This window comes from uncultured Veillonella sp., assembly GCF_963524655.1.
Taxonomy (GTDB): domain Bacteria; phylum Bacillota; class Negativicutes; order Veillonellales; family Veillonellaceae; genus Veillonella.
On sequence record NZ_CAURHA010000011.1, the window covers coordinates 1 to 55,045 of the forward strand.

Here is a 55,045-nt window from a genome sequence, read left to right on the forward strand (position 1 = left end):
CTTTTACCATAGAGGAAAACCCTCTATATCAATGGAAAAAGTCTCTCTATCTATGGTAAAATGGAATGATGATGTAATGAAGGAGAAATTACTATGAGTTCCATTTTACCTACTCTAGGAAGAGATGTAAGTATAGATATTGGTTCCATACAAACGCGCCTCATGGGTGGGACGCGAGGAACCGTTATAAGCGAACCATCGATTATAGCAACAGATACAAAACAAGAAAAGGTAGTTGCCGTTGGGGATGAAGCAGCACGCCTTGTATTGCGCATGCCAGATATGTGGCGCCCTTTGACGCCTCTAAAAGACGGCTTTATCGTCGACTATCGCGTTATGCATACCATGCTTAACTATTTTTTGAATAAGGTTTCTAATGCCTTGCGTCGTGCTCGAGTTCTTGTAGGTGTTCCTTGTGGCATGACCGATGTTGAACAAAGAGCTATGATGGATGCTGTTATTCAAGCTGGTGCTCGAGAGGTATTCCTAATTGAAAGACCTGTAGCGGCAGGCATTGGTTGTGGGGTACCTATCTTTGAAGCCCGCGGATCTATGATTATTGATATCGGCGGCGGCACCGTTGATATGGGTATTGTTTCCTTAGGTGGCATTGTAGATAGTAAAACTATACGCTTTGGAGGTTCTGATATTAATAATGCGCTTTTGCGTTACGTACGAGAGTGCTTTGGTGTTATCGTATCAGATGAAACTATCTTAGATATTAAACATACCGTAGGTACTGCCATTGCTCCCTTAGAGGATGCTGAGTATGCCTTCCAAGGTCGTGATATGATGAATGGCTTAGGTAGACGATGTGTAATACACCAATCAGAGGTATATCAAGTAATCAACGATTGTATTGTGGGCTTACTTGATGAAGTTAAGCAAATGATTCGTTCTGCAGCTCCTGAGATTGTAGCGGACATTATGCAACATGGCATTTGGCTAACAGGTGGTACTGCTAGACTAGCTGGTTTAGCCGATCGTATCGGCACTGAGTTAGGTGTGCCTGTTCACGTTCCAGAAGCACCTGAAACAAAGGTCGTTGTGGGCCTTAATGGTGCATCTTCCGATTTAGTGAGCTTATCGCGTTTTATTGTAAATTCTAAGAATAGAAAGGGCCGAGACTAGTATGATACAGTCAGATAAAAAATTAATTATCGTCGTTGTCATTAGCTGTATCCTATTGGCATTGCTCGGTTTTGCTTGGAAACAACGAACTAGTATTCCTTTTGTTACTGTTACCCTGGAAGGGATTACGACTCCTTTTGCCTATGGCTCTGCCCGTCTATTAGAGGGCGTACAAACAAGCTTTACAGTGCTAAATAATGCTATTTCTTCTACCATTGAAAGCGAAGCAGAAGCGTCTCGTAAAGCTGCATTAGAGCAAAAGGTTGTTAACTATGACGAGGTTGTAGCAGAAAATATTCGCCTACGTCAACTTTTGAACTATAAGAGCAATCATCCAGAGTTTTCCATGACGTTGGCTGGCGTTATTACTAAGGATTATGGTACGTGGACAAATACTTTTACCATCGATAAAGGTAGTGAAGAAGGCATGGCCGTAAATATGGCCGTCGTTGTACCAAGTGGTGTAGTTGGTTTTATTACTGACGTGTATCCACACTCTGCTCGGGTGCAAACAATTCTTGACCCTCGTAGTGCAGTAGGCATTCTCGTACAGCGTCCCGAATCTCGTTTGTCTGGCGTTGTAAAAGGTAATGGTAATACACCGCGCACACCGTCCATGGTGAACATCGCTCGCGATGGTGACGTATTGGTAGGGGATAAATTGATTACCTCTGGTTACGGTGGTATCTATCCGAAAGGTTTACCAGTAGGCAATGTGCAATCTATTGAAAATGATACAGAAGGCTTTGTAAAAAATGCGGTAGTTACACCAAGTGTTGATTTCCATCGCATTGAAGAGGTGTTCGTACTTACGTCATCCTCCCTTAGTGCACCGCAAAAGCCTGAACTTGAGCCTAAACTTGTACCTCAAACGCAACGAGATCAAGTAGAAGGGGTAAAGGGGGCCGTTAAACAATGACGCGTCTAGCTTTAGTCCTTTGTGGATTTTTAATTTACTTTATTCAGGCTCAACTGTTGCCGGCTATTTTTCATACAAACTGGTTACCTAATTTGATTTTGACTATTATTGTTATGGTAACGCTGTTTAAAGGGCGTCGCATGGGCATTATGGCAGCCGTTGTGGGCGGTATCGTTCACGATGTATTGATATCTAACTTCTTTGGGCTTCATTTCTTTCCTTATGTAATTGTGGTGTATTTGTTATCTGCTGTAAAACATCGCATTTATGAAGAACGTTGGTATTGGTCAAGCGCCATTGTGGCTATCTGCACATTGTTGGATGGTTTGATTCGTAGCTTTATGATATTAGCTAGTGGTGGCGATTTACACCTTGGTGTATATTTGCTACATATGGTTCTACCTGTTTTGTTTTGGAATGGCGTCTTGGCTGCCATTGTGCATGGCTTATTGTGGCGCAAAGAGGAAGAGCAAGATTATATTTGGTAAGTTTGGTTAGGGGGTGAAAGAGTGCTAGAAGGCCTCTATAAACGGAAAAAAACGAGTCGCTTTGATGTACTCTTTTACATTGTAGCGGCCATATTTATAGTGTTAGCACTGCGTTTGTTGACGCTACAAATCTTGGCTGGTGGTTATTATCAAGCTAAGGCGGAAGGCAATCGATTGCGCATGGTTACGATGACAGCTGCTCGTGGTATTATGTACGATCGAAATGGTCAAATCTTAGTAGGCTCTAGACCGGCTTATACTATTTCTATTATGCCAACAGGCAAGGCCTTAGATGAAGGGGAAGTTGCTAAATTAGCAGCATTGCTAAAAATGAAGCCTGAGGATATTACGAAAAAGGTGAATGATCACAAGTATGGTTATGAGCCAATTCGTATTGCCAACGACATTTCAATGGACGTAGTAACGACTATTGAGGAACATCGTCATGAATTGCCAGGCGTAACAATTGACGTGGAGCCACTTCGCTATTATCCATATGAGACGATGGCATCTCAGCTCTTTGGCTATGTAGGGGAAGTGAGCGAGGAAGAATTAGAAGAGCTAAAACAAAAGGACCCGAATACTCTTGTTAGCGGCGGTACTATTCTAGGTCGTTCCGGTCTCGAAAAATTATATGATTCTAACTTGCGCGGTACCGATGGTGGTAAGCAGGTAGAGGTAGATGCTACAGGTCGTCCTGTGGCAGAAGTGGACCGGAAACATACGGTTCCAGGCTCTAATATTCATCTAACTATCGATGTGAATTTACAAAAGGCTGCAGAAGAAGCTGTTAAAAACCAGCTCAATCAACTGCGAGCTCAAGGTATTCCAGCACAAGGGGCAGCAGTGGTAGCAATGGACCCTAATACAGGCGCTATTTTAGCTATGGTTAGTGCTCCTGAATTCAACCCAAACTGGTTTGCTAAAGGCATTACAACAGCTCAGTGGAATCAGCTTAATAATGATAAGAATCATCCATTTGACAATAAGGTTATTTCTGGTGAGTATCCACCAGGTTCTCCGTTTAAGATTATTACTGGTACGGCTGCGTTAGACCTTAAAAAGGTTACTCCTGAAGAGATGATCTTTGACAGTGGTAAGCACTGGTTAATTGACAAGCGAAATGCAGAAGGCGAAGCATTAGGTTGGCTTAATTTTAATAAAGCCCTTGCCAAGTCTGACAATGTTTACTTCTATGAAATGGGTAATCGCATTGGCATAGAAGAGCTTGTAAAATATGCGGGCTATTTTGGTATCGGTGAAAAAACGGGTATCAATTTGGCTGGCGAGGCTGCTGGTAATATGGCAAGCCCCGCGTATAAACGTAAAGTCTTTGATGAAGATTGGTATTTAGGGGAAACCTTTGATGCGGCTATTGGTCAGTCTTTCACCTTGGCTACACCGTTACAAATGGCGGTTATGCTCAGTGAAGTCGCTAATGGTGGTATTAAATATCGACCATATGTGGTAAGTCGTATCGATAATAAGGATGGTACCCCAAAAGAAATCTTTGGTCCTGATAAACTCGGTATTTTACCGGTACCAAAGAATATTATGGATATCGTTCGCGAAGGCTTGCGAGATGTTACAAATGAGGGTGGTACAGCAGGGGAGTTATTTAAAGGGTTCCCAATTAATGTAGCAGGCAAAACCGGTACGGCGGAAAATGCTCATGGTCGAGATCACGGTTGGTTCGTAGCTTATGCACCATATGATAAACCACAAATCGTTGTGGTTGCCCTTGTTGAACAAGGTAGTTTTGGTGCCGGTTCTGCAGGTCCTATCGTACGTGATGTATTGGCTGCATACTTTAATGTGCCAGTGAATAAGAAACCTAATGATACAAATCGTAAAAGTAACAAAGAAACCGCTACTGGGGCAAATTCTGCTAATGGACAGAAGCCGCAGAATACGGTAACGAGTGGGCAACCAAGAAAGGATTAGTATGGGCGAAATCATCGGTGTTGTATCTGGTAAGGGTGGCGTAGGTAAAACTACCATTACTGCTTGCCTAGGTGCAGCCTTAAGCCATGCAGGGCATCGCGTATTGCTCTGCGATGGAGACTTTGGATTACGCGATTTAGACCTTGTATTAGGTGTGGCAGATGAAATAATCTATGATGCACTTGATGCGAGTGAAGATAAAGAATATACAGATGACGCGATCGTATCAATCGCTGAAAACTTAGATTTTTTACCTGCTAGTCAAAGTGCTCGCTGGGAAGATATAGGCCGCAAGAAATACAAAAAGCTAGTACGTCGTCTCTGCGATGCATATGATTACATTTTAATTGATGCACCTGCAGGTATCGGCAAGGGAATAGAGTCTATTTTAGACTTAGTAAGTCGCTGTATCGTTGTGACACATCCTTTATGGGTGTCCTTGCGCAATGGGGCTCGCATGATTCAAGTCTGTCAGGAACATAACATTCGTGACTATGCCATAGCATTTAATGCAGTGCCTATGGAAGGTGAGGACATCAATGTATATGATATGTTAGAGGTCCTACGCGCTGAATATGCAGGGGCTATGATTCCTTACGATGAGGATGTATTAACTTATACGCAAGAAGGTAAGTTATTAGAACTTGTTTCTAGGGATCTAAAATCAGTATTAGCACCTCTCGTGGATTATGTTGTGACTGGCGATTGTTGGGAAGATTACGATGTACAAAAGCAATTTGCTGATTATGTAGCTAAAAAGAAAGCTATTAAGGACCAAGCGAGTACACCTAGTCTTGCTACAACAGGCGAGACAATCTTTGACGATTCTAGTAATGTTCATTACATCAATCGTGGTGGTTGGACTACGCAACGATTGTTGATACAAGGTAAGCAAAGCTTGTGGCGTCGCCGCAAGTTGAATTAGGTGATATGATGTGGCAGAAAATATGGACAGATAGTGATTGGACTATCATCATATGCACTCTATTACTCGTTGGAATTGGCCTTACCGCTATTGGTAGTGCTACCCATGTGAATCAAGAGGCCATCGGATTTGGTAGTTTAGTAGTAAAACAGCTAGTATTCTTCTTAGCCAATGTAGCGGTTGTTATAGGCATGCAATTTGTTGATTATCATCGCCTTAAAGGGTGGGGAAATATTATTTATGGCATTACCTTGCTCATGCTAATAGCCGTTATGGCAGTTGGTACCTCTGCACTAGGGGCACAGCGTTGGATTCAATTGGGTCCTATTACAATTCAGCCATCAGAGTTTTCTAAATTATTGATGATTATATGTATGGCAAAAATGCTAGAGCCTCGTATTGGCAAGTTAGACACCTTTAAATCGCTACTCCTACCAGTGCTATACGTAGGTATTCCTATTGCGCTAGTATTCTTGCAGCCTGACTTGGGGACATCCCTCGTGTATATTGCAATTTTTGTAGGGATGCTCTTTATTTCTGGCATTAAAACGCGATTGATCAAAATTATTGCAGGTACGGCTTTTCTTTTGATGCCGTTAGGCTGGTTTGTACTGAAAGAATACCAAAAACAACGTATTCTCGTATTTTTAAATCCAGATATTGATCCGTTTGGATCTGGCTATCATATTATTCAATCTAAGATTGCCATTGGTTCAGGTTTGATTTTTGGCAAAGGTATCTTTAATGGCACACAAAGTCAGTTGAACTTCTTACCAGAAAACCATACGGATTTTATTTTCTCCGTTATTGGTGAAGAATTTGGCTTTGTTGGATGTATTGTGGTATTGCTCTTATTGTTTATGTTGATTTATCGCAGTATTCAAGTAGCATATACGTGCAATGATAACTTTGGTATGTTATTAGCGACGGGGATTGGCACAATGTTTACCTTCGAGGTACTCGTAAATGTAGGCATGACTATTGGTATTATGCCTGTTACTGGTATTCCATTACCATTCCTTAGTTATGGTGTTAGTGCATTGACTACGAATATGTTGAGTATCGGTATTTTGTTAAATATCGCGATGCAACGGACGAAATATATTTTTTAAACAACCTATATATAGGATTAATTGTGAAAGAAGTCTTTCAGAAAAGACGGAGGATGTATGATTCAATTAGATACGTCATGGTTACAACATGTCCAAAAGCCTGCTCGTTATACGGGTGGCGAATATAACAGTATCGTAAAAGATCACAGTACTGTTGATGTAACGATGGCATTAGCTTTTCCTGATGTGTACGAAGTGGCAATGAGTCACTTGGGCATCAAAATTTTATATGGTTTAATAAATCGTCGTGAAGATGCGGCGGCAGAGCGCGTATTTGCACCGTGGCACGATATGGAAGAAGAAATGCGCAAGCGCAATATTCCTCTATTCTCTTTGGAAACGCGTACGCCTATTAAAGACTTTGATGTGTTAGCTTTTACACTTCAATATGAAATGAGCTTCACAAACATTCTAAATATGCTCGACTTAGCAGGCATTCCAATGTACGCTAAGGATCGCGATATGGATTTTCCATTATTAGTATGTGGCGGTCCATGTGCGTTTAACGTAGAGCCTATTGCAGATTTCTTTGATATCGTATCCCTTGGTGAATCTGAAGAGTGGGGCGACGAATTTGTTGACCTTTATAAAGCTGAGAAAGCAAAAGGATTCCCAGATGGTAAGGAAGGTTTCTTACGTAAAGTAGCTCAAATTCCTGGTACCTATTGTCCAGCGTTATACGATGTAGAATACACAGAAGAAGGTAATTTTAAATCTATTACACCTCGCTTTGATGAGGTGCCAGCGGCTGTGGCAAAACGCATCGTAGAAGATGTAGAGAATGTGTTCTACCCTACAAAACCTGTAGTACCATTCTTGGATATCGTGCATGACCGCGCAGTACTAGAATTGTTCCGCGGCTGTACACGGGGCTGCCGTTTCTGTCAGGCTGGTATGTTATACCGTCCTGTTCGTGAAAAGACGCCAGAGCGTTTGCTCCAAATTGCTAAGGATACGATTGCTAATACTGGTTATAATGAAATTTCTTTGATGAGCTTGAGCTCTGCGGATTATTCTAAATTGCCAGAGCTAGTAGACATGCTCATGGAAGAGTTCAAAGACAAACAAGTGAGCGTAAGCTTGCCATCCTTGCGCATCGATAGTTTCTCCATCGATATTGCAAAAAAGGTGCAACAAGTACGTAAGAGTGGTCTTACTTTTGCTCCTGAAGCAGGTACACAGCGCATGCGCGATGTTATCAACAAAGGCGTAAGTGAAGAAGACTTATTGGCAGCGTGTACAAATGCCTTTAAATCTGGATGGAATACAGTTAAGCTGTACTTTATGATGGGCCTTCCTACAGAAACTGATGAGGACCTAGCGGGTATTGCTGATTTGGCTTATAAGGTGCTTGATTTGCATCGTGATATTACGGGTAAACGCAATGGTTCTGTAACTGTCAGCGTATCCTTCTTCGTACCAAAAACACATTCTCCATACCAATGGTATGGTCAACAAGATGTAGAGGAAATTCATCGTAAACAACGCTACTTAAAATCTCTCATCAATAATCGGAATATTTCCTATCATTACCATGATGGCTATACTGGCTACATGGAGGCTGCCTTTGCTCGTGGGGACCGCAGATTATCTGAAGTTCTCGTAAAAGCCTGGGAAGCAGGTTGTAAATTTGATGGTTGGACTGAGTTCTTCAACTATGAAACATGGTTGAAAGCCTTTGCTGACTGTGGTCTGGATCCAGCATACTATGCACGCCGTACACGTGACTTTGATGAGCCATTACCTTGGGATCACCTAGACTGCACGGTAAGTAAAGCGTTCTTAAAACGCGAGTGGGAACAAGCGGTAGAAGCAAATCTTACAGGCGATTGCCGTCGAGCTCCATGTAAGGGCTGTAATGTATGTCCAGAGCTTGATACAGCTATTATTGATTATAAGGAGGGTGGCAGAGTTGAAAAAGTTACGTTTGGCCTTAAATAAAGGCGAAGAATTGAGATTCTTGTCGCACCTTGATTATGCACAAGCTGTAGAGCGTATGATTCGCCGCGCAGAAATTAAAATGGCTTATTCTGAAGGCTTTAATCCACATATGAAAATTAGCTTCTCCTCCGCACTCGCTTTAGGCGTAACGGCAGCGGCTGAATATATCGATATGGATGCACTGGAAGAAGATTCTTTAGAGTCCATCATGGAGCGTTTAAACCGCGTAGCTCCTCCAGGTCTTGAAGTGCTAGATGGCAAAGAAATGCCTGAAAAGGTGAAAAAGATGATGGCTATCTGTAACTTTGCTATTTACGAAGTTACAGGTCCTGTAACGGATGAACATGCTGATTGGAATGCATTGCTTAAACCTTTTAATGAAGCAACGGAAATTTCTTATGAAAAGGTAACGCCTAAGAAAACTCGTACCATTGATGTGAAAGAATTTGTAAAAGAACCTATCGTAGCATCTGTTAAGGATGGTATGGCAACCCTTACTATGGGCATCGGCATTTATCCGCAAGGCACAATCAAACCTAGCGAAGTATGGAACCTTGGTAAAGATCAATATAACTGGCCTATTACGACGGGCTATGAAATTCACCGTAAAGCCATTATGGTGGAAAACGAAGAAGGACGTTACACTCCATTGGAAATTAATTACTAATTCTTTTTACATAAATTTTAAGCAGTTATATAAGCTTTAGTGATTTAAAAGAACTATATATTTTGAATTGAAAGAAGGGAGGGATAGGATGCATAAAATTTTGGTCAATGTTATGCGCGAAGAAATCCGCATGGCTGTTATCGACGAAGAAGGGCAATTAGTAGACTTTGTTTTAGAACGTACTGATGAGTCTCATATGGCAAATCATATGTACAAAGGTACTGTTAAGAACGTACTTAACGGCATGCAAGCGGCCTTTATTGATATTGGAGGCTCGCAAAATGCATATTTGAACCTTCAACAAGGGAAGGAACAGAAAATCTTGCCACGCCTATCTGTGGGGCAACAAGTTCTTGTTCAAGTCGTAAAAGAGGAGATGCTCGGTAAAGGGGCTCGCGTTACTGCTGATGTGAGCCTTGCCGGTCGTTTTATGGTACTTTTACCATATTCTGAAGGTATGCACATCTCTAAAAAGATTACCGATGAAGCGTTGCGAGCTAAGTTGCAAGAGTTGGCGGCACCATATGTGCAAGAAGGTTGCGGTTTTATTATCCGTACCGCAGCGGCTAAGGCTAGCGCTGATGAAATTGGACGAGATATGGACTACTTGTGGCGCACATGGCAACATGTGTTAAAGCGCTTTAAGGTGGCTAAGAGCGGTACTGATCTCTATAGTGATGCGGACTTCTGGTTCCGTCTTGTGCGAGATTATGCGCACCGCAATGTAGAGGAAATCATCGTCGATTCCGATATGGGCGAATCTCGATTGATGGACCTCTTAGGTCATGGCCCTACATCACAGCAAATTAAAGTGACACGCCATCGTGATAGCACACCTATCTTTAAAGCTAATCACATTGAACCTCAATTAGAAGATCTTATCTCTCGTGATATCAATCTACCTTCTGGCGGCTCTATCCGCATTGATCATACAGAGGCACTTACCGTATTCGATGTGAACTCTGCTCATTATACGGGCAAATCCAATAAGCTTGAAGATCTGGCTTTCACCGTTAATAAAGAGGCGGCTAAAGAAATCTGTCGTCAATTGCGATTGCGAGACATAGGTGGCATTATCGTTGTCGATTTTATTGACATGAAAGATAAACAAAATCAACAGGAATTGTTGAAAGTGTTAAGTGCGCAAGCCAAGTTAGACAAGATGAAAACTGTGGTATGTGGTATTAGTTCACTTGGTCTCGTGGAAATGACGCGTAAGCGTGCGCGCCAAGGCTTGCAGACATTGATGTTCGATACTTGCCCTCAATGTGGAGGGACGGGATATATGTTGTCAGGCAGAACTGTATATATGCAGATTGTTCGACGTATCCGTGAATTGTTTAAATCGGGTCGTATTAAATCTAATCTAGAAATTGAAGTCCATCCAGAGGTAGCTCAATACTTAACAAAGGCTGTTCTTGAGGACCTAGGCGAGTCTATGGGCCGGAAGATTTCGATTGTGGTAAATCCACAAATTAGTCGCGAAGGCTATTCTTTGATGGCTGTAGCAGAATAAAGTAAGTAGTTTGTTGATAGAGGAATATTGTGTCTGTATTTGAAATTATATTAATTAGCATGGGTCCTGCTATGGATGCCTTTGGTGTATCGATTGGTAAAGGTTTATCAATGCCGGTAGGTGAAAATCGCCGAAAGGTTACATTGGCATTCTTATTTGGGTTATTCCAGTTTCTCATGCCTGTAATTGGCTGGCTTATTGGGCGTCAGTTTATCGATGTCATATCTGAATGGGATCATTGGATTATCTTTGGCCTTCTCGGCTATTTAGGTATCGCTATGATTAGAGAGGGGCTTAGCGATGAAGATGATGAAGATGATGATAAACAGTTTTTAGGCGTTTGGGAAATGATGATGCTCTCCGTAGCCACCAGCCTTGATGCCATGGCTGTCGGTCTTACCTTTGCCTTCATGCCCATCAATGTATGGGAAGCATCTACTATGATCGGTGTTATTACCTTCGGTATTTCTTTAATTGGTGTATACTTAGGTAAATTTATGGGCCAGTTTGTTGGGAAATATGCAGATATTCTCGGTGGCGGTGTACTAATTCTCATCGGTACCAAAATACTTTTACAACATCTCGGAATTATCGGAGAATTTTAGAGGTCTGTATATATATGAAAGTATCAGAAACTGAACTATTTATGTTGAATTTTGTTTGACATGGATGGGTAAATAGGATATACTATATCAGTATTAGTTCGGTTTACTGAACTTTGCAATCCGCGTGAAGCAGGTTTAAACGCCCGACCGAAGTTCGGGTCGGGATACCGAATTCAGCGAGTTCGATAACAAGGAGGTGTTCTCATGTACGCAATTATTAAAACTGGTGGTAAACAATATCGCGTTGCTGAAGGCGATGTAATTACTATCGAAAAATTGGAAGCAGCTGCTAACGAGTCCGTTACATTCGAAGAAGTTTTGACTGTAGTGAATGACGGCGACGTTAAAGTTGGCGCTCCTCTTGTAAACGGTGCAAAAGTTACAGGTACAGTTCTTGAGCATGGTAAAGGTAAAAAAATCTTAGTATTCAAATACAAAGCTAAATCCAACTACCGTCGTCGTCAAGGCCATCGTCAACCGTTCACAAAAGTTCGTATTGAATCTATCCAAGCTTAATTATGGTTTCCATTGAAATCCAGCGGAATAGTGATGGTCAAGTCATTGGTTGTCACCTATCCGGTCATGCAGGATATGATGAGCATGGCTTCGATATCGTATGTGCTGCAGTGTCTGCCTTAACGGCAACGGCAATGTTAGGACTTACCCAGATTGCTCAACAAGAAGGGGAATATACGAATAGCGAAGGTCGATGTGATATAGTTCTCTCTGGGACGATTAACCAGAGTGGACAGGATATTCTGGGGACTATGCTTCTCGGTTTAGAGGAAATTAGCCGTCAATATCCAGAGTTTGTCCAAATACACGAAATATAGGAGGTGAACTTAATGTTTACTTTTGATTTGCAATTGTTCGCACATAAAAAAGGTGTGTCCAGTACTCGTAACGGTCGTGACAGTGAATCTAAACGTCTTGGTGTTAAATGCCATGATGGTTCCATCGTAAAGAGCGGTAACATCATCGTTCGTCAACGTGGTACTCACTTCCACCCTGGTACTAACGTAGGTATCGGTCGTGATGACACTTTATTCGCACTTGTGCCTGGTAAAGTAGCATTCGAACGTGCTGGTCGTTATAACCGTAAAGTTAGCGTATACCCTGTAGAAGCTTAATTTTACAAAGACTATTAATCCCTAGTGGTTTTCCACTAGGGATTTTTTGTTTTCTGTATTATGTGTCTGATAGATATATTATAATTAAGTTTAGCATTATCATTTTTGCAATGATATAATAGTTAGAATCATTATACTTAAAATTACTAAATAACTAGCCACAGTGAGTCGATATTTTGCTTTTAATATACATATGACGAGATAGGGGGCATTATGACGGTGCTAGAATTATCAAATATATCCTATATTGTAAAAGACAAATCTATTATCCGTAATGTATCTTTATCGATAAATCAAGGCGATTATATTACTATTGTAGGTCCTTCTGGAAGTGGTAAAAGCACACTTTTAAAATTATGTAGTGATCTGATTAGTCCTACATCGGGAACTATTACTTATAATGGTCGTCCCTTAACGGCTATAGATCCTGAATCTTATCGCAAAGAGGTGGGGTACTGTTTTCAAAGACCTTATTTGTTTGCGAAAACAGTACATCGCAATATTCTATTTCCTTACGATATTCGCGGTTTAGAACCGGATATGAGTCGTATAGAATATCTTTTTGATCTACTACATATGCCACTAAATTATATGGAGCGCCGTAATGACGAGTTGTCTGGTGGTGAAATGCAACGAATATGCCTTATCCGAAGCCTTATTTTTGAGCCTAAAGTATTGCTTTTAGATGAGGTTACGTCTGCCTTAGATGCGAGGAATACATCGATTGTAGAAAATGTTATTGATGAACTTCATAAAAAGGGAATCACCATTATCTCCATTACTCATAATGAAGAGCAAAGCTTGCGTACTGCAAATCGCCGCATCACTATCGTAGACGGTCAATTAGCTAAAGAGGAGGTATTGCGATGAGTCAGTTTCAAACTATTTCTGCTACTTCCTTATGCCTTGCATCTGTATTAGTGATTATCAGTATACTGATGTCTTATAGACAAGAGTTGAAGCTAGAAAAGGATATTTTCATCAGTGCTATACGTGCTACAGTTCAACTATTAGTCATTGGGTTTATTTTATCGTATATTTTTAGTACGGAAAGTCCAATATTTATTATTGGCTTACTTGGATTTATGGCTTTTAATGCGGCTTATAACTCAGCTAAACGAGGGCAAGGGATTCCGCATGCGTTATGGATTTCTTGGTTTGCTATCACCATTGGCGCATGGATAACCTTATCCATTTTACTTGTAACAGGTGTACTAGATTTTACTGCGTACCAATTGATTCCTGTTGGTGGTATGGTCATTAGTGGTGCTATGGTAGCGATTGGACTTTGTTATCGTCAAATGCTATCAAATTTTGAATTGCGTAAACAAGAGGTGGAAATTAAATTAGCCTTGGGTAGTACACCTAAACAAGCTTCGAAAGCGATAGTTCGTGATGTTATAAAGACGGGTCTACAACCTACTGTAGATAGTGCCAAGACATTAGGTATCGTAGCGCTACCGGGGATGATGACAGGCCTTATATTGGCGGGAATGCCTCCTTTAGAAGCTGTAAAATATCAAATGATCGTTACATTTATGTCACTATCTACCATATCTATTGCTTGTTTTATTACGTGTCAATTAGCTTATAAAACATTTTTTAATAATCGAAATCAGTTAAATAAGTAGTTTTAGATATATTTATTTGACATCATAATTTACTAATAGAATATTTACTCAGTTTTTAGAGTGGTATCCGAAAGGGTACTACTCTTTTATTATAGTATGTCAAATTCCTATGTTTTTCAGTAGGAATAGTGGTATACTATATACAGTATCAGTGAAATGCCAGAAGACTGGTTGTCATATACTTTCATAAACCTAAAGAGGGGTGGCATTGCCACTAGAAAGAATTGAGGTAAGTACTATGTATGATGTAAAATCTCCAAAGGCGGAGGAGTTTATTTCCCATCAGGAAATCCTTGATACTCTTGCTTATGCAGAGGAAAATAAGGAAAATCGGGAGTTGTTAGATGCTATTTTAGAAAAAGCAGCTACATTTAAAGGGTTAAACCACAGAGAGGCAGCAGTTCTCTTAGAATGTCCGTTACCTGAATATAAGGAAAAGCTCTTTGCTTTAGCAAAAGAAATCAAGAAAGCCATATACGGTGATCGTATCGTATTATTTGCACCATTATATTTATCTAACTATTGTATCAATGGCTGCGTGTACTGCCCGTATCACTCTAAAAACCGCGATATTAAACGTAAAAAATTAACGCAAGAACAAATTAGGGAAGAGGTTATTGCTTTAGAAGCGATGGGCCATAAGCGTATCGTAATTGAGTCTGGTGAAGATCCTCTTAATAATCCACTTGAATATATTTTGGAATCCATTAAGACTATTTACGGTATTAAAAATAAAAATGGTGAAATCCGTCGTGTAAATGTAAATATTGCAGCTTGTTCCGTTGAGGACTACAAGAAATTACATGAAGCCGGTATTGGTACATATACACTATTCCAAGAAACATACAATAAAGAAAACTATGAAGCATTACATCCAACAGGCCCTAAGAGCGACTACGCCTACCATACAGAGGCGATGGACCGCGCTATGCAAGGTGGTATTGATGATGTTGGTATCGGTGTTCTTTACGGATTAGAACATTATAAATATGATTTTGTAGGTTTGTTGATGCATGCAGAGCATTTAGAAGCAGTGTTTGGTGTAGGTCCACATACTATTTCTGTTCCTCGTATTTGTCCGGCTGATGATATTGATGTAGATGATTTCAGCAATGCAGTACCTGACGATGTATTTGAAAAAATTGTTGCTCTCATTCGTGTATCCACACCATATACAGGTATGATTATGTCCACACGGGAAACTCAAGAAATGCGTGAACGCGGATTGGCTCTTGGTATCTCCCAAATCAGCGGTGGCTCTCGTACTAGTGTAGGTGGTTACAAAGAAGAAGAGAAACCAGAAGATAATTCTGCTCAATTTGATCGTAGCGATACGCGTACATTAGATGAAATCGTAGATTGGTTATTAGACCTTGGTTATGTACCAAGCTTCTGTACTGCATGTTATCGTGCAGGTAGAACAGGGGATCGGTTCATGGCCCTTGCTAAATCCGGTCAAATTCACAACTGTTGCCAACCAAATGCGTTGATGACATTAAACGAATACATCATGGACTACGGTGATGAGAAGACTAAAGCTCATGGTGCGAAGGTTATCGAACAACAGTTAGAAAATATTAAAAATGATTTAGTTAAAGATAAAGCTAAAGCTTATATTGCACAGATGAAAGACGGCGAACGGGACTTCCGATTCTAGGTAATTCACTGATATAGAACCTCCTATTGATAATGGGAGGTTCTTTTTTGTTGAGAAAATGTCAAAAGTTAAATGAGAATAAAGTATATAAAATAGTTTATTTTATTCGTTTTTTAGGTTATAATAAATAAAAATGATAATGATAATACGTTAAATTCTAGAATAATATTGATTATAAACTACTGAGGGATATGATGATTAAGAAAAAACGTTGGCGCCTCTGTGAAGGTGATCGAGAAAAAGAAAATATCTTAATCCGTGAACTTGGTGTGAACCCTATTGTGGCTAAATTAATGGTGAATCGTCACATTGATGTTGACGAAGGTCGTCAGTTTTTACAAGGTACTTTGTCAGATTTGTTAGACCCATTCACGTTAAAGGATATGGACGTGGCTGTTTCGCTAGTTCAGGAAACAATTGAAAGTCACAAACCAATCGTCATTTATGGCGATTATGATGTGGATGGTATTACTGCAACATCTGTACTCTATCGATTTTTAAAGAAATTAGGTGCAGATGTTACCTATTACATACCAGAACGTCAAAGCGAAGGGTATGGCCTCAATTTAGAGGCTTTAGAGCACCTTATAAAACGGGGAACAGCTTTAGTGATTACCGTAGATTGCGGTATTAGTTCTTACGATATTGTCGAGGCTGTACGAGATCGTATCGATATGATTATTACAGATCATCATACGGCACCGGATATGATTCCACGGGCTAAGGCTGTTATCAATCACAAGCAGAAAGATTGTCCATATAAGGATAAAAACTTATCTGGCGTCGGTGTGGCTTTTAAATTATGTCAAGCATTGTGGCTTACCAAGCATGGTGAATGGTATTTAGATGATTTAGATATCGTTGCTTTAGGTACTGTGGCGGACGTAGTGCCTTTGGTGGGTGAGAACCGCATCATCGTAAAAGCAGGACTTGAGAAGATAAATAGTCAGCCTAATTTAGGCATTAAAAAGCTCATCGATGTAGCGGGCCTACATGAGCGAACTATAACATCTGGGCATATTGGTTTCACCTTAGCACCTCGCCTTAACGCTGCTGGTCGTGTAACGCATGCTACGCGTGCTGTTGAACTACTCGTGACCGATGATGGTGATATAGCAGAGGCGATTGCTGAGGAATTGAACGAAACCAATCGTGAGCGGCAAGAACTAGAGCGTAATATCCACGAATTGGCTCGCATTGATGTGGCTAATCAATGCCATAAAGCTGACTATGTAACTGTTGTAGCTGGTGAAGAGTGGCATCCTGGTGTCATCGGTATCGTCGCCTCTCGTCTCGTGGAGGAGTTTTATAAACCGACCTTAGTTATCAGCATTCATGATGGTGTTGGCAAAGGCTCTTGCCGTAGTATCGACGGTTTTAATATCTACGATGCACTGAAGTCTTGCGAAGATGTGTTATTACAATTCGGTGGCCATGCTGCAGCAGCAGGCTTTAGCATTGACGCACATCGCATTGATGAATTGCGAGAGCGTTTAACGGAGTATTGTAAAAAGATTGTTACTGCCGAGGAATATATTCCTGTAGTGACCATTGATGCGGAACTACCTGTTGATGATATTGATGTTGATATTATTGACCGCGTATCAGGCCTTGAACCTTATGGGATGGCTAATAGCACACCAGTTTTTGCTGTAATGGAAGCTACGGTGCAAGATATTATGCTCATGGGGCAGTTAAAAAATCATTGTAAGGTGATTTTTGCAACTTCGAATGGAACCGTAGATGCTATCGCTTGGAATCGTCCAGACTTATTTAAATCTATATTTGTTGGTTCTGTTGTGAAAGTAGCCTTCTCCTTGCAAAAGAATGAATGGCAAGGTATGGTTTCTCCACAACTTATGATTCAAGCGATTGAGCCATTGACTGAAGAGCCTATAAAACTGACTACAGAAGGGCTTAGACAGATGTATGTTATTGTAAAACAGTCTATGCGCGGTCACAGTCAATCGCTTTATAATGTAGAACAAGATATATTGCGCCGTAAGCCGGCAGATCAAAATAATCGCAGTGCTCTTACATCTATCGATGTCTTTAAAGAATTGGGCATTGTTGAAGAATATACAAGTGATGATGGTCAATTAATGCTTAGATGGAATGCCATTGAAGGAAAATTAGATCTTGTCACATCCGTAACATTCCTTACTTATAGTGTATAGGAGGTGACACCATGACAACTGTAAATGAAGAAGGCAAAGCTTTGGTTGAACAAAGCACTTTTGATAAAGAGAAAGCCTTAGCTGAATTTATGGAGTATATCCATACGTATTTAACAGATGATGAGTGTAACCAAGTATTAAAGGCGTTTGAACTTGCTGATAAGGCTCATGAAGGTCAGTTTAGAGCTTCTGGTGAACCTTATATCATGCATCCACTAGCTGTAGCTGATATTTTGGCACACTTACAAATCGACCATATTACGCTTATGGCAGCGCTTATGCATGATGTGGTTGAAGATACATCCTACTCCAAGGAAGATTTAGAGGAAATGTTTGGCTCTGAAGTAGCATTCCTTGTTGATGGGGTAACAAAGTTAAACCAATTCCAATATGAAACAAAAGAAGATCGCCAAATGGAAAATTATCGGAAGATGATTTTAGCGATGGCAAAGGACGTGCGCGTCGTTGTTATCAAATTGGGTGACCGCTTACATAATATGCGTACCTTAAAGCATATGCGCAGTGATAAACAAAAACGCATTGCTAAGGAAACGCTCGAAATCTTTGCTCCACTTGCGCATCGTCTCGGTATTTTCAATGTGAAATGGGAGTTAGAGGATTTATCCTTCCGCTATTTAGAACCGGAAAAATATTATGATCTCGTAGATCAAATGAAGCAAAAACGCCAAGTCCGTGAAGATATCGTTAATGATACGATGAGTCAACTCACTAAGGCTTTAGGTGAGGCTCATATTAAGGCAGATATCAAAGGCCGTCCTAAACACTTCTACAGTATTTACAAGAAGATGAAAAAGGACAATCGCGATTTGTCACAAATCTATGATTTGCTTGCAGTTCGCGTAATCGTTGATAGTATCCCTGATTGTTATGCGGTACTCGGTATTGCTCATAGCTTGTGGAAACCATTGCCATATCGATTTAAAGATTATATTTCCATGCCGAAATCCAATATGTATCAATCCTTGCATACTACTGTTATCGGTACCATGGGACAACCTGTAGAAATCCAAATTCGTACTTGGGAAATGCATCGTGTATCCGAATACGGTGTTGCTGCTCACTGGCGGTATAAAGAAGGTAATAAAAACGGCGATAAAGAGTTCGACCAAAAGGTTGCTTGGTTGCGCCAAGTTCTAGAATGGCAAGATACAAGCAATCCAACAGAGCTCGTTAATGCTTTGAAATTAGATGTATTCTCCGGTGAAGTATTCGTATTTACACCGAAGGGGGATGTAGTTAAGCTACCAATTGGTTCTGTACCATTAGACTTTGCCTATCGTGTTCATACCGATGTAGGTCATCGCTGTGTAGGTGCTAAGGTAAATGGCAAAATTGTACCGCTCGATTACACCTTGCAAAATGGTGATATCGTCGATATTATTACGTCTAAAACGAGTAAACCAAGCCTTGATTGGCTTAACATTGTAGGTTCCTCTGAAAGTAAGAGCAAAATACGCAACTGGTTCAAGCGCGAAAATAAAGCTGAAAATATTGAAAAAGGCTTAGAGGCTCTTGAAAAAGAAGCGAAACGATTAAATTATACGTGGAAAGAGTTGATTGCAGATAATCGACTCCAACAAGTAACTAAACAACTAAAAGCCGGTACTGAAGAGGAAATGTTTGCTGCTTGTGGCTATGGTGGTATTCCTGTAAGCACTGTTCTCTTGCGTTTAATTGAACTCTATAAAAAATCTAAAGAAGCAGAGGAATCTAAGCACAGTACTGAACAAATTATTGAGAAATTAAAATCGCAAGGCCAAAAGAAAACTAAAAATGGTACTGGCGTCCTTGTAAAAGGCGAAGCTGGTGTTATGGTGCGGATGGCAAAATGCTGTAACCCTGTACCTGGTGACGATATTATTGGGTATATTACCCGTGGTCGTGGCGTTTCTGTCCATCGCTGCGATTGTTCTAGTATGGGCCATACACCGGAAGATCTTGAGCGGATGATTGAAGTTTCTTGGGATGGTTCCTCTGGTGAATCCTTCCACGTAGGCATCGATATTCAAGCGTACGATCGAAATGGTTTGCTCATGGAGGTTATGGCTGTACTTTCAGAATTGAAAATTACCATCACCAACATCAATGCCAAGGTACAAGAGGATACTAAAAATGTAAGTATCAATGTTACAGTTGATATCCGTGATATTTCACAACTCGATTTTGTAATGACTAAGTTGCGTCGTATCCGTGAAGTCTATACGGTACAACGTAGTTAAGGAGGGGCTTAATGAGCGAACAACAATTAGTGCTTATGCGCATGCCTTTAGGTCCACTAGGAACGAATTGCTATGTCATAGGCGATAAAGCGGTTGGTGAGGCTTTCATCATCGACCCTGCTACATCGGAAGTATTAGATGCGTTAAAGAAACATGACTTGAAGCCAAAAGCTGTTTTGCTAACTCATGGTCACGGCGACCATATCGGGGGCGTTCAAGACATTGTAAATACTCATCATGTACCTGTATATGTGCATAAGGGTGATGTGCCGTATCTATCTGATCCTGAGCTTAATCTCAGTGCCTATAGTAATCCAACACTTATTAAGGTACAGGCTGATCTTATTGAGGTTAAACAAGGTGACCATATTACCTGTGGTGATATTGACCTAGAGGTCTTAGAAACACCAGGTCATACGCCAGGTGGTGTGTGCTATTACATGGAAGGTCTCGTATTTGTAGGGGATACTCTATTTAGAGATTCCGTAGGACGTACAGATTTTCCAAATGGCTCCTATGAGACCTTGATGGAATCCATCAAAACTCAGCTTTATAAATTGCCTAATAATACAATGGTTTACCCTGGTCATGGACCAGAAACCAATATAGAGTATGAAAAACAATACAACCCATTCGTGGGTCAGTAGGTTTGAATGAAGTATTTTTACAAATTGTAGAGGGGATAATTATTATGAACACAACATTAGAAAAATTAAAAGAACGCATTAAAGACAAAAAGTACAAATTGACTACGCAACGTCAAACGATTTTGCAAGCTTTCATCGACGCTGATGAAAACCATTTGAGCGCAGAGGACGTATATGTACTCGTAAAAGAAGTGGCTCCAGATATCGGTTTGGCTACTATCTACAGAACACTTGATCTGTTCACAGAGTTAGATTTATTAAAACGCCTTGATTTTGGTGACGGACGTAATCGCTACGAATTGAACGACGAAGAGTTCGCTCATTTCCATCATCATTTGATTTGTGTAAAATGTGGTAAAGTATCCGAGTTTGAAGATGATATGCTTGAAACATTAGAGTCCATCATCGCTAAAAAATTGAACTTCCGTACTATTGACCATCAATTGAAAGTATATGGTTACTGCAGTGATTGTCAAAATCACATGTCTGAAGCAGAACTTGAAAAATTAGAGCGTATGGCTCATCATCATGGTTAATACATATCTATATACGGGGCCATTACCACTTGGCTCCGTAGTAGCTCATAATTGTGGTGCGGCGGGACTCTTTTCTGACAAGGTAAATCCAGACGTACTCCTTGAAGCTCATGAAGTGGATGGGAATTATGCACTAACGGTTACCATTGGCGATATAGTTCAAAATTTTGAAGGCCCTGTTTCCTCTCTAGGACGACGTCAAATTGGTCAAGCTTTATTGCGCTACTTGCGTGAATATCAAGGTCTACCAGCTGAGGCTCCTTGGGGGACTATGGTAGGGGTGCGCCCTACAAAGCTACTACATAAATATATAGATACATATGGCTCTATCCACGCAGCAACTCGTCACATTAGGGACGAGTTTTCTGTGTCTATGGAAAAGCTTGCTACGTTGGGTACTATCGGTGAGTATCAGCGGCCATTTTTAACTGATACAGACGATAAAAAGGTGAGTCTCTATTGTGGCATTCCTTTCTGTGACACTCGCTGTGTGTACTGCTCTTTTCCATATGGACTTTACCAAGATTACAATGGTAAAAGCCAATTTTTAACAGCTTTAGGTCGTGACATAGAGGATATGAAAGCTATTATTCAGTCTTATGGCTTAACGGTAGATACCCTCTATATGGGAGGCGGAACGCCAACGGTATTAGGCGATGAAGACTTTTACCAAGTTCTAAAACAGTTGTCTATACTTGTGCCAGACGGTCATGAATTTACTGTAGAAGCGGGGCGTCCAGATTCTGTGAATCCCGCAAAAATACGGTCTATGTTAGAACTAGGCGTAAATCGTATCAGCATTAATCCGCAAACCATGCAAGACGATATTTTGAGACGCATTGGTCGCGGGCATAGTGCACGTGATATTGACGAACTGTTACAATATGTAAAAGCAAATACATCTCTAGCGGTAAATATGGATTTTATTGCAGGCTTACCGCATCAAACGATGCAAAATATGATAGAGAATATGGATTACGTATGTCAAAATCTACCGGAAAATGTTACAATTCATACGTTAGCATTAAAACGTGGTAGCCCATTGTATGATTTACATATGCAAGATGATATTCCTGAGGAACATCTCGTAGCAGAAATGGTACAATATGGTAAAGAGCGTCTTGAGGCGGCTGGTTATGTGCCATATTATTTATATCGCCAACAATATATGAGAGGGCAGTTAGAAAATATTGGCTACACTTTGCCAGGTAAAGCGTGCGAATACAATATTCAGATTATGGAGGAACGGCAAAGTATTCTATCCATGGGCCCAGGAAGTTCATCTAAGTGGATGCGCGCCCCTGAATATCGTCAATTGAAACAGCACATGCCAAAGGATGTAGATGTTTACCACGCAACGATAGATGCACTATTAGAGAAACGACATAGAATTTGTGAAAAATTTTGGGAGGTTGTGTAATGGCTATTAGAAAACCAAGAGGTACACAAGACTTTTTGCCAGAACAAATGATAAATTGGCACTATATTGAACAACGTATGCGCGAGATTTGCAAAGTTTACGGGTTCAATGAAATTCGCACACCTGCCTTTGAAGATACTAAATTATTCTTGCGCGGCATCGGTGAAACTACAGATGTAGTACAAAAAGAAATGTACACCTTTACTACTGGCGATGAAGGTGGTTCTAGCTTCACATTGCGCCCAGAAAATACAGCATCCGCTGTGCGCGCATACTTAGAAAACAAAGTATATGGTAAAGAAGGCCTTACAAAATGGTATTACATGGGACCTATGTTCCGACATGATAAACCACAAGCAGGCCGCTACCGTCAATTCCACCAATTTGGTGCAGAGGTATTAGGCTCTCAATCTCCAGTTGTAGATAGTGAAGTTATCTGCATGGTTGTACAATTGTTGAAAGACTTTGGCCTTAAAGATCTCAATGTAGAGGTAAACTCTGTAGGCTGTCCAACATGCCGCCCTGTATACCGGGAAAAATTAATCGCTTTCTTTGAACCTAAAAAAGAACAATTATGTAGCGATTGCCAAGAGCGTTTGTACAAAAACCCGTTGCGTATCTTGGACTGCAAAAATGAAACATGTAAATCCTTGTCCGTAGGTGCTCCTGAAATTCACGAACATTTATGTGGCGAGTGTCATGATCACTTCGAAGAATTGAAAACCTATTTAACGGCTGCTAATGTGCAATATACATTAAACCCTCGTCTCGTACGCGGTCTTGATTATTACACTAAAACAGCATTTGAAGTACAATATACTCCACTAGGCGCTCAAAGTGCCGTAGCCGGTGGTGGCCGTTACGATGGTCTAGTAGAGGAACTTGATGGTCCTCATACGCCAGCCATTGGTTTTGCCATGGGTATGGAACGTTTGCTTTTAGCCCTTGAAAAACAAAACTTATTACCAGAGCCAACTGTAGAACCATCTGCGTTCGTAGTAGCCCTTGGTGATGCGGCTAAGGTAGAGGCTTTCAAAATCTGCCAAGCATTACATGATGCATATGTAACCGTTGAAATGGACGGACAGGGCAAGAGTATGAAGGCACAATTAAAATATGCTAACAAAATTAATGCAAAATATGTTATCATATTGGGTGATGATGAATTGGCTCGTGGGGAAGCCATAATCCGATTCATGGAAACTAGTGAACAAGAAACTGTACCACTTGATACAGTTTCTGAACGTATAACTTCTTTGGTGAAAGGATGACAATTAGAATGGAAACAATGCAAGGCTTACACCGTACGCACGGTTGTGGCACCATCTCTGAACAAGAGGTAGGTAAAGAGGTCGTATTATGTGGTTGGGTTGAACGCCGTCGTGACCACGGTGGTTTGATTTTCTTGGATCTACGCGATCGTTCTGGCGTAGTACAAATCGTAGCGTCCCCAGATCATAACGTAGAATCTTTCCACAAAGCAGAGGATGTTCGTAACGAATATGTACTTTGTGTACGTGGTAAAATTACAAAACGTGATGAAGCAGCTATTAATCCAAACCTTCCTACAGGTGCATACGAAATGTTCTGTGAAGAGTTGCGCGTATTGAACTCCGCTAAAACTCCTCCATTCTATATCCAAGATGATATCGATGTAGATGAAAATATTCGTTTGAAATACCGTTACCTTGACTTGCGTCGTCCAGAAATGCAACGCAACTTGATTTTACGTCATAAAGTAACAAAAGCTATGCGTGACTTCTTCGATAGCCGCGATTTCTTGGAAATTGAAACTCCAATGCTTACTAAATCTACACCTGAAGGTGCTCGTGACTATCTAGTTCCTTCCCGTGTAAATGCTGGTACATTCTACGCATTGCCTCAATCTCCACAAATCTTCAAACAAATCTTGATGGTTGCTGGTTATGAAAAATACTTCCAAATCGCTCGTTGCTTCCGCGATGAAGATTTGCGTGCAGACCGTCAACCTGAGTTTACTCAGCTCGACTTGGAAATGTCCTTCGTAGACGAAGAGGACATCTACTCCATGCTTGAAGAAATGGTTGCTCATGTATTCAAAACTGCATTGGGCAAAGAAATTACATTGCCTATGCCTCGTATTACATGGGACGAAGCAATGGATAAATACGGTTCTGATAAACCAGATCTTCGTTTCGATATGGCCTTTACTGATGTAACTGATCTTGTAAAAGATACAGAATTTAAAGTATTCCGCTCTGTTATCGACAATGGTGGCGTAGTTAAAGGTATCGTAGTACCTGGCGACGCTGGCATTCCTCGCCGTGAACTTGATGACCTCGTTGAATATGTAAACCGTTATGGTGCAAAAGGCCTTGCATGGGCTTGCTTCAACGAAGATGGTTCCATCAAGTCTCAAATCATGAAGTTCTTAGGTGAAGATACAATCCGCAACATCGGTGAAAAAATGGGCGCTAAAGGTGGCGACCTAGTATTGATGATTGCTGATAAACCTGCTACTGTGGCACGTGCATTAGGCGAATTGCGTCTTGAAATGGCACGCCGCATGAACATGATTGACCCTGATAAATTGGCATTCACATGGGTAACTGATTTCCCTATGTTTGAATATAATGAAGACGAAAAACGTTATGTTGCAATGCATCATCCGTTCACAATGCCACGCCATGCGGATCTTGATAAATTAGAATCCGATCCTGGCAGTGTAAAAGCGATTGCTTATGACATGGTATTGAATGGCGTAGAAATCGGTGGCGGTTCTTTGCGTATTTACCAAGCTGACGTACAAGAAAAAGTATTTAAAGCAATTGGTTTATCCATCGAAGAAGCAAGATCCAAATTCGGCTTCATGCTTGATGCATTCCAATATGGTGCACCTCCTCATGCAGGTTGTGCATTCGGCTTAGATCGCCTTGTTATGTTAATGGCAAAACGTCAATCTATCCGCGACGTAATCGCATTCCCTAAAACACAATCTGCTTCTGACATCATGAGCCAAGCTCCATCTGAAGTAGAACCTAAGCAATTAAAAGAATTGCATATTAAACCAGATATTGAGGAAGAAGAAGAGCAATCTTTAGTGTAAAAACATAGGCAAGAGTTGGTTAAATTTGAAATGTCAAGTCTTGTTAATTACTAATCTTTCTGATACTATTTATGTATAAGATATCCCTGCCATGTGCGTGTGATATCGCAGTTTTGAGCCAACACATTTACTTCGGGAGTCCGGACTCTCGTCTGAACGTTACGCCCTTACGGGACAACCGCAGGATGAGGAGGGCACCCACCTGCCCTAAGCAGGATCAAAACGCGGTACATTACGGCATGGTGGGGCTTTTTTGCGTGCAAAATATAAAACTTTAGAGTTAATAGTTAAGATGTTATGGATTGAGGTGATAGAATGGATAGTTTATTTGATTTGGCGCCTACAAATACATATGAGCCGCTTCCTGTGCGGATGCGTCCTACTAAATTAGACCATTTATATGGTCAGGAGAAGGCTGTAGGAAAGGGAACTTTCTTGCGTGCCATGGTAGAGAAGGATACCATACCATCCATGCTTTTTTATGGACCTTGTGGAACGGGCAAAACTACGTTAGCGGGCATTATTGCTAAGATGAGTAATAGTCATTTTGTAAATTTAAATGCTACTAATGCAGGTATTGGTGAATTGCGCACCATCATTGAAGATGCGCGCAAGCGTGTTCGTTCTCTGCAACAGCGAACTATTCTATTCCTCGATGAAATTCATCGCTTTAATAAAAGCCAACAAGATGTGCTGTTACCTTGTGTAGAGGATGGCACGATTATCCTTATTGGAGCGACCACAGAAAATCCATTTTTTGAGGTTAATAGACCACTTTTATCTCGATTGAGACTGATCACATTAGAGGCCCTTACACCAAAGGCTATCGGTCAAATTTTGCGTCGTGCTATTACGGATGAAGAGGTAGGCCTTGGTAAACGGCATCTACAGGTAACCGATGAGGTACTGGAGGATGTAGGCATCTTCGTCAACGGTGATGGTCGTATGGCCCTCAATATTTTAGAGCAAGCAGCGGCCATGGTTCCCGATGAGGGGACCATATCCATTGAGGTTCTTGAAAAGGTTGTAGGCCGTCGTATTTATACATACGACAAAAAAGGTGATAGCCATTATGATACGATTTCTGCTTTCATTAAAAGTATGCGCGGCTCCGATGTGCAAGCAACAGTTCATTATCTAGCGCGCATGATTGAAGCCGGGGAGGATCCTAATTTTATCGCTCGCCGTATCGTCATTTGTGCTGCTGAAGATGTAGGGCTTGCTGATCCACAAGCGTTGATACTGGCAAATGCAGCCGCTCAAGCGGCCCATATGGTAGGCTTCCCAGAGGCGCGTATCATATTGTCGGAGGCTGCATGTTATGTGGCGTTAGCACCAAAGAGTAATTCTGCTTATATGGCAATCGATGCAGCTATATCCGACGTGCGTCATAAAGATTGTGGGCAGGTACCTGATCATTTGAAGGATAGTCATTACAGTGGGGCTAGCAAACTAGGTCATGGGAAAGCCTATAAGTATGCTCATAACTATCCGAATGGCTATGTAAAACAACAATATTTACCGACACCTCTAGTAGATGCTACATATTATAATGGCATAAAAAGAGGTAGAGAAGAACAGTTGCTTCACGACTGGGAAGAACGTCGTAAAAGTTAACTAAATACTTCGATATATGCTATAATATAATGATTAGTTAATTTACTGTAATGTTATAAGTAAGGGGTTTGTATAGATTTATGGCAGAAGAAAATACTTCCACCAAAAAACGCAACACACGCCGGAAGCGAACAAGTACAAAACAGCAATCAAAGTCTCAAGGCTTCTCTTTGCGAAGCGAAGTTAAAGGGCTTATTGTCATTGCCTTTGCCGTGATTTCTTTGCTTGGTTTCTTTGGTTTTGAGCTCGGTCTTGTCGGTGAAATCTTAACAGGTATATTCCGCTACGGCTTCGGCCTAGGTGGGATTATTCCTTGTTTGTGTGTTTTCTGGGTAGGTTGGAGATTATTATATAAGGGGACATTTATTTCCATTACAAAACGAGGCATTGTAATGACCTTGTTTTTCTTATTCTTGTTAGCTCTCGTTCCGTTGTGGCGCGTTCCTGAGGGGCAGGAACTCATTACTACACAACTAGCTAATCAAGGCGGTGTTGTAGGTGGTGCTATTGCAACATTCATGCGCACTTTATTAGGTAATTTAGGTGCTATTATTCTTGATGTATTCTTATTGTTAGCCTTTGGTCTTCTTATTACTCGATTATCTTTGCGCAGTGGGTTGCAAAAGGCAGCTGATAAAACTCAAGTAGGTTTAGATGTAGCAAAAGAGGTAGCTGCTGAGAAGGTAGCCGTGGCGAAAGAGGTCTTTGAGGACTGGAATGAGCAACGTAAAGAGGCGGTGGCACAGCGTAAAGCCTATAATCGGGAAAAAGATACGCGCTTTGAAGATGCTGCAGACCAAGCATTAGATACTTTAGAAAAACGCGGTATTACTACCGATAGAGATAGCTTTGAAACTGATACCCCTGTAGATGTGGAACCGATAGCGGATACAGTTACAACTGTAGAGCCACCAAAAGCGCCAACATCTTGGAAGGAACTAGCTGAATTAGAAGCGCGTAATCGTGCAGCGGAACAATTGGCTAATATTTCTGAAACATCTGGCGATGCTAAGACTTATGAAGCTGATGATTTTGATCAATTTTCTGATGCTAGTAGATCTACAGGCGATGATTATGTATATGTTCCAGATGAGGATTATACTTATACACCAGACGAAGGCTATACTGATGAGTCTGAAGCCGCAAGAAATACTGAAGAGGAAGAACCTGAATTTTCCTATCAAGATACAACTATTGGTCCACTAGAGACTAATCATGGAGCTATTGCGTCCGCCGTACCAGGTACGGGTGCTGCCGCTAGTTCTGTAAGTGCTGGTGCTGGAATGGGTGGCATGGGCTTACAAGTGCCATCGATTATTAGTACCACAGAGGATACAGCTCAAGTAGCAGTATCTAAAGACGGTCAAATTCACCGTACCTATGATAGACCTTACCATTTCCCTAGCCTTGATATTTTGGCGAAAGGGAAGGGGAGTCAAAATAATGGCGAAGAAGTAGCGCAAAATGCGATGATGCTTGAAAATGTATTGAGCAACTTTGGTATTACTGCTAAGGTTGTAAATGCTACACAAGGCCCGACTGTTACGCGTTATGAAATTGAGCCTGCTCCAGGCGTAAAGGTTAGCCGTATCGTTAATTTAACAGATGATATTGCCCTAAATTTAGCGGCTCAACATATTCGTATGGAGGCTCCAATCCCTGGTAAATCTGCTATCGGTATCGAGGTACCTAATAAGACCACAGAGGCCGTACATTTACGCGATGTCCTCGATTGTAGCGACTTTAAGGATGCTCGAGGTGGTATTCCTGTAGGTCTTGGTAAGGATATTGCAGGGAAACCTGTGATTACTGACCTTGCAAAAATGCCTCACTTGCTCGTAGCAGGTACTACGGGTTCTGGTAAATCCGTATGTGTAAATACTTTGATTTCCAGTATTCTCTTTAGTCGTAAACCAGAAGAAGTTAAGCTTTTATTAATCGACCCTAAGATGGTTGAATTGTCTATTTATAACGGCATTCCTCATTTGATGGCGCCAGTTGTAACAGATATGAAAAAAGCCGCAGCTGTATTGCGTTGGGCCGTTCGTGAAATGGAGGCTCGCTATAAAGCCTTTGCAGCGTCTGGTAAACGAGATATTAAGAGTTATAACGAAGCGCACCCTAAGGCGGCTATGCCGTTGATCGTACTGATTATCGACGAGTTAGCTGACCTTATGATGACAGCTCCAGATGATATTGAAGAATCTATTAGCCGTTTGGCACAAATGGCGCGTGCTGCAGGTATCCATATGGTACTTGCTACACAACGTCCATCTGTTAATGTTATTACTGGCTCTATTAAGGCAAATGTACCGAGCCGTATTTCCTTTGCTGTAGGCTCTCAAATTGATTCCCGTACTATCCTTGATATGGCGGGGGCTGAGAAATTACTTGGTAAAGGTGATATGTTATTTGCTCCAATTGGGGCGAATAAACCAATTCGTGTACAAGGTGCATTTATCTCTGATGATGAGGTAGAAAAACTTGTGGAATTTGTAAAAGCTCAACGTGAACCAGAGTATGATAATACGGTAACGCAAGAGGCTGAAAAGGAAGCTGAAAAAGAGTCTGCTGAGGACAATGATGTATATCGCGATGAACTGCTAGAACGAGCTGTAAATCTCGTTATGGAATCTGGTCAAGCCTCTGTATCTATGTTACAGCGTCGTTTCCGCATTGGTTATACTCGTGCGGCACGCCTTGTCGATACCATGGAAGATCTTAAAATCGTGGGTCCTAGCATGGGTAGTAAGGCTCGCGAAATTTTGATGAGTCCTGAACAAGCAAAAGCTAGATATTTCCCTGATACCAATGATGAGCAATAATTGAATGATTATACTATTACGTAGATTTAGAAAGGAACGAAAATGGCTGAATTAGGCGAAGAATTACGACGTGAACGGGTAAGACGTAATTTAACCTTTAAAGATGTGGAGCAAGTGCTTCATATTAAAACAACCTACTTAGAGGCTATCGAAGATGGCAACTATGACATCATTCCTGGACAGGTCTACGTAAAAGGCTTTATTCGTAACTATGGCAATTACTTAGATCTCGATGGGGATCGTTTGGTGAAAGCCTACCAAAGCCAAGTAGGGGATATTGATACCTTTTCTTTGCGCTCTGTAACGAGACAGAAAGCTCAAGTTACTCCTAATTTGGTGCAAAGCGAGTTCGTTGAATACCAAACCTCTAAGAAACGAATGTCCTTAGAAACTCGTCAACGAAAACGCCAACGTTCTATCGTTCAAGAACGTATTATTTTAGGCATTATCTTATTCTGTATGGCATTATTTTTACTGTGGTTATTCCTTGTCTAATAGTTGATTAGGAATGATAGAAAGGCATTTACACAATCAATGGATAGATTTTTAGTAACAGAACCTTCGGATATGAAGGAACGAGGTTGGGCCGAATTAGATTTCGAGCTCATCAGTGGGGACGCCTATCTGGACCATCCGTCCTTTGCTCCAGCGGGTATCGGCAGATACCTAGAATCAAAAGGCTATCGTGTAGGCATTATAGATCAACCAGATTGGAATGATGTAGAGGCTTTCAAAAAACTAGGTAAACCGCGTCTAGCATCCCTTGTTACAGCAGGGAATCTAGATTCAATGCTCAATAAATTTACGGCGGCAAAGAAAATTCGTCGTCAAGATGATTATTCTCCAGGCGGTGAAGCTGGTCATCGTCCAGATCGTGCTACCTTGGTCTATGCGAACCGTATGAAGGAGGCTTACAGTGATGTGCCGCTCATTATCGGGGGCATAGAGGCGTCCTTGCGCCGCTTTGGTCATTATGATTACTGGTCGGATACGGTACGTCGCTCTATCTTAGTTGATTCTAAGGCAGATGTACTTGTATATGGTATGGGTGAACTTCAAATTGTCGAATTAGCTGATGCGTTAGACCAAGGCAGATTTAAAGAGTCCTTGCCGTCTATTCGAGGTATTTGCTATATGGCAAAGGACATTCCTACCATTGATTATGTAGAGTGTCCTTCTTATGAAGCGATTAAAGCGGACAAAATGGACTTTGCTGATGCGTTCCGCATCCAATATGATGAACAAGATCCTTTCTATGGCCGCATAGTAGTACAAAAACATGGGGATAGATATCTTATCCAAAATACGCCTGCTTTGCCTTTGACACAGGAGGAAATGGATGGTGTATATAACTTGCCATATACCCGTAAGTGGCATCCTAAATACGATGACAAAGGTGGCGTACCAGCATTAAGTGAAGTACAATTCAGCCTTGTTAGCCAACGTGGTTGTTTTGGTAGTTGTTCCTTCTGTGCTATTACAAATCATCAAGGGCGTATCATCCAAAATCGTAGTCATGAGTCGTTAATCGACGAAGCTCAGATGATGATTAATATGGATAACTTCAAGGGTTATATTCACGATGTAGGCGGTCCTACAGCGAATTTCCGTCATTTAGCCTGTGATAAACAAGCTGTATACGGTGCTTGTAAAGGTCGTACTTGTGCGGCCCCTGAGCCTTGTGAAAACTTGAATACAAATCATGATGATTATATTGCTTTACTTCGTAAGTTGCGCAAGTTAAAAGGTGTGAAAAAGGTATTTGTTCGTTCTGGCTTGCGTTATGACTATGTGCTAGCAGATAACAATAAAGACTTTGTGCGAGAGCTCTGTGAGTTCCACGTCAGTGGTCAGTTAAAAGTAGCTCCAGAACATGTGTCTAAGCGTGTAACTAACATGATGGGCAAGGCTGGGAAGGAAGAGTTCCTTACCTTTAAATCTTGGTTTGAAGAGGCCAACAAAAAACTTGGTAAGAAACAATATTTAGTACCATACTTTATGAGCTCTCATCCAGGTTGTGCCTTGGAGGATGCCATCGAATTAGCGGAGTTTTTGCGTGATCACCATATGTACCCTGAACAAGTACAAGACTTTATTCCAACTCCAGGAAGCTTATCCACTTGTATGTACTATACAGGTATTAATCCCTTAGATGGAAAACCTGTCTATGTAGCCAAAAAGGGTAGAGATAAAGCAAAGCAACGCGCTTTGATGCAGTTTAAAAATATTGAAAACTATGACCTTGTTAAAGAGGCGCTTATAGAGGCTAATCGACGTGACTTAATTGGTTTTGGCCCAGAATGTTTAATTCCACCACGTCCAATTGGTCGCAATGCTAGTGAACAGCGTAGTAAGTGGAATACACGCTCTAAATCTGAAAGCTCAAGACGTACGTCAAATAGCAAATCTAATGCACGAGGATCGTCTAATAGTCAATCTAGTTTTAGTAAGGGGAGACCATCTCGTAGTGGTATGACTAAAGGTCGTCCATCTAATAAAAGCCGTGGTGGTCGTTAATTATAGAGATTAGTTTAACTAGTTTCATTTGGGAATCTTTATGTCTTATAGGAGGCATATATGAAACGGTGGATTGCTCCGGGCGTTTTAGCCCTTTTTGTGGTAGGGATGTTAACCTACGGCATAAACTTTTACCATCAAGAACAAATCGAACTGGCAAAGGAGCCAGTTCGCGGTGAAATTACAGTCTATACAGACTTGCCAAATAATTTAACTACCATGCTTGCTGATCGTTATGAAGCGGAACAAAATGTAAAGGTTACAATAATGCCTCTTACAGAAGATCAAATGGCACAACGGTCAGCATCAAATGTGGCTGATACATCTGGCGATTTAGTTCTTACCTCTGAGGATAATCTCGTTGTAGGTGCTAATACTGGTAAATATGCACCAATCGTTAATGAACGAATTGATGAAGTGCGAGATACATTTAAGGATCCTAATGGCTACTGGGTTGGCCTTTGGTATGATCCTATCGTATTTGTTCAAAATGATACTTTCCACAATGGTATTGGCAAGTATATTACTACTTGGGAAACCTTGGGAAAACAAGGGGACTGGTCTATTATTATGACCGATTTTGTAGCATCTCAAAATGCGGCAAATTTACTATATAATATGGTGGAGTACAAAGGGGAACCAGAGGCTCTTGAATATTTGTATACCTTGAAGCCACATGTAGTACAACATGCTAAATTTTTGTCTACTCCAGTACGCTTAACGGCATTAGGAGAAACAAATATTGGGATTGGAAACTTATCTGATGCAGCTCAGTATAATCGTCATGGATATCCAATTAAGTTCATTTATCCTAAAGATGGCACATCTTATTATGTAACTGGTGCTGCGGTATTAAAAAATTCAAAGCACAAAGCGGATAGTGTTGAATTTATTAATTGGTTGTTATCTACAAAAACGGCGAAATATATGGTAGAAAATAATTTTACCTATATGTTCACCAATCCTGAAATGGATGAGCCGAAGGATTCTATGGGACAAGATTTAGTGCTATGGCCTGTGAATGGTGGCTATACTATGGAAGGTAAAAAGTTATTGTTAAATCACTGGGTTAGTCAAGTACGATTCCGTAAAGACTAAGTCCGTTGAATAGATCCTAGCAATAGGAAAAGAGATAGAATCGAGTGAAGAAAGGATATAGAATGGGTAAGAAATTAGGGTATGTTAGCCTAGGTTGTGCTAAAAATTTAGTAGATACTGAAGTAATGTTAGGTTTGTTGAGAGACAATGGCTATACCATTACTGAAGACCTAAGCGAAGCAGACCTTATCGTTGTTAATACCTGCACTTTTATTGAGAAAGCCAAGGCTGAGTCTATTAATACCATCCTTGAGGTTGCTCAATATAAGGAAAATGGCCTTTGTAAGGGTCTTATTGTAGCAGGTTGTCTTAGCCAACAATATCAGGATGAATTATTCCAAGAAATTCCTGAAATTGATGCATTAATCGGTACTGGTGCATGGGACCAAATTATGGTAGCCGTTGATGCTATTGAGCATGGCAATCGAAGTTGTATTATGGAGAATATTACGAACATCTATGATGAACGTATGCCTCGCATTCAGACTACACCTCGTTACAGTGCATATGTAAAGATTGCAGAAGGCTGTAATAATGGTTGTACTTTCTGTATTATTCCAAAGGTGCGTGGTGCATTCCGTAGCCGTACAATTGAGTCTATTAAAGCCGAAGTAGAACGCTTAGCAGCATCTGGTGTTAAAGAGGTCGTTCTTATCGCTCAAGATACGACTAGCTATGGTATTGACCTCAACGATGGTACGCCATTGTTGACTACGTTGTTAAAAGAATTAACTACTGTAGAAGGCATCGAATGGATTCGTATGCTTTACTTATATCCAACATTCTTCTCTGATGAATTGTTAGATATTATCGTTAATGAGCCAAAACTTTGCAAATATGTAGACATTCCGTTGCAACATGTTAATAACGATATTTTGAAGCAAATGAATCGTCGCGATGATCGTAGTGATATTGAGCGTTTGCTTAAGAAAATTAGAAATGCTCCTACACATATTACATTGCGTACATCTATCATCGTTGGTTTCCCTGGTGAAACAGACGAGCAATTTGAGGAACTTTGCGACTTTGTAAAAGAAATCAAATTCGATAATATGGGTGTGTTTACCTACTCTCAAGAGGAAGGTACACCTGCAGGTGCTCGTGAAGACCAAGTCCCAGAAGAGATTAAAGAAGAACGTTACCACGTTCTTATGTCCATCCAAGCTGCTATCTCTGAAGAGAATAATCGCGACTTAGAAGGTACCATTGATTATGCGATGGTCGAAGAAATTGAAGAAGGCGATAATAATACATTGCTTGCAAAAGGTCGTTTGAAATCTCAAGCTCCTGATGTAGACGGCAATATGTACATCGAAGACTGCGGCGAAGATATTAAACCTGGTGACATTCTCAAGGTACAAGTAGAACAAGGTTTTGCGTACGACGTTGTAGCTACTGTTGTAGAATAATACACTTCGATATATTCGAGTGTGGAGGTGATCTGATGATTGTAGAACTTATTTCTACAGGCTCAGAATTATTGCTAGGTGATACAGTAAATACGAATGTATCTTGGCTAGCACAAGAGTTAAATAAATTAGGCTATACTATTGCTCATCAATCCGTAGTTGGCGATAATCCTAAGCGAATGGCAGAGGTTTTTCAGCTAGCTAGCACACGGGCTGATATTGTGATTAGTACTGGTGGGCTAGGTCCAACACAAGGTGATATTACGCGTAATGTATTAGCCGACTCTATTGGACGACCTATTGTATTTAATCAAGAGGCAATGGATGAGGTTAAACGTTTCTTTGAAAGTGTAAAACGAACTGTACCTGATGCAAGTCGTCGGGAAGCGGAGTTGCCTGAAGGTGCAAAGATTCTTAAAAATCCTGTAGGCGTAGCTCCTGGTGTTGTCGTAGAGGATGGGGACACTACATATATACTTTTACCTGGACCTCCTGGAGAAATGAAGGGCATGTTCCAAGAGGGAGTAGTACCTTATTTAGATAGTCGATTCGGTTCGCAAGGTGTTGTTACATCCTATCGATATGGCGTATATGATATCCGTGAAATCGACCTAGAGAACACTTTGATGGACCTCATTAAGAATCAATCAAATCCGACTATAGCTTTGCTCATTAAAAAGGGCTATATCGAGGTTCGTATCACCGCTAAGGCTGATACCTTAGCGGCAGCACAAGCGCTTCTCAATCCTTGGGATACTATTATTCGAGAACGATTAGGCTCTCGGGTAGGCCGTGATTTGACGATTTCTATGGAGGAAACCCTCGGTTGTGCTCTACTGGAGGAGCACAGTACGATTAGTACTGCTGAATCTTGTACTTCCGGTTTAGTTGGTAAATTACTTACTAATGTGAGTGGCAGTAGTGAGTACTACATGGGTGGCGTTATTTCGTATAGCAACGACATAAAACATCGTGTACTAAGTGTACCTCAAGACATGCTCGATACGTATGGTGCCGTAAGTGAACAAGTCGCTAAGGCTATGGCGGAAGGGGCAAGAGCTATTGGACAAACGACCTATGCCGTTTCTACGACGGGCATAGCTGGTCCTGGCGGAGGTAGCCCTGAAAAACCAGTTGGTCTTGTGTGGTTTGGTGTTACTGGCCCACATGGCACTGTAGCTCATAAGGCAAATCTAATTGGCAATCGAGATGATATTAGACAAAGTGCAGCAGAGCTAGCACTATATTATGTGTATACTTATATAACAGAAAAGGGGAAATAAAATAATGGCTGTAGATGGCAGACAAGCAGCGTTGGATAACGCGTTAAAACAAATTGAAAAAGACTTTGGTAAAGGTGCTATTATGCGTCTTGGTGAAGCGGCTGATCGCATGAACGTAGAGGTTATCTCTTCCGGTTCTCTTGCTATCGATATCGCTGTTGGCGTAGGTGGTTTCCCTCGGGGTCGTGTTATTGAAATTTACGGTCCAGAATCCTCTGGTAAAACAACAGTAGCACTTCATGCTGTAGCAGAAGCACAAAAACAAGGTGGCATTGCAGCATTTATTGATGCGGAGCATGCTATGGATCCAGTATATGCTCGTAACTTGGGCGTAGATATCAATAATTTATTGATTTCTCAACCAGACAATGGTGAGCAAGCTCTTGAAATTACAGAAGCTCTTGTTCGCAGTGGCGCTGTAGATATTGTCGTAGTTGACTCCGTTGCAGCTTTAGTGCCTAAAGCTGAAATCGAAGGCGAAATGGGCGATGCTCACGTAGGTTTACAAGCTCGTTTGATGAGTAAAGCATTGCGTAAATTGACTGGTATCATCAGCAAATCTAAAACGGTTGTTATCTTTATCAACCAATTGCGTGAAAAAGTAGGCGTAATGTTTGGTAACCCTGAAACGACAACCGGTGGTCGTGCGTTGAAATTCTATTCTTCTGTACGCCTCGATGTTCGTAAAGGTGAGTTAATTAAAGCTAATAACGAAAACGTTGGTGCCCGCACTAAAGTTAAAGTTGTTAAAAACAAAGTAGCACCTCCATTCAAAACAGCTGAATTCGATTTGATGTACGGCGAAGGTATCTCCAAAGCAGGTACGCTTATCGATATCGGTACAAATATGGAAATTATTAATAAATCTGGCGCATGGTATTCCTACAATGGGGAGCGTATGGGCCAAGGTAAAGAATCTGCTAAACAGTACTTACTTGATAACCCACAAATAGCAGATGAAATCGATCGTATTATTCGCGATACATTGGCAGTAGGTACAGAAGAAATCGACGTAATCGGTGAAGAAGTAACTGAAGAAGTATAATTATGAGTGAAGAAACGATGCAAGCTGCTATGGATCAAGCGTATCGCTTCCTAGCTCAACGATTTCTTAGTTCCTATGAACTAACACAAAAAATGAGACGTAAACAATTCGAGGACCCAATCATTGAGCGGGTCCTTGAACGCCTTAGAGAGTATGATTATATCAACGATGAGCGCTTATCTGAGCAGGTATTAGCATACTTGATGAAAGAACAAAAATATGGGGCCTACATGATTAAACAAAAGATGAAACTTCGGGGGCTTGAGATTCCCCAAGAAATTTCTTCTTATGATGAAGTAAAAGCGGCCTATCGAGTGGTGGAGAAAAAATTTGGCTCCATTCTCAATGAGGACCGCACTCCTCGTGTAAAAGTATTCAACTTTCTCAAATACAGAGGGTTCTCAACAAGCACGATTCAAGTCGTATGTAATGATTTTTATGAATAAAGTATGCTTTTTGAGAGTCCTTGCTAGGCTTGTAAAATCTTGACAGAAAGGGCTTTCAAGTCTAAAATTAAAAATAGCTTTATTTATTTATATGATGATAAGGCTAATTGATAATTTAATGCATGAAGGGCATAAAAAGGAGCATGAAAGCTCGATTTTGAGAATTTAAGAGGAGGTGAGACAGATTTTAGAGTATAGTCTAATTGCAGTGGTAATGGTACTGATTGGACTAGGGGTAGGCTATTTTTTAAGAAAAAATATTGCTGAAGGAAAACTGAATCAAGCTGAACAAGAGGCTGCACGCATCATCGCTAACGGTGAGCGCACAGCTGAGTCTAAAAAGAAAGAAGCTTTATTAGAAGCGAAAGAAGAAATTCATAAGCTCCGTTCCGATGTGGAACGAGAAAATAAAGATCGTCGTTCTGAACTTCAACGTATGGAACGCCGTATTCTTCAAAAAGAAGAATCTTTGGATAAAAAATTAGACAATATTGAGCACAAAGAGGAAGCTTTACATCGCAAAGAAGCTGAATTAGCCCAAAGCCGTGAAAAGGTAGAAGCTTTGTATGAAAAACAAATGGCAGAATTGGAACGCATTTCTGGCATGACTTTCGAAGAAGCGAAAAATATCTTGTTAACGAATGTAGAACAAGAAATCCGTCATGAAACGGCGATTATGGTTAAGGAAATGGAACAGCAAGCTAAGGATGACGCGGAGAAAAAAGCGAAAGAAATTATCTCCTCTGCAATCCAACGTTGCGCAGCTGACCATGTAGCGGAAACTACCGTATCCGTAGTGGCATTGCCTAATGATGAAATGAAAGGTCGCATTATCGGTCGTGAAGGTCGCAATATTCGCGCACTTGAAACATTAACAGGTATTGACTTGATTATCGATGATACACCAGAAGCAGTTATTCTTTCCGGTTTCGATCCAATTCGTCGTGAAGTGGCTCGTATCGCATTGGAAAAATTGATTGTAGACGGTCGTATCCATCCAGCTCGTATTGAAGAAATGGTTGGTAAGGCTCGTAAAGAGGTTGACCAAACTATTAAAGAGGCTGGTGAACAAGCGACATTTGAAGCTGATGTTCACGGCTTACATCCTGAAATCGTTAAGATTTTAGGTCGTTTGAAATATCGTACTAGTTACGGTCAAAACGTATTGAAACATTCCATCGAAGTATCTCATTTAGCAGGTTTAATGGCAGCTGAACTTGGCTGTGATGTAACATTGGCTAAACGAGGTGGCTTAATTCATGATATCGGTAAAGCATTGGACCGCGAACTTGAGGGCTCTCATGTTCAAATCGGTGTTGATGTAGCTCGTAAATATCGTGAAAGCGCAGCGGTAATCAACTGTATTGGTGCTCATCATGGTGATGAAGAATTCCAAAGTGTTGAGGCTGTATTAGTAGCTGCTGCTGATGCTATCTCCGCAGCTCGTCCTGGAGCGCGTCGAGAAACATTAGAAAACTACTTGAAACGTTTATCTAAATTGGAAGAAATCGCTGAATCCTTCGAAGGCGTTGAAAAATGCTTTGCTATTCAAGCAGGTCGTGAGATTCGCGTTGTAGTAAAACCGGATAAGATTGATGAAGCTGAGTCTACATTACTCGTTCGGAATATCGTAAAACGCATCGAGTCTGAACTCGAATATCCAGGCCAAATCAAGGTCGTAATTATTCGTGAAACTCGCGTTGTGGATTACGCAAAATAATATGCAATAAGCGATAAGTATAGGCTGCAATGTTATCATTGCAGCCTATTGTTATCAAAATATTGGTAATGGTATCGTTTAATACGGCGTATAGGAATCCTTATGTATTTAGTTTCATAGATAAGGATTCCTATGATTCGTATTTGATTTTTGTATTATTTTAATAATTTAACTAATTAAAATCTTTTACAAATAGAGGATTTTTTATTTGTATATCGAATTAATATATATATGGGGAAGGAGGCGTTGGCTATGAGCCGATATTTTGAAAATGAATTGATTGAACAAATCAAAGATGCTAATGATATCGTATCAGTTATATCCGAGCATGTAGCCTTAAAGAAACGCGGCAAGAACTATTGGGGTTGTTGTCCTTTCCATAATGAAAAAACGCCATCCTTTAGCGTTGCCCCTGAAAAGGGTTTTTATTATTGTTTTGGTTGCCATGCATCGGGGAATGTTATTAAATTCCTTATGGAGTTAGAACATTTAACCTTTGTAGAGGTACTAGAGCGGCTAGCTAATCGAGCGAATATTCCATTGCCAGAGGCGAAGCTTTCACCTGAGCAGCGAGCTCGAGATGAAAGGCGTAAAAAACTATATGAAGCTTGTGATTTAGCAGCCACATTTTTCCATAACTGTCTCACACAAACCTCTATGGGAAAGGTGGGGCTTGATTATTTGAAGAAGCGGGGACTTACGAAGGAAACCATAGAACAGTTCAAGCTTGGATTTGCCCCTGATGGTTGGGATAAGTTATATCGTGCCTTCCATGAGCGCGGTATTGACGATTCAATTTTATTAGAGTTGAATCTAGTACGTAAAAACCAAAAGGGACAATTCTATGATTTCTTTAGAAATCGTATTATGTTTCCTATAATGGATGGTAAAGGGCGAGTAGTTGCCTTCGGTGGTCGTGTCATGGATGACAGCACACCAAAATATTTAAACTCCCCAGAGTCATCTATCTTCGAAAAGGGTAAAATACTATTTGCTTTTGATAAGGCGTACAAATCGATTCGTCAGGAGAGACAAGCCATTCTCGTAGAAGGGTATATGGATGTTATATCAGCTCATAACCATGGCGTTACGAATGTGGTGGCCTCTTTAGGGACTGCTTATACAAGAGATCATGGTCATATCTTGATGAGACAGGCTGATGAAATTGTATTAGCCTATGATATGGATGGTGCCGGGCGCCAAGCGGCTGCTAGGGCCATTGAATTATTACAAAATACAGATTTTAAGGTGCGTGTTCTCGCTATGCCAGATGGAAAGGATCCTGATGATTATGTACGTAATCATGGTGGGCAGGCATTTAAAGACTTAGTCGCAAAGGCTGTGAAGCCCCTCGATTATTTATTGAGTGAGTCTTTAATTAAGCACGATACTAACGATACTGAAGGAAAACAAGCCGTTATGGCTGACGTGTTCCCATATATTGCAAATATAGATAGTCAAACACAGCGAGATGACGCATTAAAAACATTGGCACTGCCATTATGGCTTGATAATAGCAGCATATTTAGATACTTCCGAGATTATGTGAAAAAAGGACAAATTGAATTAGTGGATACTGCATCAGCACCTTTGCCAACACAGGATTTACCTAAGGGGGATGCGGAAAAATTATTGTCCTTAGCTTTTACTGATGGGGAAATATTATCTCATATGATGAGCTATTTGCCGATAGAAGACTTTCAAAAAAGCGAATATCGATGTATAATAGAAAAGATATTCTCCTTGTACAAGACAGAAGGTCACCTGGATGAAACAGCAATTCAGTCTGTGTTAACCCCATCAGAGTATGATATTTACTCTAGATTGGTTGTGATGAGTGACGATGAATATAAGGTACAAGTGCCTGGATTAATCCGCAAGATAAGACTCCATTCATTGCGTGAACAGTATAAAGCGCATTCAATTATGGCGGATCAACTAAAACGGGCAGGAGATTCGACGTTTATTAGCGAATTACATAAATGTCAGGAAATACAGAATTTAATTAGAGAATGGTCTAAGTAAACAATACTATAAAGGAGAGCGCTGTGGCTAAGAAAGTACAAAAAAGTCAAATAGAGGAGATTGTGGAACAACTTCTTGAAAAAGGCCGTAAGACCGGTGTGTTGACACAATCCGAGATTTCAGATGCTCTTCATGAGCAGGCGGAAATTACTGCAGAACAATTAGATGACATTTATACTACGTTAGGTAAATTAAATATTGAGGTTGTAGCTGACATCGATGCAGAAGATGTAGAAGAACATCCAATCGAGCCAGAAGAAGATGCTGAAGAGGTTGTTAGTGAGAAGAGTATCTCCATCGACTTAAGCGTAGACTCTGGTGTTAATATCGATGATCCAGTGCGTATGTACCTCAAAGAGATTGGTCGTGTTCCTTTGCTTTCTGCGGACGAAGAAATCGTTTTAGCAAAGCAAATTGAAGCTGGCGCAACAGATGATGCTACATATAAAGATATTCAACTTGCCAAAAAGGCTAAGAAAAAATTGGTAGATGCTAACTTGCGCTTAGTTGTCAGTATCGCAAAACGCTATGTAGGTCGTGGTATGTTATTCTTGGATTTGATTCAAGAAGGTAACCTTGGTCTTATTAAAGCGGTTGATAAATTCGACTATACAAAAGGTTACAAATTCTCCACATATGCTACATGGTGGATTCGTCAAGCGATTACGCGTGCTATTGCAGACCAAGCTCGTACGATTCGTATTCCTGTACATATGGTAGAAACGATTAATAAATTGATTCGTATTTCTCGTCAGTTGTTGCAAGATAAAGGTCGCGAACCATTGCCTGAGGAAATTGCGGAAGGCATGGGAATCACTGTGGAGCGTGTGCGTGAAATTCAAAAAATCGCACAAGAGCCAGTATCCTTGGAAACTCCGATTGGTGAAGAAGAAGATTCCCATTTAGGGGACTTCATCGAAGACCAAGACGCAATTGCTCCAGATGATGCAGCTAGTTACATCTTGTTGCAAGAGCAAATTGAAGATGTATTTACATGCTTAACTGATCGTGAGCAACAAGTATTGATCTTGCGCTTTGGGTTGAAGGATGGTAAACCTCGTACATTAGAAGAAGTGGGTCAACACTTCAATGTTACTCGTGAACGTATCCGCCAAATCGAAGGTAAGGCGCTTACTAAATTGCGTAACCGCGGTAAACGCGATAAAATCAAAGACTTCTTATAAGATAAAGAATCTCGTAAGGGTTGTAATGCAGTGTTCTCTAGCACTGTGTTACAGCCCTTTTGTGTTAAAATAAAGATATGATTCATCGTTTTATGCTCATGAAACAGTCATAGAAATACGGTGTACCTTGACTTAGTGCTAGCCTATTCGGTATAATTAATAAGCTAGAAACTAACTGTGGGCCTATAGCTCAGGGGTAGAGCAACCGGCTCATAACCGGTCGGTCCCTGGTTCGAACCCAGGTGGGCCCACCAATTATGTTGATATCTACCGTCCTTGAGAATTCAAGGGCGGTTATTTTTATATACTAATAGTAGAGGATATTATGGAACCTAGACCTATGATGGACCGCTTGGAAGCGGTGTTTTCAATCGTGCCAAAGGCTCATGCTATTGCAGATATCGGTACTGATCATGGCTACTTAGCGGTAGAACTCATTAATCGTGGTCGTGCTGAATTTGTCATCGCTGGGGATGTGCATAAAGGACCGTTAGAGTCAGCAAGAGAATATGTTAAGTCCCGTGGACTTGAGTCTAAGGTAGATTGCCGTTTAGGGGATGGTTTAAAGGTAACTGAGAAAGGCGAGCTAAATGGTGCCATCTGCTGTGGTATGGGCGGCTTTTTGATGCGCGATATTGTAGACGCAGGACCTGAACCATTAGAGTTCTACGTGTTACAACCACAAAATGGGCAAAAAGAATTGCGTCAGTATATGGTGCAAAAGGGCTATGTTATCGTTCTTGAAATTATCGTTGAAGATGCAGGTAAATTATATACTGCATTTTTAGCGATTCGCGAAGATTGTATAGAAAAGTATACTGGTACACCAATTCAAGAAAATGTGTATGCCGCATTGCCTGAAGAATCCTTATTGTGGTCTGTGGGGGCTCTTCTTGAACAGGAACGTCCACCTCTTTGGAAGAAATACATTGACTATTTGATTTACCAACGCCAATGTGCACTAGATGGTATGACTGATAAATTGAGTCATACCGATAAATATAAGGAACTAGATGCTGAAGTGGCATTTCTTTGTAGTCTTTTAGAAAATAGATAAAAGGAAGTGAGTTATATGACAACGATTCAACATGTTATTTCATTGATGGAACAATTGGCACCGCGTTCCTATGCTGAATCATGGGATAATGTAGGTCTTATGGTAGGTGATCGTAATACAGTGGTCACAGGTGTATTAACGACCTTAGATGTTACAGAGGAAGCTATAGTCTATGCTATTGAGCATAACTACAATATGATTGTTAGCCACCACCCATTAATCTTTAAAGGTTTAAAACAGTTATCATGCGATACGGTGCAAGGTCGTATGATTAATCAGTTGATTCAGCATAAGATTGCCGTTTATAGTGCTCATACAAATCTCGATATCGCACCAGGTGGTCTTAATGATATGTTGGCAAATCAATTAGGTCTTATTGACATAAAAGGTTTTGTTAAAACTGGTGAAGAAGTGCTATATAAGGTGACTACCTTTGTACCTGAAAGCTCTGCTGATGCGGTTCGTTATGCTATGGGGGCCGCAGGGGCAGGAAAAATTGGCAACTATGAGCACTGTAGCTTTAGTCTTCACGGTGAAGGTCGCTTCATAGGTAATGAAGCGTCTCATCCTGTCATCGGTGAAGCAGGTGCTTTAACGGTGGCACCTGAGGTACAAGTGAATGCTATCGTTGATGGTACTCATTTAAGCCAAGTGATTGAGTCTATGAAAGCAGCACATCCATATGAAGAAGTGGCTTATGAAGTTGTGTCCTTAGTATCTCCTACAGCGTCTACTCAGTATTTAGGTAGAGTTGGTCGCTTGCCAAATGCATTAAATTTAGATACCTTCCGTGAATGGGTACAAGAAGCTTTACCATTGGCAAATATTCGCTTTGCAGGTATTGCACTTAAGGAGATTCAATCTATTGCGTTATGCTCCGGAGCTGGTGCTGAATTTATTAAAGATGCGGCTCGTTTGCATGTGGATGCATATATTACAGGTGACGTGAAGTATCATGAGGCCCAAATGGCTAAGGAATTAGGACTCCTTGTAGTTGATGCAGGGCATTTTGGTACAGAATCTATTGTAGCTGATGGTTTGCGAGATTATTTAATCGGAACAGGCCTTTCTATTCCTGTTCAAGCTTTCACAGAGCAAAATGATTTCTTCTTTTTATAATGTTGCATTTTCTTGCAACAAATAGCTTAGCTATGATAAACTGAATTGAAGCAAGTATGAAAGACGGTTGCGAGTCCATAGGACTCGAGGAAAGTCCGAGCTCCATAGGGCAGGATGCCAGATAACGTCTGGCGAGGGTGACCTTAGGGAAAGTGCCATAGAAAAGGAAACCGCCACGTCAGTGGTAAGGGTGGAAAGGTGAGGTAAGAGCTCACCAGCAGTCTGGTAACAGGCTGGCTCGGTAAACCCCATCCGGAGCAAGACCGAATAGGGAAGGGTTAAGGGTGGTCCCGCCTACCTTCCGGGTTGTGTCGCTCGAGCGTGCAGGCGACTGTACGCCTAGAAAGATAATCGTCACCGCGCAAGCGGAACAGAACTCGGCTTATTGATTGCTTGCTTCCATATGTAGGATATAATTTATAGTAGTATATAAGATTGTAGATCTTTGTTAGGAGAACTTCATGGCAATTACAGCAATTACTAGTGTACAAGAATTTGATGAAAAAGTACTTGGCTCTAAAGGTTTAGCTATTGTTGATTTTTGGGCTGCTTGGTGCGAACCTTGCACTGTTATGCGTCCAGAGGTAGAAGCAGTGGCAGAACGCTTCGAAGGGCAAGTAGAATTCTTTAGCGTTGATGCAGAAGATAAAAATCTTCGTGGTATTTTATTGAAAGAAGACATCGATGGCATTCCATCCATGGTATTCTTCCGTGATGGCAAAATGCTTGATTCCCTTGTAGGTTACAAAAAAGCTGACGTGCTTGAGGCCCTAATTAAGGAAATCATGTAACAGACTAATAACTGTTAAAAAATTACAAAAACATAGCATACAGAGCTGTATATAAGAGAAATTACCTCTTATATACAGCTTTTTTGCTTAAATTCTATAGTTATTAGTTTTATAAAGTGTTATAATAAAGTAGTAAGAATGTGATTGTTATCATGAATTTTAAACTTTATCGTCTGATAAATTAAGCTTATAAAAATGATTGCTATCATATCGTTGTAGTTTATTAAGTAATATACATATATTGCGCAAAGTTGTTGTAAGGAGGCTATATTCCGTGAAGAATCGTGTAAACAGTCTATGGACACTCTTCCAAGAGCGCCGTTTGAGTCGACGCACATTTATGAAATCCTGTGTAGCACTCACCGCCATTTTAGGTCTACCACCAACGATGTTAGACACCGTTGTTAAGGCTGCTGAAACAACTGAATTGCCTACGGTAATTTGGTTACATGGTCATGAATGTACTGGTTGTAGTGAATCTTTTATCCGTTCATCCTCTCCATTTACCTCTGATGTTATTTTGAACATGATTTCTCTTGAATATGATGATACTTTGTCTGCTGCCTCTGGTGCACCGTTAGAGGAACATCTAGAAAAAATCATCAAAGAAAAAGCTGGTAAATACATCTTGGCGGTTGAAGGTGGCGTGCCACTTGACGAAGATGGTGTTTACTGCACTGTAGGTGGTCGTACATTTAAACAATCCTTGTTAGAAGCGGCTAAAGGTGCTGCAGCGATCATCGAATATGGTTCTTGTGCTTCTTGGGGTGGTATCCAAGCGGCTAAACCAAATCCAACAAATACAGTATCTGTATCTTCTGTTGTATCTGGTAAACCAATTATTAAAGTTCCTGGCTGTCCTCCGATTCCAGAGGTTATGACTGGTGTAGTAATGCATTATGCATTGTTCGGTCAAATTCCACCTCTTGATGCACAAGGTCGTCCTAAACAATTTTATGGCAATCGTATTCATGATACATGCTACCGTCGTGCCTTCTTTGACTCTGGTCTATTCGTTGAGAAATTTGACGATGATGCATCCAAATCTGGTTGGTGCTTGTACAAAGTAGGTTGTCGTGGACCTCAAACATATAATTCTTGTGGTAACTTGCGTTGGTGGAATGGTTTGTCCTATCCAATTCAATCCGGTCACGGCTGTATTGGTTGCTCTGAAAAGGGCTTCTGGGATAATGACGTATTCTATAAACGCTTACCTGACATTCCATTAGCAAATACCATTACAACTGCTGATACAATTGGTACTGTAGCTGCCGTTGGCGCTACTACAGCGGTTATTGCTCATGGTGCTGCAACCCTTATTCGCAATAAATATCTTGATATTCAAGAGGAAAAACGCTTGAAAGAACAAGGTTTATGGGATGAAACGAAGCATAATAATGGAGGAGGTCACTAATGAAACGCGTAGTAGTAGATCCGATTTCCCGTATTGAAGGTCATTTACGGGTAGAAATAAAAGTTGATGAAGCAAGTGGTAAGGTAGAGGACGCATTGTCTTCTGGTACTGCTTGGCGTGGTATCGAGCTCGTTGCAAAAAACCGTGACCCTCGTGATTTATGGGCCTTTGTACAACGTATTTGTGGCGTATGTACAACAACACATGCTTTAGCATCTTTACGCGCTGTAGAGGATGCATTAGGTATTACGATTCCTAAGAATGCGAACTATATCCGCAATATTATGCATAGCTCTTTAGATGTACATGACCATATCGTGCATTTCTATCACTTACATGCTCTTGACTGGGTTAGCCCTGTAGCAGCTCTTAGTGCAGATCCAGCTAAAACAGCACAATTACAAAATGACGTACTAGCTACTTATAATATTAGTGGTTTAGCTCCGGCAGAAACAGCATCTAAAGATTCTGCATATCCTAAGGAGTTCCCTAAAGCAACTACTGCGTATTTTGCAGCAGTACAACAAAAGGTTAAGAAAATTGTTGAATCTGGCCAATTAGGTATTTTCTCTGCTCAATGGTGGGATCATCCAGACTATAATTTATTACCACCTGAGGTTCATTTGATGGCTGTATCCCATTATTTGAATATTCTTGACCGTCAACGTGATATCGTAATTCCTCACGTTGTATTTGGTGGTAAAAACCCTCATCCACATTACATCATTGGTGGTATGCCATGCGCTATCTCCATGAATGATATGAATGCGCCTATCAATACGCAACGTCTTGCTGCAGTAGAACAATCTATTGCATTGACTAAAGACTTGGTAGATAACTTCTATGTACCAGATCTTTTGGCTATCGGCAAAATGTACGTAGAAAAAGGCATGATTGATGGCGGTGGTCTTGCGAAAAAACGCGTTATGTCTTATGGTGATTATCCTGACGATACTTATACAGGTATTTCTGATGGTGATTATCATAAAAAATGTATCGTTCGCTCTAATGGTGTAGTAGAAAACTTTGCATTAGGCGTAGATAAAGCTACATTTATCCCTCTGGAAGGTAAGGACTTCATGGATCCTCAATACCTTAGTGAAGAGGTTGACCACTCTTGGTTCACATATCCAGATGGTACGAAAACACTTCATCCTATTGATGGTGTTACAGATCCTAAATTCACAGGTCCTAAATCTGGTACTAAAGAGAAATGGGAGTATCTTGACGAAGATAAAAAATACTCTTGGATTAAATCCCCAACTTTCAAAGGTAAAACTGCAGAGGTTGGTCCATTAGCAAAATATATCGTTGTATATACAAAAGTAAAACAAGGTATTATTAAAGAACCTACTTGGGCAGAAGCTATGATTGTTCGTCAAATCGATACAGTATCCCAAGTATTGGGCGTACCTGCACATGTATGGATGACAACTATGGTCGGTCGTACAGCATGTCGTGGTCTTGATGCACAAGTAGCGGCAAATATTAGCCAATACTTCTTTAATAAACTTGTATCCAATATCAAAAATGGTGATACTGCAGTAGCAGATATGACTAAGTTTGAACCAAATACATGGGAAAAAGATGCAAAAGGCGTTGGCCTTGTAGATGCGCCTCGTGGTGGTTTGGGTCACTGGATTCACATCAAAGATGGTCGCTCTGCAAACTATCAATGTATCGTACCGTCCACATGGAATGCATGTCCTAAGACTGCAGCTAATGAACATGGTGCCTACGAAGATTCCATGATTGATACAAAAGTAAAAATTGCAGATAAACCTCTTGAGATTTTGAAGGTTATTCACTCCTTCGACCCATGTCTTGCCTGTGCAACCCATTTATACAATAAAAAAGGCGAAAAAATCGTTTCCGTCAATACTGATGCATTGTGTAAATAAAGGGTGGTGGACTTATGTTAATACATACTGACAAAAAGGCGTATGTTGTATTTAGTTTATGGCTGCGCATCTTCCACTGGACTATGGTACTTAGTGTAACAGCTTTGTTCTGGACGGGTCTATATATTGGTGACCCAGGTTTTGCTGCCATAACAGGTAATCCGGAGCCAACCTTTGCAATTGATGGTTGGTTTTCTATGGAAACTATGCGCCGAATTCATTTCGGTGCAGGGGCAATTTTAACATTCTCCTTTATTTTCCGTATTGCGGCAGGTTTCTTTAATCGTGGTGATAGATTATTACCTAAATTCAGTCAAAAACGATATTGGTATGGTCTTAAAGAAGCGGTATTACACTATTTAATGATCCCTCAAAAACATGAACATCATTGGATTCGTAACTCTTTAGCGAGAACGGCCTATATGATGGTGTATATTATGTTCTTCTTTGAAATCGTTACAGGTGCTACTATGTACTCCATGATCGATCCAAATGGCTTCTTAGGCACTCTGTTGTCTCCTTTAGTTGGCCTATTTGGTGGGGAATATAATATTCATATGATTCATCACTACATTGCTTGGTGCTTCTTATTCTTTACTATTGTGCACGTGTACATGGCGTTCCGAGAAGACGTTATGGAGGAATCTGGTGAGGTATCCTCTATGGTTTCTGGTATGAAATACTATGCTCATGATCCAATCGATATTGAGGATCTCAATGGTAAACGCCGTCGTGGCGAACGTATTGAGAAACCATCCTTTACTACATATCGTCCAAGCAACCCTGACGATCCTAGAGAAAGAGAATTAAAGAATGATGACTGATACAAGTACTGAGTTCATCAGTGGCTTGGAACAATACGCGGACTCTGAGGGTCCGCGTATTGATTTAAGTAGCCTTTATGATGATGGAAATAATGAAATTGTTCTGCTTGGAGTAGGGAATATATTACTTACCGATGAAGGGCTTGGAGTACATGTTGTAAAAGACCTAAAAGAGTCTTTTGCTTTTACACCTGCCATTACCATTATTGATGGTGGCACTATGGGGATGGAATTACTGACCTATATGAGAGGTATGAAGAAAATCCTTCTCGTAGATGCAATTAATGGAGGGGAACCGCCTGGAACAGTTTATGAGTTCCCTCATAAAGAGTTAGAACAATATTTTACTGAGCATATTTCTGTGCATGAAGTAGGTATGCAAGATATTTTACGTATCCGCGCCATTCAAGAGGAGCCTCTAGAGGATGCTGTAGTCATTGGTGTAGAGCCAGAATCCCTTGAGATTGGTTTTGAACCAAGCGAGGTTGTTCAACGGGCCTTACCAGAGGTAAAAGACCGTGTCCTTAATGTACTTCGACAATGGGGCGTACAAGTAGAACCGAAATTATAGGAGTATATATGATTGAAAATTACAACAATGTAAGGGCTGTATTAAATGAATTGCGTTTAGCTCTTAAAAACTTGCGTGAGACTGGTGAAACCTATTCTATTTATATTGAAAAAACAGGCCTTACAGAGGAAGAACAAGTGGAAGTATTAGAAACCCTTGGACGTGGTCATATTACAATTAGTTTTAATGAAACTGATCAACCTGTAGAGTGGTATGAATCTCAATTCTCAGGGATTTGGATTGGTACCTTTAAAAATGGTCGCGACGACTCAATTTTGCACACTGTAGAGGTAGCAAAATATCCTATTGTTGCTGGTGCGTACGAAGAAGATATGGAAATGGCAGAAGAGGATTTACAATCCTGGATTGATGCTGCAGGATTATAACAGAAAAGGACCTTTGAAGTGGATTCCCAAATTAAACATGATTTGGGAATCCATTTTATGTTGGACTTCCTTTTCATTTGTGGCTTTTTGATATAAGTGAAACTTGTATTTTTATATAAGTGAAACATGTATCATTGTAAAAGTTATGAAATTGTATTATTATATAAAGCCTCTTTTCTTTTAAGAGAGTTTTGTGGAATAAAAATTTTAATTCATAATAGTGGGGCTAAATTAATAAAATAACTAAATTTTATATGAATATAAAATGAATTAGGGGTGTTTTGATGTGTTTGTTATCAAAAATCTATCTGATATTTTGATTAACACTTTATAAAATTAGTAATAATCATTATTCCTTAGTTCGGTAGAGAAATAAAATTATTTTATAATTACCCGCATTGAGTAAAATTTCAAATAAATAAATGTTTTATTAATTTGTTGTACTTATATATAAGCTAAATGAAGCGTGTTTTTAGTGATTTTTTAAAAAGTAGCTTATTTACTGGGTTTACAAGAGGAATTTTACCTATTGTTAACCTTAGTGATTTGCCTTAATTTACTAATTAACATAAAATATGTGAGTAAAATACTTTGGAGGATTTATGTTACTTTCTATTGTAGTACCTGTATATAACGAAGAGGAAAACATAGCAATTTTCTATGAAGCTGTCACTGATGTTATGTCAGGTCTCACGTACGATTATGAACTAATCTACGTAGATGATGGATCTAGTGATTCGTCAGCTATGATATTACGTGAAATTGCATACAATGATAAACATGTAAAAGTGTTATTGCTTGCTCGTAATTTTGGGCATCAGACAGCACTTACGTGTGGTCTTGATTATGCTCATGGCGATGCAGTTATTACAATGGACGGTGATATGCAGCATCCACCGGCATTGATTCCTGAACTCGTTCGGTTATGGGAATCGGGGTACGATGTGGTGCGCACCATTCGAGATTCAACTGAGGACGCTAGTTGGGCCAAATCTTTCACGTCTAAGTATTATTACAAGCTAATGAACAAGATGGCTGATGTTCCTATTGTGGAAGGTGGATCTGATTTCCGCCTCATGAATAGTAAAGCATTAGGCACGTTGAAACGGTTTAGAGAACATGGTCGTTTCTTGCGCGGTATTGTTGGAGCCTTAGGGTATAGACAAGCTGAGTTGCACTTTGTAGCTCCACCTCGATTTGCAGGGGTTTCAAAGTTTAGTGTGCGCAAAATGATTCGTTTTGCTCTCGATGGGGTAACAGCCTTTTCAAGGGTTCCTTTACGGGCCGCTTTATATGTAGGTGTACTCTGTGGTGGTATGAGCTTCTTGCTTATCTTACATCTGTTGTATGTATACATTACAGGACAAGCCTTGAATGGGTGGACTACGTTAGGCGTATCCATTTTGTTTATTGGGGGGATTCAACTCGTCGGACTGGGAATTATTGGCGAGTATGTAGGTCGTATTTTTGAAGAGGTGAAGCAACGGCCTTTGTATTGGGTTAAGTCAGCTATAAATTTTGAAGAGCATGAAGAGGCTCCGTTACTCGGACCTAGTAGTGCAGATGTATTTATGGCATCAGAGACTTATACTCACAAACGCAAAGAAGACTAGCTGTATTTGTAGATGCAAATAAATAGACGGTTAGTATATTTTGAATAAATAACTTACTTTAAAAGTTTGGAAAGGAAGCATATGAAGTCAAAATATAGTAAGGTTAAAATAACGGCATTAACATTAACTTTTGTGTGTGCCACAACAGCCATGGTTGGCGCAACAACATTACAATATGGTGATAAAGGCAAAAGTGTTACAGCGGTTCAACAACAACTAATTAAGCACGGTTATAATGCTACAGACAAAAATGGTGTTTATGGTAAGGAAACGAAATGGGCAGTTCGTCTGTTCCAACAAGATCGTGGCCTTCCAGTGGACGGTATCGTAGGTCCTGCTACGTATAACGCATTGATGGGTGCTCCTCGTTCTACGAAGGCAGTATTGACTCAAAATGCAGCGACTAAAGCAGTAGCAACGAAATCCGCTTTCACAAACAATAATGCGACATCTCGTCGTATTGCTGGTCAATCCATTAATGGCAAAAACGTTAAACTAAACAATATTGCGAAAAATGAAACACCTAGCAGCATTCACGCTATCTTGGCAGAAGCTGACAAATACCGTGGTGTACCATATGTATTTGGCGGTACGACTCCAAGTGGTTTCGACTGCTCTGGTTACGTTAAATATGTATTCGAAAAACAAGGTATTTCCTTACCTCGTTTGGCGGACGAACAATATAACGTAGGTGTTGAGGTTTCTCGTGCGAACTTGAAAGCAGGGGATTTGGTATTCTTCGAAACATATGAGCCAGGTCCATCTCATTCCGGTATCTATATTGGCGATGGCAAGTTCATCAGCGCCACTTCCAGTCGTGGTGTTGCAGTAGCAGACCTTGATACAGGATATTGGGGCGAACGCTACATCGGCGCGAAACGCGTTGTGCGCTAATTTAATAACTAGCTATAAAAGAGGCTATACGAATCAATTATGTTCTGTTGATTTGTATAACCTCTTTTTCTCATTTCTAGAAATATTGAATTTTATCCTTGTATTTGCTATTGTGAAAGTCCGTAAATTCCGCATAATCTCAATGTTTTTAATAGATTTTATGTCGTTTTTACGATATAATGAAGAGTAAATAATTTTAGGAGGAATATACACATGAAGGGTAATGAGCTGCGTCAAGCATATTTGCAGTTTTTTGAAAGTAAAGGACATTTAAAATTAGATACTTTTTCTCTTATACCAGAAAATGATCCATCTTTATTATTGATCGGGGCAGGTATGGCGCCATTAAAGCCTTTCTTTACAGGTAAATTGGTACCTCCTTGTCATCGTATTACAACAAGCCAAACATGTATGCGTACAGGTGACCTTGAGAACGTAGGTCGCACAGCGCGTCACCATACATTCTTTGAAATGCTTGGTAACTTCTCTTTTGGTGATTACTTCAAAAAAGAAGCTATCCATTGGGCATGGGAGTTCTTAACTGAGGTTATTAAACTCGATAAAAATAGATTATACGTTACTGTATATCCAGATGACCAAGAGGCATATGACACTTGGCATAAAGAGTGTGGTGTAGAAGAAAGCCACATTTCTCGCTTAGAAGACAACTTCTGGGAAATCGGTGAAGGCCCATGTGGTCCAGATAGCGAAATCTTCTTTGACCAAGGTCCTGAACATGGTTGTGATGATCCTAACTGTGCACCAGGCTGTGATTGCGATCGCTACCTTGAAATCTGGAACCTTGTATTTACTCAATTCAATAAAATGCCAGATGGTTCCTATGAGCCATTACAACATAAAAACATCGATACAGGCGCCGGTCTTGAGCGATTGGCTTCCGTATTGCAAGGTTGCAGAACTAACTTCGAAACAGATTTGATTTATCCAATTATCGAAGCTACTGCAAAACGTGCTGGTGTTACTTATAACGATAATCCTAATACTGATGTATCTTTGAAAGTTATCGCTGACCACGCTCGTGCTGTAACGGCATTGATTTCCGATGGTGTATTGCCATCTAACGAAGGTCGCGGTTATGTATTGCGCCGTATCTTGCGCCGTGCTGTACGTCATGGTCGCTTATTAGGCATTGAGGGTATCTTCTTAACACCGCTAGTTGATGTAGTAGTAGATATTCTTGGCCCTGGTATTAAATCCATTGCTGAGAAGAAAGACTTCGTTAAACGGGTAGTTCAAAACGAAGAAGAACGCTTTAACCAAACATTGGAACAAGGTCTTGAGTTATTGAACTCCTTGATCGACACATTGGCTGCTGAAAAAGCAACTGTAGTTCCTGGTTCTGAAGTATTCAAATTATATGATACTTATGGATTCCCTTGGGAATTAACAGAGGAAATCGCATCTGAACGTGGTTTTACAATCGACCATGAGGGCTTCGAAGCTGCTATGAAAGAGCAACGTGAACGCGCTCGTGAAGCTCGTGTTAAAGAAGATGCGAAGGTAGCAACACCAGA

At 40.6% G+C, this 55,045-nt stretch carries 46 protein-coding genes, 1 tRNA gene and 2 other RNA genes; all 49 read left to right on the forward strand.

Annotated features, from left to right (window positions below; genetic code table 11):
- Positions 1–93: 93 nt before the first annotated feature.
- Entirely contained in the window at positions 94–1,131 is a 1,038-nt protein-coding gene (locus tag RYM16_RS03525; RefSeq protein WP_105098770.1) for a rod shape-determining protein, read from the forward strand.
- Between the two features lies 1 nt (position 1,132).
- The gene (mreC, locus tag RYM16_RS03530; protein ID WP_009351048.1) at positions 1,133–2,050 is read left to right on the forward strand and encodes a rod shape-determining protein MreC; all 918 of its coding nucleotides are present in this window, start codon (positions 1,133–1,135) and stop codon (positions 2,048–2,050) included.
- Complete coding sequence (gene mreD, locus RYM16_RS03535; protein ID WP_314982339.1) at positions 2,047–2,538, forward strand: rod shape-determining protein MreD; 492 nt, start codon at positions 2,047–2,049, stop codon at positions 2,536–2,538. Before mreC ends, mreD begins: the two co-directional genes overlap by 4 nt.
- A 21-nt stretch (positions 2,539–2,559) precedes the next feature.
- Positions 2,560–4,482: a penicillin-binding protein 2 gene (gene mrdA / locus RYM16_RS03540; protein WP_314982340.1), complete on the forward strand. Its 1,923-nt coding sequence runs from the start codon at positions 2,560–2,562 to the stop codon at positions 4,480–4,482.
- A gap of 1 nt (position 4,483) precedes the next feature.
- A complete protein-coding gene (locus RYM16_RS03545) occupies positions 4,484–5,407 on the forward strand; it encodes a P-loop NTPase (RefSeq protein WP_314982342.1) in 924 nt (307 codons plus the stop codon).
- Positions 5,408–5,415: 8 nt separating this feature from the next.
- Positions 5,416–6,519 (forward strand): rod shape-determining protein RodA, encoded by a 1,104-nt coding sequence (rodA, locus tag RYM16_RS03550; protein ID WP_314982396.1) that lies wholly within the window; start codon positions 5,416–5,418, stop codon positions 6,517–6,519.
- A 57-nt stretch (positions 6,520–6,576) separates the two neighbouring features.
- Entirely contained in the window at positions 6,577–8,460 is a 1,884-nt protein-coding gene (locus RYM16_RS03555) for a TIGR03960 family B12-binding radical SAM protein (RefSeq protein ID WP_314982344.1), read from the forward strand.
- On the forward strand, positions 8,432–9,127 hold the full coding sequence (locus tag RYM16_RS03560; RefSeq protein ID WP_314982346.1) for a TIGR03936 family radical SAM-associated protein: 696 nt from the start codon (positions 8,432–8,434) through the stop codon (positions 9,125–9,127). The genes RYM16_RS03555 and RYM16_RS03560 overlap by 29 nt, the downstream gene beginning before the upstream one ends.
- Before the next feature lie 88 nt (positions 9,128–9,215).
- Positions 9,216–10,643 carry an Rne/Rng family ribonuclease gene (locus tag RYM16_RS03565; RefSeq protein WP_314982347.1) on the forward strand — a complete coding sequence of 476 codons (1,428 nt, stop codon included), beginning with the start codon at positions 9,216–9,218 and terminating at the stop codon, positions 10,641–10,643.
- Between the two features lie 29 nt (positions 10,644–10,672).
- Complete coding sequence (locus RYM16_RS03570) at positions 10,673–11,248, forward strand: manganese efflux pump MntP family protein (protein WP_314982349.1); 576 nt, start codon at positions 10,673–10,675, stop codon at positions 11,246–11,248.
- A 204-nt stretch (positions 11,249–11,452) separates the two neighbouring features.
- Positions 11,453–11,764: a 50S ribosomal protein L21 gene (gene rplU, locus RYM16_RS03575; protein ID WP_004698652.1), complete on the forward strand. Its 312-nt coding sequence runs from the start codon at positions 11,453–11,455 to the stop codon at positions 11,762–11,764.
- A gap of 2 nt (positions 11,765–11,766) precedes the next feature.
- Positions 11,767–12,081, forward strand: a complete 315-nt coding sequence (locus tag RYM16_RS03580; protein WP_273299189.1) for a ribosomal-processing cysteine protease Prp — start codon at positions 11,767–11,769, stop codon at positions 12,079–12,081.
- 12 nt (positions 12,082–12,093) lie between these two features.
- Positions 12,094–12,378 carry a 50S ribosomal protein L27 gene (gene rpmA, locus RYM16_RS03585; RefSeq protein ID WP_054746816.1) on the forward strand — a complete coding sequence of 95 codons (285 nt, stop codon included), beginning with the start codon at positions 12,094–12,096 and terminating at the stop codon, positions 12,376–12,378.
- A 213-nt stretch (positions 12,379–12,591) separates the two neighbouring features.
- A complete protein-coding gene (locus tag RYM16_RS03590; RefSeq protein ID WP_314982351.1) occupies positions 12,592–13,248 on the forward strand; it encodes an ATP-binding cassette domain-containing protein in 657 nt (218 codons plus the stop codon).
- Positions 13,245–14,009: an ABC transporter permease gene (locus RYM16_RS03595; protein ID WP_273299192.1), complete on the forward strand. Its 765-nt coding sequence runs from the start codon at positions 13,245–13,247 to the stop codon at positions 14,007–14,009. Before RYM16_RS03590 ends, RYM16_RS03595 begins: the two co-directional genes overlap by 4 nt.
- Before the next feature lie 238 nt (positions 14,010–14,247).
- The gene (gene hydG / locus RYM16_RS03600) at positions 14,248–15,666 is read left to right on the forward strand and encodes a [FeFe] hydrogenase H-cluster radical SAM maturase HydG (protein WP_273299193.1); all 1,419 of its coding nucleotides are present in this window, start codon (positions 14,248–14,250) and stop codon (positions 15,664–15,666) included.
- A 194-nt stretch (positions 15,667–15,860) separates the two neighbouring features.
- A complete protein-coding gene (gene recJ / locus RYM16_RS03605; protein WP_273299231.1) occupies positions 15,861–17,843 on the forward strand; it encodes a single-stranded-DNA-specific exonuclease RecJ in 1,983 nt (660 codons plus the stop codon).
- 11 nt (positions 17,844–17,854) lie between these two features.
- On the forward strand, positions 17,855–20,083 hold the full coding sequence (locus tag RYM16_RS03610; protein ID WP_314982353.1) for a bifunctional (p)ppGpp synthetase/guanosine-3',5'-bis(diphosphate) 3'-pyrophosphohydrolase: 2,229 nt from the start codon (positions 17,855–17,857) through the stop codon (positions 20,081–20,083).
- Between the two features lie 11 nt (positions 20,084–20,094).
- The gene (locus RYM16_RS03615) at positions 20,095–20,730 is read left to right on the forward strand and encodes an MBL fold metallo-hydrolase (RefSeq protein ID WP_314982355.1); all 636 of its coding nucleotides are present in this window, start codon (positions 20,095–20,097) and stop codon (positions 20,728–20,730) included.
- 44 nt (positions 20,731–20,774) lie between these two features.
- Positions 20,775–21,266, forward strand: coding sequence for a Fur family transcriptional regulator (locus tag RYM16_RS03620; protein ID WP_043005743.1), 492 nt, complete (start codon positions 20,775–20,777; stop codon positions 21,264–21,266).
- The gene (gene hemZ / locus RYM16_RS03625; protein WP_314982357.1) at positions 21,259–22,686 is read left to right on the forward strand and encodes a coproporphyrinogen dehydrogenase HemZ; all 1,428 of its coding nucleotides are present in this window, start codon (positions 21,259–21,261) and stop codon (positions 22,684–22,686) included. The genes RYM16_RS03620 and hemZ overlap by 8 nt, the downstream gene beginning before the upstream one ends.
- Positions 22,686–23,957 (forward strand): histidine--tRNA ligase, encoded by a 1,272-nt coding sequence (hisS, locus tag RYM16_RS03630; RefSeq protein ID WP_314982359.1) that lies wholly within the window; start codon positions 22,686–22,688, stop codon positions 23,955–23,957. The genes hemZ and hisS overlap by 1 nt, the downstream gene beginning before the upstream one ends.
- Positions 23,958–23,965: 8 nt before the next feature.
- Entirely contained in the window at positions 23,966–25,771 is a 1,806-nt protein-coding gene (gene aspS, locus RYM16_RS03635; RefSeq protein WP_314982361.1) for an aspartate--tRNA ligase, read from the forward strand.
- An 80-nt stretch (positions 25,772–25,851) separates the two neighbouring features.
- A non-coding RNA gene (ssrS, locus tag RYM16_RS03640) (6S RNA) lies at positions 25,852–26,024 on the forward strand.
- Between the two features lie 62 nt (positions 26,025–26,086).
- Complete coding sequence (locus tag RYM16_RS03645) at positions 26,087–27,388, forward strand: replication-associated recombination protein A (RefSeq protein ID WP_314982363.1); 1,302 nt, start codon at positions 26,087–26,089, stop codon at positions 27,386–27,388.
- An 80-nt stretch (positions 27,389–27,468) separates the two neighbouring features.
- Entirely contained in the window at positions 27,469–30,213 is a 2,745-nt protein-coding gene (locus RYM16_RS03650; RefSeq protein WP_314982365.1) for a DNA translocase FtsK 4TM domain-containing protein, read from the forward strand.
- 42 nt (positions 30,214–30,255) lie between these two features.
- Positions 30,256–30,708 carry a helix-turn-helix domain-containing protein gene (locus tag RYM16_RS03655; RefSeq protein ID WP_314982367.1) on the forward strand — a complete coding sequence of 151 codons (453 nt, stop codon included), beginning with the start codon at positions 30,256–30,258 and terminating at the stop codon, positions 30,706–30,708.
- 39 nt (positions 30,709–30,747) lie between these two features.
- Entirely contained in the window at positions 30,748–32,730 is a 1,983-nt protein-coding gene (locus RYM16_RS03660) for a YgiQ family radical SAM protein (RefSeq protein ID WP_314982369.1), read from the forward strand.
- A 60-nt stretch (positions 32,731–32,790) separates the two neighbouring features.
- Positions 32,791–33,828 (forward strand): extracellular solute-binding protein, encoded by a 1,038-nt coding sequence (locus RYM16_RS03665; protein ID WP_314982371.1) that lies wholly within the window; start codon positions 32,791–32,793, stop codon positions 33,826–33,828.
- A gap of 62 nt (positions 33,829–33,890) precedes the next feature.
- Positions 33,891–35,237, forward strand: a complete 1,347-nt coding sequence (gene rimO / locus RYM16_RS03670; protein WP_314982373.1) for a 30S ribosomal protein S12 methylthiotransferase RimO — start codon at positions 33,891–33,893, stop codon at positions 35,235–35,237.
- A gap of 35 nt (positions 35,238–35,272) precedes the next feature.
- Positions 35,273–36,520 (forward strand): competence/damage-inducible protein A, encoded by a 1,248-nt coding sequence (locus RYM16_RS03675; protein WP_314982375.1) that lies wholly within the window; start codon positions 35,273–35,275, stop codon positions 36,518–36,520.
- A gap of 4 nt (positions 36,521–36,524) precedes the next feature.
- Positions 36,525–37,565: a recombinase RecA gene (gene recA / locus RYM16_RS03680; protein ID WP_314982377.1), complete on the forward strand. Its 1,041-nt coding sequence runs from the start codon at positions 36,525–36,527 to the stop codon at positions 37,563–37,565.
- 2 nt (positions 37,566–37,567) lie between these two features.
- Positions 37,568–38,011 (forward strand): regulatory protein RecX, encoded by a 444-nt coding sequence (locus RYM16_RS03685; protein WP_314982379.1) that lies wholly within the window; start codon positions 37,568–37,570, stop codon positions 38,009–38,011.
- 175 nt (positions 38,012–38,186) lie between these two features.
- Positions 38,187–39,731, forward strand: coding sequence for a ribonuclease Y (rny, locus tag RYM16_RS03690; protein WP_009351096.1), 1,545 nt, complete (start codon positions 38,187–38,189; stop codon positions 39,729–39,731).
- A 252-nt stretch (positions 39,732–39,983) separates the two neighbouring features.
- On the forward strand, positions 39,984–41,756 hold the full coding sequence (dnaG, locus tag RYM16_RS03695) for a DNA primase (RefSeq protein WP_314982381.1): 1,773 nt from the start codon (positions 39,984–39,986) through the stop codon (positions 41,754–41,756).
- Positions 41,757–41,779: 23 nt separating this feature from the next.
- A complete protein-coding gene (gene rpoD, locus RYM16_RS03700) occupies positions 41,780–42,940 on the forward strand; it encodes an RNA polymerase sigma factor RpoD (protein ID WP_314982383.1) in 1,161 nt (386 codons plus the stop codon).
- Positions 42,941–43,119: 179 nt separating this feature from the next.
- Positions 43,120–43,194 (forward strand) — tRNA-Ile (locus tag RYM16_RS03705).
- Positions 43,195–43,265: 71 nt separating this feature from the next.
- On the forward strand, positions 43,266–43,997 hold the full coding sequence (locus tag RYM16_RS03710; protein ID WP_314982385.1) for a class I SAM-dependent methyltransferase: 732 nt from the start codon (positions 43,266–43,268) through the stop codon (positions 43,995–43,997).
- Positions 43,998–44,012: 15 nt separating this feature from the next.
- A complete protein-coding gene (locus RYM16_RS03715) occupies positions 44,013–45,116 on the forward strand; it encodes a Nif3-like dinuclear metal center hexameric protein (protein WP_314982387.1) in 1,104 nt (367 codons plus the stop codon).
- A gap of 50 nt (positions 45,117–45,166) precedes the next feature.
- An RNA gene (gene rnpB / locus RYM16_RS03720) (RNase P RNA component class A) lies at positions 45,167–45,517 on the forward strand.
- Positions 45,518–45,577: 60 nt separating this feature from the next.
- Positions 45,578–45,907, forward strand: a complete 330-nt coding sequence (locus tag RYM16_RS03725) for a co-chaperone YbbN (protein WP_287291642.1) — start codon at positions 45,578–45,580, stop codon at positions 45,905–45,907.
- A gap of 274 nt (positions 45,908–46,181) precedes the next feature.
- Positions 46,182–47,321, forward strand: coding sequence for a hydrogenase small subunit (locus RYM16_RS03730; RefSeq protein WP_273299216.1), 1,140 nt, complete (start codon positions 46,182–46,184; stop codon positions 47,319–47,321).
- Entirely contained in the window at positions 47,321–49,222 is a 1,902-nt protein-coding gene (locus RYM16_RS03735) for a nickel-dependent hydrogenase large subunit (protein WP_314982389.1), read from the forward strand. The genes RYM16_RS03730 and RYM16_RS03735 overlap by 1 nt, the downstream gene beginning before the upstream one ends.
- Positions 49,223–49,236: 14 nt before the next feature.
- The gene (cybH, locus tag RYM16_RS03740; RefSeq protein ID WP_314982392.1) at positions 49,237–50,046 is read left to right on the forward strand and encodes a Ni/Fe-hydrogenase, b-type cytochrome subunit; all 810 of its coding nucleotides are present in this window, start codon (positions 49,237–49,239) and stop codon (positions 50,044–50,046) included.
- Entirely contained in the window at positions 50,039–50,617 is a 579-nt protein-coding gene (locus tag RYM16_RS03745; RefSeq protein ID WP_314982398.1) for a HyaD/HybD family hydrogenase maturation endopeptidase, read from the forward strand. The genes cybH and RYM16_RS03745 overlap by 8 nt, the downstream gene beginning before the upstream one ends.
- A gap of 8 nt (positions 50,618–50,625) precedes the next feature.
- Complete coding sequence (locus RYM16_RS03750; protein ID WP_288991756.1) at positions 50,626–51,003, forward strand: hydrogenase expression/formation C-terminal domain-containing protein; 378 nt, start codon at positions 50,626–50,628, stop codon at positions 51,001–51,003.
- Positions 51,004–51,605: 602 nt separating this feature from the next.
- Positions 51,606–52,616, forward strand: coding sequence for a glycosyltransferase family 2 protein (locus RYM16_RS03755; protein WP_287291636.1), 1,011 nt, complete (start codon positions 51,606–51,608; stop codon positions 52,614–52,616).
- Positions 52,617–52,697: 81 nt separating this feature from the next.
- Positions 52,698–53,510: a C40 family peptidase gene (locus RYM16_RS03760; RefSeq protein ID WP_009351205.1), complete on the forward strand. Its 813-nt coding sequence runs from the start codon at positions 52,698–52,700 to the stop codon at positions 53,508–53,510.
- 213 nt (positions 53,511–53,723) lie between these two features.
- On the forward strand, positions 53,724–55,045 hold a 1,322-nt coding region (gene alaS, locus RYM16_RS03765; RefSeq protein WP_314982394.1), incomplete at its 3' end, for an alanine--tRNA ligase.

What these genes read in the sequence shown, in the direction of transcription:
- RYM16_RS03660 (WP_314982369.1), top strand. Translation starts at nt 30,748, where the DNA reads ATGGATAGATTTTTAGTAACAGAACCTTCGGATATGAAGGAACGAGGT.
- RYM16_RS03735 (WP_314982389.1), top strand. Translation starts at nt 47,321, where the DNA reads ATGAAACGCGTAGTAGTAGATCCGATTTCCCGTATTGAAGGTCATTTA.
- rodA (WP_314982396.1), top strand. Translation starts at nt 5,416, where the DNA reads ATGTGGCAGAAAATATGGACAGATAGTGATTGGACTATCATCATATGC.
- RYM16_RS03555 (WP_314982344.1), top strand. Translation starts at nt 6,577, where the DNA reads ATGATTCAATTAGATACGTCATGGTTACAACATGTCCAAAAGCCTGCT.
- recA (WP_314982377.1), top strand. Translation starts at nt 36,525, where the DNA reads ATGGCTGTAGATGGCAGACAAGCAGCGTTGGATAACGCGTTAAAACAA.
- mreD (WP_314982339.1), top strand. Translation starts at nt 2,047, where the DNA reads ATGACGCGTCTAGCTTTAGTCCTTTGTGGATTTTTAATTTACTTTATT.
- dnaG (WP_314982381.1), top strand. Translation starts at nt 39,984, where the DNA reads ATGAGCCGATATTTTGAAAATGAATTGATTGAACAAATCAAAGATGCT.
- RYM16_RS03715 (WP_314982387.1), top strand. Translation starts at nt 44,013, where the DNA reads ATGACAACGATTCAACATGTTATTTCATTGATGGAACAATTGGCACCG.
- RYM16_RS03650 (WP_314982365.1), top strand. Translation starts at nt 27,469, where the DNA reads ATGGCAGAAGAAAATACTTCCACCAAAAAACGCAACACACGCCGGAAG.
- RYM16_RS03580 (WP_273299189.1), top strand. Translation starts at nt 11,767, where the DNA reads ATGGTTTCCATTGAAATCCAGCGGAATAGTGATGGTCAAGTCATTGGT.
- hisS (WP_314982359.1), top strand. Translation starts at nt 22,686, where the DNA reads ATGGCTATTAGAAAACCAAGAGGTACACAAGACTTTTTGCCAGAACAA.
- RYM16_RS03645 (WP_314982363.1), top strand. Translation starts at nt 26,087, where the DNA reads ATGGATAGTTTATTTGATTTGGCGCCTACAAATACATATGAGCCGCTT.
- RYM16_RS03655 (WP_314982367.1), top strand. Translation starts at nt 30,256, where the DNA reads ATGGCTGAATTAGGCGAAGAATTACGACGTGAACGGGTAAGACGTAAT.
- rplU (WP_004698652.1), top strand. Translation starts at nt 11,453, where the DNA reads ATGTACGCAATTATTAAAACTGGTGGTAAACAATATCGCGTTGCTGAA.
- RYM16_RS03610 (WP_314982353.1), top strand. Translation starts at nt 17,855, where the DNA reads ATGACAACTGTAAATGAAGAAGGCAAAGCTTTGGTTGAACAAAGCACT.
- RYM16_RS03545 (WP_314982342.1), top strand. Translation starts at nt 4,484, where the DNA reads ATGGGCGAAATCATCGGTGTTGTATCTGGTAAGGGTGGCGTAGGTAAA.
- RYM16_RS03750 (WP_288991756.1), top strand. Translation starts at nt 50,626, where the DNA reads ATGATTGAAAATTACAACAATGTAAGGGCTGTATTAAATGAATTGCGT.
- mreC (WP_009351048.1), top strand. Translation starts at nt 1,133, where the DNA reads ATGATACAGTCAGATAAAAAATTAATTATCGTCGTTGTCATTAGCTGT.
- cybH (WP_314982392.1), top strand. Translation starts at nt 49,237, where the DNA reads ATGTTAATACATACTGACAAAAAGGCGTATGTTGTATTTAGTTTATGG.
- hydG (WP_273299193.1), top strand. Translation starts at nt 14,248, where the DNA reads ATGTATGATGTAAAATCTCCAAAGGCGGAGGAGTTTATTTCCCATCAG.
- RYM16_RS03755 (WP_287291636.1), top strand. Translation starts at nt 51,606, where the DNA reads ATGTTACTTTCTATTGTAGTACCTGTATATAACGAAGAGGAAAACATA.
- RYM16_RS03595 (WP_273299192.1), top strand. Translation starts at nt 13,245, where the DNA reads ATGAGTCAGTTTCAAACTATTTCTGCTACTTCCTTATGCCTTGCATCT.
- RYM16_RS03565 (WP_314982347.1), top strand. Translation starts at nt 9,216, where the DNA reads ATGCATAAAATTTTGGTCAATGTTATGCGCGAAGAAATCCGCATGGCT.
- RYM16_RS03620 (WP_043005743.1), top strand. Translation starts at nt 20,775, where the DNA reads ATGAACACAACATTAGAAAAATTAAAAGAACGCATTAAAGACAAAAAG.
- RYM16_RS03760 (WP_009351205.1), top strand. Translation starts at nt 52,698, where the DNA reads ATGAAGTCAAAATATAGTAAGGTTAAAATAACGGCATTAACATTAACT.
- RYM16_RS03685 (WP_314982379.1), top strand. Translation starts at nt 37,568, where the DNA reads ATGAGTGAAGAAACGATGCAAGCTGCTATGGATCAAGCGTATCGCTTC.
- RYM16_RS03525 (WP_105098770.1), top strand. Translation starts at nt 94, where the DNA reads ATGAGTTCCATTTTACCTACTCTAGGAAGAGATGTAAGTATAGATATT.
- RYM16_RS03710 (WP_314982385.1), top strand. Translation starts at nt 43,266, where the DNA reads ATGGAACCTAGACCTATGATGGACCGCTTGGAAGCGGTGTTTTCAATC.
- RYM16_RS03725 (WP_287291642.1), top strand. Translation starts at nt 45,578, where the DNA reads ATGGCAATTACAGCAATTACTAGTGTACAAGAATTTGATGAAAAAGTA.
- rpmA (WP_054746816.1), top strand. Translation starts at nt 12,094, where the DNA reads ATGTTTACTTTTGATTTGCAATTGTTCGCACATAAAAAAGGTGTGTCC.
- RYM16_RS03665 (WP_314982371.1), top strand. Translation starts at nt 32,791, where the DNA reads ATGAAACGGTGGATTGCTCCGGGCGTTTTAGCCCTTTTTGTGGTAGGG.
- rimO (WP_314982373.1), top strand. Translation starts at nt 33,891, where the DNA reads ATGGGTAAGAAATTAGGGTATGTTAGCCTAGGTTGTGCTAAAAATTTA.
- RYM16_RS03590 (WP_314982351.1), top strand. Translation starts at nt 12,592, where the DNA reads ATGACGGTGCTAGAATTATCAAATATATCCTATATTGTAAAAGACAAA.
- aspS (WP_314982361.1), top strand. Translation starts at nt 23,966, where the DNA reads ATGGAAACAATGCAAGGCTTACACCGTACGCACGGTTGTGGCACCATC.
- RYM16_RS03745 (WP_314982398.1), top strand. Translation starts at nt 50,039, where the DNA reads ATGACTGATACAAGTACTGAGTTCATCAGTGGCTTGGAACAATACGCG.
- RYM16_RS03675 (WP_314982375.1), top strand. Translation starts at nt 35,273, where the DNA reads ATGATTGTAGAACTTATTTCTACAGGCTCAGAATTATTGCTAGGTGAT.
- RYM16_RS03615 (WP_314982355.1), top strand. Translation starts at nt 20,095, where the DNA reads ATGAGCGAACAACAATTAGTGCTTATGCGCATGCCTTTAGGTCCACTA.
- recJ (WP_273299231.1), top strand. Translation starts at nt 15,861, where the DNA reads ATGATTAAGAAAAAACGTTGGCGCCTCTGTGAAGGTGATCGAGAAAAA.
- hemZ (WP_314982357.1), top strand. Translation starts at nt 21,259, where the DNA reads ATGGTTAATACATATCTATATACGGGGCCATTACCACTTGGCTCCGTA.